At 74.2% G+C, this 57,245-nt stretch carries 54 protein-coding genes (1 of these 54 running past the window's edge); 33 read left to right on the top strand and 21 right to left on the bottom strand.

The window, feature by feature from the left end:
* Both ccrA and mce read right to left on the bottom strand, forming a co-directional pair.
* Positions 1-1,233: the 5' portion of a crotonyl-CoA carboxylase/reductase gene (gene ccrA / locus BM093_RS18705; protein ID WP_093345582.1), read on the bottom strand. Its footprint begins 99 nt before the window's first position; the window shows 1,233 of its 1,332 coding nt (coding positions 1-1,233); it begins with the start codon at positions 1,231-1,233; the stop codon falls past the left edge of the window.
* A gap of 184 nt (positions 1,234-1,417) precedes the next feature.
* Positions 1,418-1,876 (bottom strand): methylmalonyl-CoA epimerase, encoded by a 459-nt coding sequence (gene mce, locus BM093_RS18700; RefSeq protein ID WP_093345577.1) that lies wholly within the window; start codon positions 1,874-1,876, stop codon positions 1,418-1,420.
* 137 nt (positions 1,877-2,013) lie between these two features.
* Between mce and BM093_RS18695 the strand changes: the two genes are divergently transcribed.
* Both BM093_RS18695 and meaB read left to right on the top strand, forming a co-directional pair.
* Complete coding sequence (locus tag BM093_RS18695; RefSeq protein WP_093345573.1) at positions 2,014-3,201, top strand: acetyl-CoA C-acetyltransferase; 1,188 nt, start codon at positions 2,014-2,016, stop codon at positions 3,199-3,201.
* A gap of 106 nt (positions 3,202-3,307) precedes the next feature.
* Positions 3,308-4,267, top strand: coding sequence for a methylmalonyl Co-A mutase-associated GTPase MeaB (gene meaB, locus BM093_RS18690; protein ID WP_177238568.1), 960 nt, complete (start codon positions 3,308-3,310; stop codon positions 4,265-4,267).
* A 25-nt stretch (positions 4,268-4,292) separates the two neighbouring features.
* Here meaB and BM093_RS18685 read toward each other — a convergent pair whose 3' ends face one another.
* On the bottom strand, positions 4,293-5,240 hold the full coding sequence (locus BM093_RS18685; RefSeq protein WP_093345568.1) for a helix-turn-helix domain-containing protein: 948 nt from the start codon (positions 5,238-5,240) through the stop codon (positions 4,293-4,295).
* A 125-nt stretch (positions 5,241-5,365) separates the two neighbouring features.
* Here BM093_RS18685 and BM093_RS18680 point away from each other — a divergent pair, with 125 nt between their 5' ends.
* Positions 5,366-5,563 carry a hypothetical protein gene (locus BM093_RS18680; RefSeq protein WP_143105434.1) on the top strand — a complete coding sequence of 66 codons (198 nt, stop codon included), beginning with the start codon at positions 5,366-5,368 and terminating at the stop codon, positions 5,561-5,563.
* A gap of 9 nt (positions 5,564-5,572) precedes the next feature.
* On the opposite strand, the gene BM093_RS18675 is transcribed toward BM093_RS18680, so the two are convergent.
* Positions 5,573-6,079 (bottom strand): MarR family winged helix-turn-helix transcriptional regulator, encoded by a 507-nt coding sequence (locus tag BM093_RS18675; protein WP_093345559.1) that lies wholly within the window; start codon positions 6,077-6,079, stop codon positions 5,573-5,575.
* A gap of 83 nt (positions 6,080-6,162) precedes the next feature.
* On the opposite strand from BM093_RS18675, the gene BM093_RS18670 reads away from it, so the two are divergent.
* Positions 6,163-6,477 carry a thiamine-binding protein gene (locus tag BM093_RS18670; protein WP_143105433.1) on the top strand — a complete coding sequence of 105 codons (315 nt, stop codon included), beginning with the start codon at positions 6,163-6,165 and terminating at the stop codon, positions 6,475-6,477.
* A complete protein-coding gene (locus BM093_RS18665) occupies positions 6,474-7,247 on the top strand; it encodes an alpha/beta fold hydrolase (RefSeq protein WP_143105432.1) in 774 nt (257 codons plus the stop codon). The genes BM093_RS18670 and BM093_RS18665 overlap by 4 nt, the downstream gene beginning before the upstream one ends.
* Positions 7,248-7,369: 122 nt before the next feature.
* On the opposite strand, the gene BM093_RS18660 is transcribed toward BM093_RS18665, so the two are convergent.
* On the bottom strand, positions 7,370-7,615 hold the full coding sequence (locus tag BM093_RS18660; RefSeq protein ID WP_143105431.1) for a hypothetical protein: 246 nt from the start codon (positions 7,613-7,615) through the stop codon (positions 7,370-7,372).
* Between the two features lie 328 nt (positions 7,616-7,943).
* Here BM093_RS18660 and BM093_RS18655 point away from each other — a divergent pair, with 328 nt between their 5' ends.
* The 3 genes from BM093_RS18655 (at position 7,944) to BM093_RS18645 (ending at position 11,620) form a co-directional block, all read left to right on the top strand.
* The gene (locus tag BM093_RS18655) at positions 7,944-8,879 is read left to right on the top strand and encodes a tetratricopeptide repeat protein (RefSeq protein ID WP_245773622.1); all 936 of its coding nucleotides are present in this window, start codon (positions 7,944-7,946) and stop codon (positions 8,877-8,879) included.
* Positions 8,880-9,120: 241 nt separating this feature from the next.
* Positions 9,121-10,326 (top strand): glycosyltransferase family 87 protein, encoded by a 1,206-nt coding sequence (locus tag BM093_RS18650; RefSeq protein WP_143105430.1) that lies wholly within the window; start codon positions 9,121-9,123, stop codon positions 10,324-10,326.
* A gap of 40 nt (positions 10,327-10,366) precedes the next feature.
* Positions 10,367-11,620 (top strand): MFS transporter, encoded by a 1,254-nt coding sequence (locus tag BM093_RS18645; RefSeq protein WP_093345531.1) that lies wholly within the window; start codon positions 10,367-10,369, stop codon positions 11,618-11,620.
* A 768-nt stretch (positions 11,621-12,388) separates the two neighbouring features.
* Here BM093_RS18645 and BM093_RS18640 read toward each other — a convergent pair.
* Positions 12,389-12,871: a MarR family winged helix-turn-helix transcriptional regulator gene (locus tag BM093_RS18640; RefSeq protein ID WP_177238567.1), complete on the bottom strand. Its 483-nt coding sequence runs from the start codon at positions 12,869-12,871 to the stop codon at positions 12,389-12,391.
* A 52-nt stretch (positions 12,872-12,923) separates the two neighbouring features.
* Between BM093_RS18640 and BM093_RS18635 the strand changes: the two genes are divergently transcribed.
* Positions 12,924-13,301 (top strand): cupin domain-containing protein, encoded by a 378-nt coding sequence (locus BM093_RS18635; RefSeq protein ID WP_093345526.1) that lies wholly within the window; start codon positions 12,924-12,926, stop codon positions 13,299-13,301.
* Between the two features lie 147 nt (positions 13,302-13,448).
* Here BM093_RS18635 and glgB read toward each other — a convergent pair whose 3' ends face one another.
* Together glgB and BM093_RS18625 are read right to left on the bottom strand one after the other, a co-directional pair.
* Entirely contained in the window at positions 13,449-16,103 is a 2,655-nt protein-coding gene (gene glgB / locus BM093_RS18630; RefSeq protein WP_093345521.1) for a 1,4-alpha-glucan branching protein GlgB, read from the bottom strand.
* 121 nt (positions 16,104-16,224) lie between these two features.
* Complete coding sequence (locus tag BM093_RS18625) at positions 16,225-17,388, bottom strand: acyl-CoA dehydrogenase family protein (RefSeq protein ID WP_143105429.1); 1,164 nt, start codon at positions 17,386-17,388, stop codon at positions 16,225-16,227.
* Between the two features lie 179 nt (positions 17,389-17,567).
* Here BM093_RS18625 and BM093_RS18620 point away from each other — a divergent pair, with 179 nt between their 5' ends.
* The 4 genes from BM093_RS18620 to BM093_RS18605 all read left to right on the top strand — a co-directional run bounded on the left by BM093_RS18620 (position 17,568) and on the right by BM093_RS18605 (position 20,910).
* Positions 17,568-18,161, top strand: a complete 594-nt coding sequence (locus BM093_RS18620) for a TetR/AcrR family transcriptional regulator (protein ID WP_093345512.1) — start codon at positions 17,568-17,570, stop codon at positions 18,159-18,161.
* An 80-nt stretch (positions 18,162-18,241) separates the two neighbouring features.
* Entirely contained in the window at positions 18,242-19,240 is a 999-nt protein-coding gene (locus tag BM093_RS18615; protein ID WP_093345838.1) for an NAD(P)H-dependent flavin oxidoreductase, read from the top strand.
* Positions 19,241-19,277: 37 nt separating this feature from the next.
* Positions 19,278-20,099, top strand: coding sequence for an acyl-CoA thioesterase (locus BM093_RS18610; RefSeq protein ID WP_093345507.1), 822 nt, complete (start codon positions 19,278-19,280; stop codon positions 20,097-20,099).
* A 4-nt stretch (positions 20,100-20,103) separates the two neighbouring features.
* On the top strand, positions 20,104-20,910 hold the full coding sequence (locus BM093_RS18605; protein WP_218162824.1) for an enoyl-CoA hydratase/isomerase family protein: 807 nt from the start codon (positions 20,104-20,106) through the stop codon (positions 20,908-20,910).
* Between the two features lie 30 nt (positions 20,911-20,940).
* Here the strand turns inward: BM093_RS18605 and BM093_RS18600 are convergent, their stop codons facing one another.
* The 4 genes from BM093_RS18600 to BM093_RS18585 all read right to left on the bottom strand — a co-directional run bounded on the left by BM093_RS18600 (position 20,941) and on the right by BM093_RS18585 (position 25,204).
* Positions 20,941-22,506, bottom strand: coding sequence for a long-chain-fatty-acid--CoA ligase (locus BM093_RS18600; RefSeq protein WP_245773621.1), 1,566 nt, complete (start codon positions 22,504-22,506; stop codon positions 20,941-20,943).
* Positions 22,503-23,339 carry a crotonase/enoyl-CoA hydratase family protein gene (locus BM093_RS18595; protein ID WP_093345823.1) on the bottom strand — a complete coding sequence of 279 codons (837 nt, stop codon included), beginning with the start codon at positions 23,337-23,339 and terminating at the stop codon, positions 22,503-22,505. Before BM093_RS18595 ends, BM093_RS18600 begins: the two co-directional genes overlap by 4 nt.
* Positions 23,340-23,387: 48 nt before the next feature.
* Positions 23,388-24,158, bottom strand: coding sequence for an enoyl-CoA hydratase/isomerase family protein (locus BM093_RS18590; RefSeq protein WP_093345502.1), 771 nt, complete (start codon positions 24,156-24,158; stop codon positions 23,388-23,390).
* A gap of 80 nt (positions 24,159-24,238) precedes the next feature.
* The gene (locus BM093_RS18585; RefSeq protein WP_093345497.1) at positions 24,239-25,204 is read right to left on the bottom strand and encodes an NADPH:quinone oxidoreductase family protein; all 966 of its coding nucleotides are present in this window, start codon (positions 25,202-25,204) and stop codon (positions 24,239-24,241) included.
* Positions 25,205-25,282: 78 nt separating this feature from the next.
* Between BM093_RS18585 and BM093_RS18580 the strand changes: the two genes are divergently transcribed.
* From BM093_RS18580 to BM093_RS36050, 9 genes are all read left to right on the top strand, one after another.
* The gene (locus tag BM093_RS18580; protein WP_093345493.1) at positions 25,283-26,539 is read left to right on the top strand and encodes an acyl-CoA dehydrogenase family protein; all 1,257 of its coding nucleotides are present in this window, start codon (positions 25,283-25,285) and stop codon (positions 26,537-26,539) included.
* The gene (locus BM093_RS18575) at positions 26,539-27,483 is read left to right on the top strand and encodes a cyclase family protein (RefSeq protein ID WP_093345488.1); all 945 of its coding nucleotides are present in this window, start codon (positions 26,539-26,541) and stop codon (positions 27,481-27,483) included. The genes BM093_RS18580 and BM093_RS18575 overlap by 1 nt, the downstream gene beginning before the upstream one ends.
* A 63-nt stretch (positions 27,484-27,546) precedes the next feature.
* Entirely contained in the window at positions 27,547-28,176 is a 630-nt protein-coding gene (locus tag BM093_RS18570; RefSeq protein WP_218162823.1) for a TetR/AcrR family transcriptional regulator, read from the top strand.
* Between the two features lie 22 nt (positions 28,177-28,198).
* Positions 28,199-29,650 (top strand): phosphotransferase family protein, encoded by a 1,452-nt coding sequence (locus tag BM093_RS18565; protein WP_245773620.1) that lies wholly within the window; start codon positions 28,199-28,201, stop codon positions 29,648-29,650.
* Positions 29,651-29,687: 37 nt separating this feature from the next.
* Positions 29,688-31,247 (top strand): long-chain-fatty-acid--CoA ligase, encoded by a 1,560-nt coding sequence (locus tag BM093_RS18560; RefSeq protein ID WP_093345478.1) that lies wholly within the window; start codon positions 29,688-29,690, stop codon positions 31,245-31,247.
* 62 nt (positions 31,248-31,309) lie between these two features.
* Entirely contained in the window at positions 31,310-32,284 is a 975-nt protein-coding gene (locus BM093_RS18555) for an SMP-30/gluconolactonase/LRE family protein (protein ID WP_245773619.1), read from the top strand.
* Between the two features lie 23 nt (positions 32,285-32,307).
* Positions 32,308-34,017 carry a class I adenylate-forming enzyme family protein gene (locus BM093_RS18550; RefSeq protein WP_177238566.1) on the top strand — a complete coding sequence of 570 codons (1,710 nt, stop codon included), beginning with the start codon at positions 32,308-32,310 and terminating at the stop codon, positions 34,015-34,017.
* Complete coding sequence (locus BM093_RS18545) at positions 34,014-34,781, top strand: enoyl-CoA hydratase/isomerase family protein (RefSeq protein WP_093345470.1); 768 nt, start codon at positions 34,014-34,016, stop codon at positions 34,779-34,781. Before BM093_RS18550 ends, BM093_RS18545 begins: the two co-directional genes overlap by 4 nt.
* Before the next feature lie 322 nt (positions 34,782-35,103).
* A complete protein-coding gene (locus tag BM093_RS36050; RefSeq protein ID WP_177238565.1) occupies positions 35,104-35,502 on the top strand; it encodes a DUF2267 domain-containing protein in 399 nt (132 codons plus the stop codon).
* 131 nt (positions 35,503-35,633) lie between these two features.
* Here BM093_RS36050 and BM093_RS18535 read toward each other — a convergent pair whose 3' ends face one another.
* Entirely contained in the window at positions 35,634-36,254 is a 621-nt protein-coding gene (locus BM093_RS18535; RefSeq protein ID WP_093345460.1) for a TetR/AcrR family transcriptional regulator, read from the bottom strand.
* Between the two features lie 131 nt (positions 36,255-36,385).
* On the opposite strand from BM093_RS18535, the gene BM093_RS18530 reads away from it, so the two are divergent.
* The 8 genes from BM093_RS18530 to BM093_RS36045 all read left to right on the top strand — a co-directional run bounded on the left by BM093_RS18530 (position 36,386) and on the right by BM093_RS36045 (position 43,545).
* Positions 36,386-37,621 (top strand): acyl-CoA dehydrogenase family protein, encoded by a 1,236-nt coding sequence (locus tag BM093_RS18530; RefSeq protein WP_093345455.1) that lies wholly within the window; start codon positions 36,386-36,388, stop codon positions 37,619-37,621.
* Positions 37,618-38,739: an acyl-CoA dehydrogenase family protein gene (locus BM093_RS18525; protein WP_093345450.1), complete on the top strand. Its 1,122-nt coding sequence runs from the start codon at positions 37,618-37,620 to the stop codon at positions 38,737-38,739. Before BM093_RS18530 ends, BM093_RS18525 begins: the two co-directional genes overlap by 4 nt.
* An 11-nt stretch (positions 38,740-38,750) precedes the next feature.
* Positions 38,751-39,536: an enoyl-CoA hydratase/isomerase family protein gene (locus BM093_RS18520; protein ID WP_093345443.1), complete on the top strand. Its 786-nt coding sequence runs from the start codon at positions 38,751-38,753 to the stop codon at positions 39,534-39,536.
* On the top strand, positions 39,533-40,435 hold the full coding sequence (locus tag BM093_RS18515) for a crotonase/enoyl-CoA hydratase family protein (protein ID WP_093345810.1): 903 nt from the start codon (positions 39,533-39,535) through the stop codon (positions 40,433-40,435). Before BM093_RS18520 ends, BM093_RS18515 begins: the two co-directional genes overlap by 4 nt.
* A complete protein-coding gene (locus BM093_RS18510) occupies positions 40,432-41,199 on the top strand; it encodes an SDR family NAD(P)-dependent oxidoreductase (RefSeq protein WP_093345438.1) in 768 nt (255 codons plus the stop codon). The genes BM093_RS18515 and BM093_RS18510 overlap by 4 nt, the downstream gene beginning before the upstream one ends.
* Before the next feature lie 131 nt (positions 41,200-41,330).
* Positions 41,331-42,917, top strand: a complete 1,587-nt coding sequence (locus BM093_RS18505; RefSeq protein ID WP_342743019.1) for a long-chain-fatty-acid--CoA ligase — start codon at positions 41,331-41,333, stop codon at positions 42,915-42,917.
* Positions 42,918-43,009: 92 nt separating this feature from the next.
* The gene (locus BM093_RS18500; protein ID WP_093345432.1) at positions 43,010-43,378 is read left to right on the top strand and encodes a nucleotidyltransferase family protein; all 369 of its coding nucleotides are present in this window, start codon (positions 43,010-43,012) and stop codon (positions 43,376-43,378) included.
* A complete protein-coding gene (locus tag BM093_RS36045) occupies positions 43,375-43,545 on the top strand; it encodes a hypothetical protein (protein WP_177238564.1) in 171 nt (56 codons plus the stop codon). Before BM093_RS18500 ends, BM093_RS36045 begins: the two co-directional genes overlap by 4 nt.
* Before the next feature lies 1 nt (position 43,546).
* Here BM093_RS36045 and BM093_RS18495 read toward each other — a convergent pair whose 3' ends face one another.
* The 5 genes from BM093_RS18495 to BM093_RS18475 all read right to left on the bottom strand — a co-directional run bounded on the left by BM093_RS18495 (position 43,547) and on the right by BM093_RS18475 (position 48,875).
* Positions 43,547-44,674, bottom strand: a complete 1,128-nt coding sequence (locus tag BM093_RS18495) for a glycosyltransferase family 4 protein (protein ID WP_093345426.1) — start codon at positions 44,672-44,674, stop codon at positions 43,547-43,549.
* Positions 44,671-45,531: an alpha/beta fold hydrolase gene (locus BM093_RS18490; RefSeq protein WP_143105428.1), complete on the bottom strand. Its 861-nt coding sequence runs from the start codon at positions 45,529-45,531 to the stop codon at positions 44,671-44,673. Before BM093_RS18490 ends, BM093_RS18495 begins: the two co-directional genes overlap by 4 nt.
* Positions 45,528-46,796 carry a glycosyltransferase gene (locus BM093_RS18485; protein ID WP_177238563.1) on the bottom strand — a complete coding sequence of 423 codons (1,269 nt, stop codon included), beginning with the start codon at positions 46,794-46,796 and terminating at the stop codon, positions 45,528-45,530. The genes BM093_RS18490 and BM093_RS18485 overlap by 4 nt, the downstream gene beginning before the upstream one ends.
* Entirely contained in the window at positions 46,784-47,404 is a 621-nt protein-coding gene (locus BM093_RS18480; protein WP_245773618.1) for a DedA family protein, read from the bottom strand. The genes BM093_RS18485 and BM093_RS18480 overlap by 13 nt, the downstream gene beginning before the upstream one ends.
* 103 nt (positions 47,405-47,507) lie before the next feature.
* Positions 47,508-48,875, bottom strand: a complete 1,368-nt coding sequence (locus tag BM093_RS18475) for a maltokinase N-terminal cap-like domain-containing protein (protein ID WP_093345413.1) — start codon at positions 48,873-48,875, stop codon at positions 47,508-47,510.
* 304 nt (positions 48,876-49,179) lie between these two features.
* Here BM093_RS18475 and treS point away from each other — a divergent pair, with 304 nt between their 5' ends.
* Positions 49,180-51,495, top strand: coding sequence for a maltose alpha-D-glucosyltransferase (treS, locus tag BM093_RS18470; RefSeq protein ID WP_245773617.1), 2,316 nt, complete (start codon positions 49,180-49,182; stop codon positions 51,493-51,495).
* 22 nt (positions 51,496-51,517) lie between these two features.
* Here the strand turns inward: treS and BM093_RS18465 are convergent, their stop codons facing one another.
* Positions 51,518-52,852, bottom strand: a complete 1,335-nt coding sequence (locus BM093_RS18465; RefSeq protein WP_093345408.1) for an MFS transporter — start codon at positions 52,850-52,852, stop codon at positions 51,518-51,520.
* A complete protein-coding gene (locus BM093_RS18460) occupies positions 52,849-55,251 on the bottom strand; it encodes a PEP/pyruvate-binding domain-containing protein (protein ID WP_177238562.1) in 2,403 nt (800 codons plus the stop codon). Before BM093_RS18460 ends, BM093_RS18465 begins: the two co-directional genes overlap by 4 nt.
* A 105-nt stretch (positions 55,252-55,356) precedes the next feature.
* Here BM093_RS18460 and BM093_RS18455 point away from each other — a divergent pair, with 105 nt between their 5' ends.
* Together BM093_RS18455 and BM093_RS18450 are read left to right on the top strand one after the other, a co-directional pair.
* On the top strand, positions 55,357-56,010 hold the full coding sequence (locus BM093_RS18455) for a TetR/AcrR family transcriptional regulator (protein ID WP_218162822.1): 654 nt from the start codon (positions 55,357-55,359) through the stop codon (positions 56,008-56,010).
* Between the two features lie 108 nt (positions 56,011-56,118).
* Positions 56,119-56,928: an alpha/beta fold hydrolase gene (locus BM093_RS18450; RefSeq protein WP_177238561.1), complete on the top strand. Its 810-nt coding sequence runs from the start codon at positions 56,119-56,121 to the stop codon at positions 56,926-56,928.
* A 17-nt stretch (positions 56,929-56,945) separates the two neighbouring features.
* Here BM093_RS18450 and BM093_RS18445 read toward each other — a convergent pair.
* Positions 56,946-57,245: integrase core domain-containing protein (locus BM093_RS18445; protein WP_143105427.1), on the bottom strand; the 300-nt coding region annotated here is incomplete at its 5' end.

Genomic DNA, 57,245 nt, shown 5'->3' with positions numbered 1-57,245 from the left:
GACCTTGCCCTGGTGGGTGTTGCGGTGCACGTCGTGCGCGGCCTGCCCGGTCTCGGCGAGCGGGTACACCCGCGACAGCGTCGGGTGGATCATGCCCTTGGACACGAGCCGGTTGGCCTCGAACGCCTCGCGGTAGTTGGCGAAGTGCGAGCCGACGATCCGCTTGAGGTTCATCCACAGGTAGCGGTTGTCGAACTCGTGCATGTAGCCCGAGGTCGAGGCGCAGGTGACGATCTGGCCGCCCTTGCGGGCCACGTAGGTGGAGGCACCGAAGGTCTCCCGGCCGGGGTGCTCGAAGACGATGTCCGGGTCCTCACCACCGGTGAGCTCGCGGATCTTCGCCCCGAAGCGCTTCCACTCCTTCGGGTCCTGGGTCTGCGGATCGGACCAGAACTTGTAGCCCTCGGCGTTGCGGTCGATGACCAGCTCGGCGCCCATGTCCCGGCAGATCTGGGCCTTCTCCTCGGAGGAGACCACGCAGACCGGGGTGGCGCCGCCGTTGAGCGCGAACTGGGTGGCGTAGGAGCCGAGCCCGCCGGAGGCGCCCCAGATCAGCACGACGTCGCCCTGCTTCATGTCGGCGCCGTTGCGCGACACCAGCTGACGGTAGGCGGTGGAGTTGACCAGCCCCGGGGAGGCGGCCTCCTCCCACGTCAGGTGGTCCGGCTTCGGCATCAGCTGGTTGGACTTCACCAGCGCCAGCTCGGCGAGACCGCCGAAGTTGGTCTCGAAGCCCCAGATGCGCTGCTCCGGGTCCATCATCGTGTCGGAGTGCCCGTCGGGGCTCTCCAGCTCGACCGACAGGCAGTGGGCGACCACCTGGTCGCCGGCCTTCCAGGAGTTCACGCCCGGGCCGGTCTTCATGACGACGCCGGCGAGGTCGGAGCCGACCACGTGGTAGGGCAGGTCGTGCCGCGCGGCCAGCGGCGAGAGCTTGCCGTAGCGCTTGAGGAAGCTGAACGTCGAGACCGGTTCGAAGATCGACGTCCAGACGGTGTTGTAGTTGATCGCGCTGGCCATCACGGCCACCAGCGCCTCGCCCGGCCCGAGCTCGGGCACCGGGACGTCCTCGACGCGCAGGCTCTTGCGCGGGTCCTTCTCGCGGGTGGGCAGGCCCTCGAACATGTCGGCGTCCTCGGCCCGGACGGTCACGCCCTGGTAGGTCTCGGGCACCTCCAGGCCGCCGACGTCGGCGAACTGTCCGGCGAGGATGGCGTCGCGGATGTCCTTCACTGCTGGCCTCCGATGGCGACGTTGCTAGGGGAGTGTGCGGGATGCATTGACCCCGATTGCTTGGGATACCGCAAGTTACTGCTTAGTATCCTAACCGCAGCCCCCGGGCGGGCGTGACGCCCCGGAACGGGTTCGTGACCCATGCCACCGGACACACGTACTGCCCGCCGGGGTCGCGATGGGGTCAGTGCGCGTCGGAAGCCGGCTCGACCAGCTCGACCAGCACGCCGCCGGCGTCCTTCGGGTGCACGAAGTTGACCTTCGAGTTCGACGTGCCGCGCCGCGGCTCGTCGTAGAGCAGGCGCAGGCCCTTGGCGCGCAGCGTGTCCGCGGCCGCGGCCACGTCGGTGACGCGGTAGGCGACCTGCTGCAGGCCGGGGCCGTTGCGGTCGATGAACTTCGCGATGGTCGAGCTCTCGTCCAGCGGTGCGAGCAGCTGGACCTTGGTGGCCGAGTCCGGCTCGCCCGGCGCGCCCAGCATCGCCTCGCGCACGCCCTGCTCGGTGTTGGTCTCCTCGTGCACCGAGACCAGGCCCAGGTTCTCGGCGTACCAGCGGATGGCGGCGTCCAGGTCGGGAACCGCGATGCCCACGTGATCCACGGCCACGACCAGCGGGGACAGAGCGTTCTCGGTTGTCGTCATGGGGGCAGAACGTACCGGCTCTACTCGCGAGTAGGGTCATGTGCCGCTGCTCACCCCCACCGTTCGGTCCGCCCGTACCGCCCGACGGCGTGGGTATGGTGACCGCCCACCTGCCATCGAAGTCTGCTGGAGGACCCGTGTCCGGAACCGTGATCGTCGCCGGCGCCCGTACGCCGATGGGCCGTCTCCTCGGCTCGCTGAAGGGATTCTCCGGGGCCCAGCTCGGCGGGGTCGCGATCAAGGCCGCGCTGGAGCGCGCCGGGGTCGCCCCGGAGCAGGTCCAGTACACGATCATGGGCCAGGTGCTGACCGCCGGCGCCGGCCAGATCCCGGCCCGCCAGGCCGCCGTGGCCGCCGGCATCCCGATGGACGTCCCGGCGCTGACCATCAACAAGGTCTGCCTGTCCGGTATCGACTCCATCGCGCTGGCCGACCAGCTCATCCGGGCCGGTGAGTTCGACGTGGTCGTCGCCGGTGGGCAGGAGTCGATGACCCAGGCGCCGCACCTGCTGGCCAAGTCCCGCGAGGGCACCAAGTTCGGGGACACCACCCTCACCGACCACATGTCCTACGACGGCCTGTTCTGTGCGTTCGACCAGGTGGCGATGGGTGCCTCGACCGAGAAGTACAACGCGCGCTACAACCTGACCCGCGAGGAGCAGGACGCGTTCTCCGCGCGCTCGCACCAGAACGCCGCCCGCGCCGCCCAGGACGGCACCTTCGACCAGGAGATCGCCCCGGTCGAGATCCCGCAGCGCAAGGGCGACCCGGTGCTCTTCGCCACCGACGAGGGCGTCCGCGGCGACACCACCGCCGAGGGCCTCGGCAAGCTCAAGCCGGCGTTCTCCGCCGACGGCACGATCACCGCGGGCTCGGCCTCGCAGATCTCCGACGGCGCCGCCGCGGTGGTCGTCATGAGCAAGGCGAAGGCCGAGGAGCTCGGGCTGGAGTGGATCGCCGAGATCGGCGCGCACGGCGTGGTCGCCGGCCCGGACGCCTCGCTGCACGAGCAGCCGGCCAACGCGATCGCCAAGGCCTGCGAGAAGGAGGGCATCCAGCCCGCCGACCTCGACCTCGTCGAGATCAACGAGGCGTTCGCCGCGGTCGGCATCGTCTCGGCCCGCAAGCTGGGCATCGACGACGACAAGGTCAACGTCGACGGCGGCGCCATCGCCCTCGGGCACCCGATCGGCATGTCCGGTGCCCGGATCGCGCTGCACCTGGCGTTGGCCCTGAAGAACCGCGGCGGCGGCGTCGGTGCGGCCGCGCTCTGCGGTGGCGGTGGCCAGGGCGACGCCCTGATCGTCCGCGTGCCGAAGTCCTGATCCCTTCGTGATCGTCGGCCCCCGCCGCGGCGGGGGCCGACCTGCATCCGGACCGCATCCGCCGGGCCTCCCGCCCGGCCCGGCACCGACCAGGAGGACGACGACCGTGGGCGGACCACCGGACCCGCAGGAGCTGGTGGAGCAGGCGCGCGCCGGCAAGCAGCTCGCCGTCGCCCGGCTGATCTCGATGGTGGAGAACGCCGGTCCGCAGCTGCGCGAGGTGTCCGCCGCGTTGACCCCGTACACCGGTCGGGCGCACGTGGTCGGGCTGACCGGCTCACCCGGCGTCGGCAAGTCGACGTCGACCTCGGCGCTGGTCACCGAGCTCCGGGCCCGCGACCGGCGGGTCGGCGTGCTGGCGGTGGACCCGTCGTCGCCGTTCAGCGGGGGAGCGCTGCTCGGCGACCGCGTCCGGATGGGCGAGCACGCCGGTGACGACGGGGTCTTCATCCGCTCGATGGCCACCCGCGGCCACCTCGGCGGCCTGTCCTGGGCGACCCCGCAGGCGCTGCGGGTGCTCGACGCCGCCGGTTGCGACGTCGTCGTGGTCGAGACGGTCGGGGTCGGGCAGTCCGAGGTGGAGATCGTGGGGCTGGCGGACACCACCGTCGTGCTGCTGGCACCTGGCATGGGTGACGGGATCCAGGCCGCGAAGGCCGGGATCCTCGAGATCGGCGACGTCTTCGCGGTCAACAAGGCCGACCGGGACGGCGCCCGGCGGACCGTGCGCGAGCTGCGGAACATGCTGCACCTGCGCGAGGCCGACGGCGCCGACGCCTGGGAGCCACCGGTGCTGTCCACGGTCGCCTCGCGCGCCGAGGGGGTCGACGCGCTCGCCGACGCCCTCGACGCGCACCTCGCCTGGGCCGAGAAGTCCGGGGAGCGGGACCGTCGGCGCCGCGAGCGGACCCGGCGGGAGATCGAGGCGATCGGCATGGAGCAGGTCCGCGCCCGGATGGAACGGGTGCGCGGCGGGGCCGCGCTGGAGGCGCTGACCGAGCGCGTGCTGGCCGGGGACCTGGACCCGTGGGCCGCGGCCGACGAGCTGCTGGAACAGTCGGGCTGACCTCTTGCCCGGTCCGCGTGGGCGGTCATCGGCCGGTCGGGTGAGCGAGCGGTTCGAGCCGGGCGAGCGTGTGCGCCGATCCGGTGCGTAGGGCGAGCCGGCGGGCCCGGGTGGCCGCGGCCGCCGCCTCCTCGGCGCGCCCGGCACCGTGCGCGGCCACCGCCGCGCGCAGTGCCGCCCGCGTCCGGTCCCGCGCGGACGGCTCGCCTCCACCGTCGTGCCCGAGCTCGACCCACAACGCGACCGGCGCCTCGCTCCGGTCGGCCCCGCCCGGTCGAGGCTCCGGCGTGTCCAGGTCCTGCCGGAGCAGCTCACGCCCCCACCCGGCCCGCTGCGACAGGTCCTCGCGGCCGGCGCGCAGCGCCGCGTCCCCGGCGACGGTGTAGGCGCGCCACGCGAGGTCCGGCGCGTCGCGGTCGCGTTCCTGGTCCCCGGCGAGCAGGGCCGCCGCGGCGAGGAGTGCGGCCAGCCGGGCGGTGATCCCCGGGTCGAGGCAGTGCGCCAGCAGCTCGCGCAGCTGGTCGACCTGGGCGGTCAGCGTCGCGTGCGCGGCGGCGGTGCCGAGCCGGTGGTCGAGGGCGGCGGTCGCCCGGAGCTGGTCCCGGAGCAGCGCCACGCCGGCGTCGTCGACCGCTGCGGACCGCCCCAGCGCGGCCCGCAACCGGTCCGCACCGTCGACGCCGCCCCCCGGCGGTCCGGGCGCCGGTTCCAGCCCCAGCTCGGCGGCCGTGCTCCCGTAGAGCTCGGCCAGCAGCGCCCGGTGCTCCGGAGCCGGTGTCGCGTGCCCGTTCTCCCAGCGGGAGAGCTGGGTCTTGACGCTGCCGGGCCGCGCACCCGCGGCGCCGTCGCGCGAGGCGATGGCGGCGAGACGCCGGGCCGCCTCCGACTGCGACCAGCCCCGGTCCAGCCGTGCGGCGCGCAGCAGGGCGCCCGGCCCCGTGGTTCCCGCCGGTTCGGCGCGCTGTCCGTCCACGCCGCCGATTCTGTCGGTGGTCCGTCGTAGTGTCAACGGTGTTGCTGCAACACCCCATCAACAGCCTCGTCAACAGCCGGTCGGCACCCACCACCGCCCGGTCGACACCGCTCGGAGCGTGCTCGATGGACCTGATCGACTATCTCGGTTGCGTCGCCCTGTCCGGGGCCTCCGGCGCCGTCGCCGGCTGGGCGACCGTGCGGCGCCTGCTCCGCGTGCCCGCGCCACCGCGCGGGTCGGTGATGCGCGACTGGCCCGGACACGGGCACGGTGTGCCGCCGGGGCGCAGGCCGAGCCGCCGCCGGCGGGACCGGGAGGACTGAGCGGTGCGGCTACCGGTCGAAGTCGCCGGCCGAGAGGCGGACGGTGCGGAGCAGCGCGGTCAGCTCCTCCTGCCCGGCCTCGTCCAGGCCGGTGAGCCCGAAGTCGATCGCGGTGACGGCCCCGGTCGCCTTGGCGAGCCGGTCGCGGCCCTCGGCGGTGAGCTCGACCAGCGTCGCGCGCCGGTCGGTCGGGTGCGGGAGCCGGCGGACCAGCCCGTCGCCCTGCAACCGGTCGACGATGTTGGTCACGCTGGTCGGGTGCAGCTGCAGGCGCTCGCCCATCACCCGCATCGGCAGGCTGCCGCGCCGGGCGAAGTCGAGCAGCACCAGCGCCTCGTAGCGGGCGAAGGTGAGCCCGAGCGGCTTCAGTGCGCCGTCCACCTGGGACAGCAGTATCTGCTGCACCCGCATCACGCTGGTGACCGCGGCCATCGTGCGCGACGGGCCGATCCGCTCCTCCCACAGATCGGCCGCGCGCTGGATCGGGTCGAAGGGGAGCGACCCGCGTGGTGCCATGGGCACGACGCTAGCAAGTGGACCCGCGCCTGCCGGAGATCGCGCGCCGGGGCGGTCCGGGCTCCCCGTGGCAGGGTGGCGGCATGCTCTTCGCGTTCAGCATCGCCCCCTCGGGCTCCGACGACGGTGACGGCAGCGTCGGCGCCGCGGTCGCCGAGGCGGTCCGGGTGGTCCGGGAGTCCGGCCTGCCCAACGAGACCACCTCGATGTTCACCACGATCGAGTCCGACACGTGGGACGAGGGGATGGCCGTCGTCAAGCGGGCCGTCGAGGCGGTCACCGCCGTCTCGCCGCGGGTCAGCCTGGTGCTCAAGGCCGACATCCGGCCGGGACACCGGGGTCAGCTGCAGGCCAAGGTCGACCGGGTGGAGCAGCACCTGCGGGAGCCGGGCGCGTGAGGGGGTCCGGAGCGGCGCGGGTCGTGCTGGTGCACGGGGCGTGGCACCGCGGGTCGTCCTGGGAGCCGGTGTCGGCGGAGCTGGAGCGGGCCGGCGTCCCGGCCGTGGCGCCGGATCTGCCCGCGGGCGGCCCGGGCGCCGGCCATGCCGAACTCGTCGCCCCGGTGCTGGACGCCGCGCAGGGATCGGTCGTGCTGGTCGGCCACTCGCTGGGCGGGCTGGTCGCGGCGGCCGCGGCCGGCCGGCTCGGTGCCGAACGGGTTCGCGCGCTGGTGCTGGTCGGCGCGCTCGTCCCGGAGCCGGGGCGGGCCTACCTGGACCGGTTGCGCGCGGAGCGGGACCTGATGGTCCCCGGTTACGACACCGGGGTGCGCCGGGGCGAGGGGGCGCTCACCTACTGGCCGGACGCGGGGACGGTGGCGGCCGGGCTCTACCGCGGAGTGGCCGACGAGCTCGTGGACGCCGGCACGGCACGCGACCGTGCGGACGCGCTCGTCGCCGCCGCGGCGGCCCAGATGCGGCCGCAGGACTGGACGGTGCTGAAGGAGGCCTCTCCGCTGGGGGCCTGGCCGGACGTCCGGACGGTCTCGGTGATCTGCGCGGACGACCGCGTGGTCGATCCGGCGGGTGGTCGGCGGGACGCGGCGCGGGTCGGCGCCGAGGTCGTCGAGCTCCCCGGCGGGCACTTCCCGATGCTCACCCGTCCGCGCGAGCTCGCGGATCTGCTCGGCGGGCTCGCCACCGGGGCGGGCGTGCCGGCCGCCGGCTGACCTCGCTGCCCGGTCCGCTCCCGCTCACGGCGACGGCCGGCGACGGAGATCGTCGCCGGCCGTTCGCGCGTCGCGGCACGCCTCCGGGGCTCTCGTTCCGAGGGCCCCGGACCTCGTCCGACTCAGGCGACGAGGCTGGTGAAGTGGTAGACGCCCACGAGGATCGCCACGAAGCCCACGACCATCCCGATCTGGCCGAGCTTGGCCAGACCCGGCTGGCGGAAGGCCAGGAAGCCGGTGATCAGGCCCGCGACGCCCAGGACCCAGGCGAACAGCGGCACCAGGAACCCGGCGATCAGGCCGAGGGCGCCCAGCGCCAGCGACACGTACGCGAGAGTCGGCTTGGCAGCGGACTGAACGTTGCTCATCTTTCGGTTTCCTCTTCTCGCTCACCGGCATCGCGGTCCGGCGTTCTCTCAACTGGTCGGTGTCGCCCCGAGGGGCGCGGCACCTGCCTGGACCGCGGCCCCCCGGTAACGCAGGGTCATCGTCGATGCCCCCGCACGGGGTTCAACGAGTGGCGAGGTCCGGTGATGCTCCGCCGGTCCGGTGATCGTGAACGGTGCCCACCCCGTCGCGCCGGACGGTGCCGGCCGTCGCGGGCCCGATAGGGGCGTGTCACGCCCGTCACGCGCGCGTGCCAGGATGGGCAGCGTGTCTCGCCCAGATCCTCGTCAGGCGGCCCAGCGTGCGGCGATGTCCTCGGCCATGGCCGGAGCGGTCGACCTCTCCGGCCTGAAGGCACGAGCCGATGCGGCCGGCAAGCAGTCGTCCGGCGCAGCGCCGGCCGCGGGCGGTGGGGCCGGCGGTCCCTACGTCATCGACGCCACCGAAGCGGGTTTCCAGAACGAGGTTCTGGAGCCGTCGCTGCAGGTCCCGGTCGTCGTCGAGCTGTGGGCGAGCCGTTACCCGCGCGAGGAGCAGCTGTCCGCCGAGCTCGAGCGGCTCGCCGCCGCCGGCGGTGGCGCCTGGTTGCTCGCCCGGGTCGACATCGACACCGAGCCGCGGATCGCCCAGGCGTTCCGGGTGCAGCAGGTCCCGATGCTGGTCGTGCTCGTCGGCGGGCAGCCGGCCGACGCGGTCAACGGGGCGCTGCCCGATGACCGCGCCGCCGAGTGGGTCCGCTCGCTGCTCGACGCGCTGCGTGACCGCATGCCGGCGATCGCGGAAGGCGAGCGCCGGGCCGCCGAAGCGGGTTCCGACGAGCCGGTGGAGGAGCCCGAGGACCCGCGGTTCACCGCGGCCGAGGACGCCCTCGAGCAGGGCGACTACGCCGCCGCGGAGGCCGCCTACCAGGCGATCCTCGACGCAGAGCCGGCCAACGAGCAGGCCAAGGCGGCGCTGTCGCAGGTGAAGTTCCTCGCCCGCGCCGAGCAGGCCGACCCGTCCGCGATCGAGCGTGCCGACGCCGACCCCGACGACGTCGACGCCCAGCTCGCCGCGGCCGACGCGGAGATGGCCGCCGACCGGGTCGAGGCGGCCTTCACCCGGCTGGTCGACACCGTGAGCCGCACCGCGGGGGAGGACCGGGACCGTGCCCGCGAACACCTCGTGGGACTGTTCGAGCTCTTCCCGGGTGACGACCAGCGGGTCAGCACAGCGCGCCGGGCCCTCGCCCGCGCCCTGTTCTGACCGCGCACCTCCCGACAGTGCTCCCGGCGACGGTTCCGCGGAGGTCCCCGGTCCGGCCCACGCCGTGACCGACCGACTCCTCCCGGCCGGCCCTCCGGAGCGTGCGACCCGCGCGCCCGTCCCGGCGGCTCCGCCGGTGCCCGGGCCGGCGCGCGGGGTCCCGCAGGTTCCCGCTCCGTCGCGGACCGCGGGCGAACGCGTCCACGCCGTGGTCCGGACGGCCGCACCGGTCGTGGCGGCGGTGGCACTCCTGACCGCGGTGCTGTTGTTCGTGTTCGGCGATCCGCCGCTGTTGCGCTGGCTCCCGTCGCCGGACATCGCCGCGATGCACGTCGACTTCGACACCTTCTGGCGCTCGGCGCACGCCCTGGCCGAGCAGGGGGCCGGCAGCGCCGCCGTCTACGACACCGGGGCCCGGCTGCACAACCTGAACCCGCCGCTGCTCTCGGTGCTGCTCGTCCCGTTCGGCCTGCTGGATCCGGTCCTCGCCTACCGGTTGTTCACCGCGTTGTCGGTGGTGCTCGTCGTCGTGGCGGTCGGTGCGGTGTGCCGGGAGACCGGGATCGGGCGGCGGTGGTCGGTGCTCGTTCTCGGCGGCGTGCTGGCGTCGTCGCCGCTGCACGGGACGCTGCTGCTCGGGCAGGTCTATCCGCTGCTGCTGGCGCTCCTGGTCGCGGGCCTGCTCGCCGAGCGCCGTGGGCGCCCGTACCTCGCCGCGACCTGCTACGGGATCATGGTCGCGCTCAAGCCGTCGCTGGCGCCGGTGCTGTTCCTGCCCGCGGTGCAGCGCCGGTGGCGCCCGTTCCTCGCCGGGATCGGGGCCGCCGCCGTCGCGACGGTGATCGGCGTGGTCGTCGCCGGTCTGCCCACGGCGTGGCAGTGGCTGGCGATGGCGCTGGCCGAGCCGGTCGGGCCCACGCCCGACAACGCGTCGCTGCCCGGCCTCGCACTGCGCTGGGGCCTGCCGACCGTCGTCGGCACGGTCGCCGGCGCGGTGCTGCTGATCGGCACCCTCGTCCACTACGCCCGGCGCACCGCGCGGTACGGGCGGAGCGCCGCGGCCGGGACCGACCCGGCCGGGACGGCGCTGTCCGCCGTCCTCGCGACCGGCCTGCTCACCGCACCGATCGCCTGGCACAACTACCTGCTCCTGCTGGTGCCCGGGCTGGTCGTGCTGGCCGCGAGCGGGCGTCCCGGGGACACCCGCAGGCGGGTCGTCGTGGCGATCCTGGCACTGGCCGTCGTGCCGGTGAGCTGGTCGGGGCTCTGGCCGGACGGCGGCCTGCTCACCCCGCTCGCCCACGGCCTCTACACCGCCGTGCTCCTCGCGACCTGGTGGTCGCTGCTCCGTCCGTCGACCGTTCGTCCACCGTTCACCGACGCGAACGGTCGGACCGACCCTGCAGCTTTCCGCTCTGCGGAAGGTGGGTCCCGAACTTTCGGCTAGGTCGGTCACACTCCCGCCACCCGCGAGCGAGGAGGCCAGCGTGACCGACGCATCCCGGAACAGGGTGTCGGCCCGAGGAGCGCCGGACGGGGTGGGGCGCAACGGCTGGGTCGCCCCGCTGTGCTGGTCCGCGGTGGCGCTGGAGGGTTTCGACCTGGTCGTCCTGGGTGTCGTGCTGCCCTCGCTGCTCGACGAGCCGGCCTGGGGGCTCGACCCCGCCACGGCGTCGTTGATCTCCACCGCCGGGCTGCTCGGGGTGCTGGTCGGTGCGCTCTCGGCCGGGCCGCTGGCCGACCGGTTCGGCCGCCGCCGGGCCATGCTCTACACGGTCGTCTCGTTCTCGGTCCTGACGGCCGCGTGCGCGTTCGCGGCCGGCCCCTGGACGTTCGGCGCCCTGCGCTTCCTGGCCGGTCTCGGGCTCGGCGGGGTCCTGCCGGTCGCCATCGCGCTGGTGAACGAGCACGGCCGCCCGGGGCGGGGCGGTACCGCCACGACCATCCTCATGACCGGTTACCACGTGGGCGCGGTGGTGACCTCGCTGCTGGGTATCTGGGTCATCCCGGCCTTCGGCTGGCAGTGGATGTTCGTGCTCGGCGCGGCACCCGCGCTGGTCCTGGCGCCGATGCTGGCGCGGTACCTGCCCGACGACGTCCCGGCCGCGGCGGGCGGCAGCGGGGCGCGGCCGGTGACCCGCAACCCGATCGCCCAGCTGGTCAAGGACGGGTACCTGCCGTCGTCGATCGCGTTCTGGGTCGCGTCGTTCATGGGGCTGCTGCTGGTGTACGGCCTCAACACCTGGCTGCCGGAGATCATGCGTGCCGCCGGGTACGGGCTCGGCGCGGCGCTGTCGCAGCTGCTCGTGCTCAACGTCGGTGCGGTCATCGGCCTGCTCGTCGCGGGCCGGGTCGCCGACCGGATCGGCCTGCGCCCGGCGACGATCGGGTGGTTCTGCGCCGCGACCGTGTTCCTGGCGCTGCTGGCCGTCCGGCTGCCGGGCGGTGGGATCTACGTCAGCGTGCTGCTGGCAGGCGTGTTCGTCTTCAGCTCGCAGGTGCTGGTCTACGCCTACATCAGCCGGCACTACCCGGACCACGCGCGGGCGTCCGCGATCGGGGTCGCCAGCGGGATCGGCCGGCTCGGCGCGATCTCCGGGCCGGTGCTCGGCGGGCTCCTGCTGCAGGCCGGGGTGGCCTACCCGTGGGGCTTCTTCGCCTTCGCCGCGGTCGCCGCACTGGGCGCGCTCGCCGTGCTCGGCGTCCGCCGGGTCGGCACGGCGACCCCGGAGGCCCGATGACACGGCAGGCCCGATGAGACGACGCGTGGAGAGATCGATGAGCCTCCGGCTCCGAGGGGGTCACGGATGAACCGGCGCTGGGCCGACCCGGTCGAGGGGGCCGACCCACCCGACGGGCCGTTGCGCTCCCGTGCCCGCCCGGGGCCGGTGCGATCCACGGCCGAGCCGGGCCCGGTGCGGCCCACGGCCGCACCGGCCCCGGCGGTCCGCCGGGCTGTCCGGTCCCGCCTGGCCGAGGTTCCGCAGAGTTCTGCCACACAGCTTTCCTCCGCACAGCCCTCCTCGGCACAGTCCCGCTCGACGCAGTCCCTCTCGACCCAGCCCCGCTCGACGCAGCCCCGCTCGACGCAGTCCCCCTCGACACAGCCCTCCTCCAAGCCGGGTCCCTCCCCGAGGGCTCCCTCTCCGCGAGCCCTCTCCCCGGTGGCCCGCTCCCCGCATGCCCCCGCTCGGCCGGCCGTGGACCCGCGGACCGCCGCCGAGGACCGGCCCGTACGGGCACGTCCGGCCGAACCCGCCCCGCGGACGGAGTGCTGCCGGGCGGAGCGCCCGCCCTCCGACCGGTAGCGCGACGAGTCGGAGCCGGCGGTGCGGTTCGGGACATCCGGCGTGCCGTCGGCCGCGGGGAAGGCCGGAGCCGTCGACGGCGGGCCCGGGTTTGGGGGCGGTCTCCAGCGGGGGATCGCAGCGCCGACGCGGTGCCGGCCCGGGACCCGAGGACGTGACCGGTGGGCTGGTGCGGGGAGCGCTCGTGCTGTCCGATCCTGCTCAGTCCGGCCGGGTGCCGAACCAGGCCGGCGCGTCCCACCGCGGTCCGGAGTCGCCACCGAGCGCGGCGAGGGTGTCCTCCAGGGCGGCGAGGCGGTCCGCACCGACCGTGTCGGCCCGGCGGCGGCGCAGGTCGTCGAGGACGGCCGCGGAGCGTTCCAGCAGGTCCTGCCCGCGCGTGCTGAGCCGGACGACCTTGCGCCGGGAGTCCGCCGGGTCCGTGGCCCGGACCAGGTAGCCCTGCTCCTCCAGACCGGCGACGGTCCGCCCGGCGGCCTGCTTGGTCACCCCGAGCGCCCGGGCGAGCTCGACCGCCGTCGTGCCCTCCGGGCCGACCGCCTGCAGGACGAAGCCGTGCATCGGCCGGGCGTCGGGGTGACCGGTGTGGGCGAGCTCGGTGTGCAGCTCGTCGATCAGCTCCTGGAACGCGCGCAACAGCAGCAGGGGCAGCGCGTGGCCCGGCCTCGACGAATTCGACAACATGGTTTACCTTTGGTCGAACGGTCAACGTTGTTGTCTATTCTAGGGAGTGCCCGTGAACGTCGTCCGAGCCGGCGACCGCAGGGTCGTCGAGACCCCCAACGCCGTGATGACCACCTGTGCCTCGCCCGCACTCGGCAGTGCAGGCCGATCGCTCTGGCAGGTGCGCATGGCACCCGGATCGTCCGGCCCGTCGCACCGGATGAGCGGAGACCAGATCTGGACCGTGCTCGACGGCGGTGCCACCGTCGAGCTCGACGGTGCCGCGACCGTGCTGGCCGCCGGGGACACCGCGGTGCTGCCGGCCGGGGTGCTGCGGCGGATCCTCGCCGACCCCGGTGCCGGGCTGACCGCGCTGGTCACCGGTGACGGTGACGCCAGGGCCGCGCTCGCCGACGGCACGGATCGCGGCGTCCCGGAGTGGATCGCCTGAACGAGCCGACCTGAACGCTGTGCTTCGGCCCTCGTCCGCCGGATCGCGGTGTGGTGCTTCGGCCTCCGAGTGCTGGGCCGCGGTGTGGTGCTTCGGTCCTCGACCGCCGGGCCTCAGTGCCGTGCTTCGGCCCTCGACCGCCGGGCCTCAGTCCCGCGAGGCGGTCCCGGTGTCGGAGCCCCCGGTCCCGGACGTGCCGGTGACGAACGAGCCGTTGCGGACCGCCCGGGTGCCGACGGTGCCGGGGGCGGGGTTGATGCTCGTCGAGACCCGTCCGGCGTCCGGTTCGTCGTCGCCGGCGGCGGGTCCGGTCCCGTCGGTCCCGGCCGGGGGAACCGGCGCGGGGGACACCGCCCGGAACCCGTCGTCCGGGGTGATCGGGGCCTCGACGTCGGTGTCCTCCGGCTCGTCGGGCAGCTCGCCGACCGGCAGCGGCGGCGGCACCGACCCGGACTCGGCGGCCGGGGCCGCGGCCGAGGTCACCGGCCCGTCGGTCTCCTCGGGCACCAGCCACAGCACTCCCGACGGCGGCAGGCGCAGCACCGCCGACGCCGGCTGGCCGTGCCACATCCGCTGCTCGGCCCGCACCCGCCCCAGGTTCCCGACGCCGGAGCCGCCGTAGCTGCCCGCATCGGTGTTGACCAGCTCGGTCCAGTTCCCGGCGAACGGCAGGCCGACCCGGTAGTCCTCCCGCGGGGCGCCGGAGAAGTTCGCGATGCAGGCCAGCACGGTGGCCCGGCCCTCGGCGTCGACCCCGTGCCGCAGGAACGAGAAGACGTTGCCGGTGGCGTCGTTGGCGTCGATCCAGGCGAAGCCGTCCGGCGTGGTGTCGCGGGACCAGAGCGCCGACTGGTCCCGGTAGGCCCGGTTGAGATCGCCGACCAGCGCTGTGATGCCACCGTGCAGTGGCTCCTCCTGCTGCAGGTGCCAGTCCAACGACCGCTGCTCGGACCACTCCCGGGGCTGGCCGAACTCGCCGCCCATGAACAGCAGCTGCTTGCCCGGGTGTGCCCACATGTAGGCGAGCAGCGCGCGCACCCCGGCGGCCTTGTTCCAGTCGTCGCCGGGCATCCGGGTCCACAGTGACCCCTTGCCGTGCACGACCTCGTCGTGGCTGATCGGGAGCACGTAGTTCTCGCTGAACGCGTACATCAGGGAGAACGTCATCTGGTTGTGGTGGTAGCTGCGGTGGATGGGGTCACGCCCGGTGTAGTCGAGCGTGTCGTGCATCCAGCCCATGTTCCACTTGAAGCCGAAGCCGAGCCCGCCCATGTAGGTGGGCCGGGTGACGCCCGGCCAGGCCGTCGACTCCTCGGCGATGGTGACGACGCCGGGGTGCTCGCGGTAGACGGTCGCGTTCATCTCCTGCAGGAACGCCACCGCGTCCAGGTTCTCCCGGCCGCCGTGCACGTTGGGCAGCCACTGGCCGTCGGCGCGGGAGTAGTCGAGGTAGAGCATCGAGGCGACGGCGTCGACCCGCAGCCCGTCGATGTGGAACGACTCCAGCCAGTAGAGCGCGTTCGCGACGAGGAAGTTGCGCACCTCGTTGCGGCCGAAGTCGAAGACCAGCGTGCCCCAGTCCGGCTGCTCGCCGCGGCGCGGGTCGGCGTGCTCGTAGCAGGCGGTCCCGTCGAACCGGGCCAGCGCCCACTCGTCACGCGGGAAGTGCGCGGGCACCCAGTCGACGAGCACGCCGTAGCCGGCGCGGTGCAGCCGGTCGACGAACCAGCGGAAGTCGTCCGGGGTGCCGAACCGCGAGGTCGGCGCGTAGTACGAGGTGACCTGGTAGCCCCAGGAGCCGCCGAACGGGTGCTCGGCCACCGGCAGCAGCTCGACGTGGGTGAATCCCGTCCCGTCCAGGTAGGACACCAGCCGCTCGGCGATCTCCCGGTAGTCCAGGCCCGGCACCCAGGAGCCGAGGTGCATCTCGTAGACGCTCATCGGGGCCTCGTGCGCCCGGCGGGCGGCGCGCGCGGTCATCCACTCCTGGTCGCCCCACTCGTGGGTGTCGGTGCTGACGACCGACGCCGTCTGCGGCGGGATCTCGGTCGCGAAGGCCATCGGGTCGGCCTTGTCCCGCCAGCGGCCGTCCGGCCCGAGTACGCGGTACTTGTAGCGGGCGCCGACGTCGACCCCGGGCAGGAAGATCTCCCAGATCCCGGACGTGCCGAGCGAGCGCATCGGCAGCGTCCAGCCCGCCCAGCCGTCGAAGTCGCCGGTGACCCGCACACCGCGCGCGTTGGGCGCCCACACGGCGAAGCTGGTCCCGGTGACCGGTCCGGACGCGGTGTCGTAGCGGCGCACGTGCGCCCCGAGCACGTCCCAGAGCCGCTCGTGGCGTCCCTCGCCGATGAGGTGCAGGTCCATCTCGCCGAGTGTCGGCATCCAGCGGTAGGGGTCGTCGACGACCAGTTCCTGCGCGGCGTCCCCCGCAGCCGAGCCGGCAGAACCGGCGGAGCCGACAGAACCGGCGGAGCCGGCAGCGCCGGGGCTGCCACCGCCCTGGCGCACCAGCAGCCGGTAGTCGCCGCCCGAGCCCGGAACGAGGCCGGAGAACAGCCCCGCCTCGTGCACCTTCGTCAGCTCGTGGGCGGCCCCGCGCTCGCCGTCGGGCAGCACCGCCACCGAGGTGGCGTGCGGCCGCAGGACGCGGACGATCGTGCCGTCGGCGTGCGGGTGCGCCCCGAGCACGCCGTGCGGGTCGTGGTGCGCACCGCCCAGGAGCCGGTCGGTCACCGCCGGGTCCGGCGCGTGCGCGGCGGTCTCGGCGGCGCGGGTCGCTCGCAGCCCATCGGAGGTCACGTGCCGAACCGTACTAAGGGTGAGTGGTGCTCGCTGACCGCGGTCGCGGACCGTTGCCGGATCGCATCCGGAGCTCGGCGACCAGCCGCTGCGGCCCTCCCGGCGGCGTCCGGCGCCCGCCTCACTCCGCAGGCCATCGCGGGGTCGCCCCCAGGTCGATCCCGAGCACCGCCTTGCCGATGGTCTCGGCCGCCGTGTCCGGCGACGGCGGGTGGAACTGCCCGGCCCGCACGTCGCGGTAGTGCCGCTCCAGCGGCAGCGTCCGGAAGATGCCGTGCCCGCCGACCATCCGTACGCACCGGTCGACGGCCGAGCTCGCCGCGGCCACCGCCACGTGTTTGAGGGCCTGCAGGTCCTCCGGCGGCAGCACCTCGCCCGCCGCGCGACGGGCGATCGTGTCGCGGAGCATCGCCTCGGCCGGGCGCAGCGCGAGCTCGATCTCGGCGGCCCCGTACACCTGGTCGGGCCGGTGGGCCGTCGGCAGCGCGGCCCCGGTGACCGTGCGGGTGCGGGCCCGCTCGTAGGTGAGCCGGGTGGCCGCGCGGGCGATCCCGAGGTACACGGCCGCCACCGAGACCGCGAACCAGGCGAACGGCCGCTCCCGCTCCGCGTCCCAGACCAGCTCCTCGCCGGGGGCCGTCCCGCGCTGCACCGCCTGCGCGGGGACGAACACGTCGTCGAACAGGACGTCCCACGATCCGGTGCCCCGCATCGACATGGTGTCCCAGGTGTCCACGAACGACAGGCCGGGCGTCTCGCGGGGCAGCCCGAACAGCAGCAGCGCGCCGGTCTCGGTGTCGGCTGCGGTGCCCCAGAAGAACTGCAGGGCAGGCGCCAGCGAGCAGAACGACTTGCGCCCGGAGACGACGTAGCCGCCCTCCACCGGGCGGGCGGGTGTCGACGAGGTCCGGACGTTGAGCCCGGTCGCGGCGTCGGTGAGGCTGCCGCCGACGACGGTGCCGCCCGCGACGGCCTGCAGGATCGGCTCGCCGGCCCGCTCGCCCGCGTGCCAGCCCTCGGCCGCGGCGCCGATCCCGAACAGGTGCATGTTGGTGGCCAGCGCGGTCGAGGCGCACGCCCCGGCGATGATCTGCTGGCAGGCGGCGAAGGTCGCCAGGTCGGCGCCGCCGCCGCCGAGCTCGACGGGCACCACCGACGACAGGTAGCCGGCCTCCTGCATGCGTTCGATGTTCTCGACGGGGAAGCGCCCCTCCCGGTCGACCGCGGCGGCGCGCGGGGCGAACTCCTCGGCCAGCTCGGTGGCGACGGCGGTCCAGTCGGTCATCTGCGGCTCCACGGCGATCGTGCGGTGTAGGAGGTGCAGGCGGCGTCGGCCGGGTCGGCGGGGCCCGGGCAGGCGACCACGACGCCTCCATTTTGGTAACGGTCGTTACCAAACACCGTAGGTTATGGTCGCCCGTGTCGCCAGGCCCCGACGAGACCCGAACCACCCGGTGGGCGGGCGTGCCGCCGTCCGACCGGACCGCGGAGCGCAGGCGCCTGCTGGTCCGGGCCGGGTTCGAACTGCTGGGCGCGGACGGGCTGGCCGGGGTGACGGTGCGCGGGGTCTGTGCCCACGCCCGGCTCAACGCCCGCTACTTCTACGAGAGCTTCCGTGGCCTCGACGAGCTCGTGGTCGCGGTGTTCGACGGGGTCGTGGCGGAGCTGCGGGTGCAGGTCGACGCCGCGGTCGCCGGGGCGGGTGCCGACCCGCTCGCCCGGGTCCGCGCGACCGTCGCCTCGACCGCGGACTTCGTCGACTCCGACCGGCGCCGGGCCCGGGTGCTCTACGAGGAGGGGCGGGGCCACGACGGGCTGCAGCGCAGGCGGGCCGAGGTGGCGATGGGGATCGCCGAGCTGGTGGCCACCGAGTCGGCCCGGGACGACCCCGGGGCCGCGCACCGCGCAGTGGCGACCTTCCTGGTCGGCGGGTTCAGCGAGCTGCTCGTCCGGTGGCTCGACGGCACGGTGCCGGTCGGCCGGGACGAGCTCGTGCGCATCGCCACCGAGCTGTTCGTCGTCGCCGGGCAGGTGGGTGGGCAGGCGTCGCGGCGGTGACCGGCAGCACGCTCGATTGACATCGGTGCCGGTCGCCGGTGATCCTGAATTCCCGAACGGTCGTTAAGTTGGGAGTGCGCGTGATCAGGACGCGGTTCACCGAGGAATTCGGCATCGATCACCCGGTCGTCCAGGGTGGCATGCAGTGGGTCGGCCGGGCCCCGCTCGTGGCGGCGGTCGCGAACGCCGGTGCGCTCGGGTTCATCACGGCACTGACCCAGCCGACCCCGGACGACCTGGCGAAGGAGATCGCGCGCTGCCGCGAGCTCACCGACCGGCCGTTCGGCGTCAACCTGACGATCCTCCCGGCGATCAACCCGCCGCCGTACGCCGAGTACCGGCAGGCGATCATCGACGCCGGGGTGCCGTTCGTGGAGACCGCCGGGTCGAACCCGACCGAGCACCTGGAGCACTTCCACGCGCACGGGATCAAGGTGATCCACAAGTGCACGAGCGTGCGGCACGCGGTCAAGGCGGAGTCGATCGGTGTCGACGCGGTCAGCATCGACGGCTTCGAGTGCGCAGGCCACCCGGGTGAGGACGACATCCCCGGCCTGGTGCTGATCCCGGCCGCCGCGGACAAGCTCTCCATCCCGATGATCGCCTCCGGCGGCTTCGCCGACGCCCGCGGCCTCGTCGCGGCGCTGGCCCTCGGTGCGGACGGCATCAACATGGGCACCCGGTTCATGGCGACCGCCGAGTCCGGCATCCACCAGAACGTCAAGGACCGGCTCGTCGAGGCCGGTGAGCGGGACACCCAGCTGATCTTCCGGCAGCTGCGCAACACCGCCCGGGTGGCCGACAACGAGGTCAGCCGCGAGGTCGTCGCCCGGCTGGAGGACGGCGCGGAGTTCGCCGACATCCAGGAGCTCGTCGCGGGCGCCCGTGGCGTCGGTGTCTACGAGACCGGCGACCTCGACGCGGGCATCTGGTCGGCCGGGATGGTCCAGGGCCTCATCACCGACATCCCCACCTGCGACGAGCTGGTCACGCGGATCGTCGAGGAGGCCGCCGGGCTCATCCGCGGCCGGCTCACCGACGCGCTCGCCCCGGCCGCCGCAGCGGCGGCCGCGGGCTGACCGCCGGCCCGCGACGACCGCCCGCCCGGCTGCCGAGATGACCGTCCGACGGCTCCCCGCCCCGGCGGACGTCTCACTGCTCGAGCTGCTCGACCTCGAGCCCGCCGGGCGGGACGGCTTCCGCGCGCCCACCGTGTTCGACGAGCGGTACCCGCTCTACGGCGGCCAGGTCGCCGCGCAGGCGTTGCTGGCCGCCGGCCGGACCGTGCCGGACGGTCGGCCGCCGCACTCGCTGCACGGCTACTTCCTGCGCAGCGGCGACACCGGACGTCCCATGCTGCTGCGCGTCGAGCGGGACCGGGACGGGCGCTCGTTCTCGTCCCGGCGCGTGGTGGCCGAGCAGGACGACCGGGTCGTGTTCACCCTGTCGGCGTCGTTCCAGACCCCGGAGGACGGCCTGGACCACCAGGTCGATCCCGTCCCGGACGTGCCCGCGCCGGCGGAGTCGGCACCGTTCGACCTGCCCCGGCTGCTCGGGTTCGAGGGACGGCAACCGCCGCAGCCGCACGGGGGCCCCTGGCCGACCCGGTTCTGGTCCCGCTGCACCGAACCGCTGCCCGACGACGACCTGCTGCACGCGGCCGTGCTGACCTACCTGTCGGACATCATGACCGGGCTGCTGCCGCTGACGAGCGAGATCCACGAACCGAGCGCCAGCCTCGACCACGCGCTGTGGTTCCACCGGCCGTCCCGGATGGACCAGTGGATGCTGATGGACCTGGTCGGCCGCACCACCGGCGGCGGGCGCGGCTGGTACACCGGCTCGCTGTCCACCCCGGACGGCGTGCTGCGGGCGAGCATCACCCAGGAGTCGCTGTTCCGCAGGCGGCGGCGCGGATCCACGGGACGGGAGGGGTGAGACCGTGACGGCGACGGTGCGGGTGACGGAGATCGAGCAGGGGATCCGGCTGCTGGAGCTGGACCGCCCGGAGCGGCTCAACGCGATCTCCCCGGAGCTGCTGGAGGACCTGCACGCCGAGCTGGCCCGGCTCGCCGGGGACCGCAGCTGCCGGGTGGTCGTGCTGACCGGCCGGGGGCGGGGTTTCTGCGCCGGGCTGGACCTGGTCGAGCGGCACGGGGACGCCGAGGCGAGCGCCGGACGTTCCGCGCAGGACCGGATGTGGCTGCAGAAGCGGATCGCCGCGCTCGTCACCGCGCTGCGCGGGCTGCCGCAGCCGGTCGTCGCCGCGGTCAACGGGCCCGCCGCGGGCGGCGGCCTGGCCCTGGCGCTGGCCTCGGACGTGCGGATCGCCGGGGCGTCGGCGCGGTTCGGTGACGCGTTCGTCCGGATCGGACTGTCCGGTTGTGACATCGGGGTCAGTTGGCTGCTGCCCCGGCTGATCGGCGCGTCGCGGGCGTTCGAGCTGCTGCTCACCGGGCGGGTGATCGACGCGGCCGAGGCCGACCGGATCGGGCTGGTCTCACGCGTCGTCGGGGACGACGAGCTGCGCGCGTCGGCGCTGGACACGGCCCGGGAGATCCTGGCCAACAGCCCGTTCGGCGTCCGGATGACCAAGGACGTCATGTGGGGCCAGCTCGAGGTCGGCAGCCTGGCCGCCGGGCTCGCGCTGGAGAACAGCACCCAGATCGCCACCACGTTCACGGCCGACCAGGCCGAGGCCGTGGCCGCCTTCCTGGAGAAGCGGCCCGCGGAGTTCGAGGACCGGTAGGCCCCGGCCGGTGGGCGCCGCTGGGCGCCCTCAGTCGCGCAGCCGGAACTTCTGCACCTTCCCCGACGCCGTGCGCGGCAGCGCGTCGACGACCCGCAGCGACGTCGGCTTCTTGTACGACGCGAGCCGGGTGCGGCAGTGCTCCACGATCTCGTCGAGCGTCGGCGGATCGGCCGGGTCGGCCGGGACGACGACCGCGCGCGGCGTCTCCACCCACCGCTCGTGCGGCATGCCCACCACGGCCACCTCGGCGACCTTCGGGTGGGCGTCGATCGCGGCCTCCACCTCGGCGCAGTAGATGTTCTCCCCGCCGGAGACGATCATGTCCTTGAGCCGGTCGACGACGGTGATGAAGCCGTCGGGGTCCATCACGCACAGGTCGCCGGAGTGGAACCAGCCGCCGGCGAACGCGGCCGCGGTGGCGTCGGGGTTGCGCCAGTACTCCCGCATGACCGTCGGCCCCCGGTAGACGATCTCGCCGACCTCGCCGCGCGGGACGTCGCGCATCTGCCCGTCGACGATCCGGGCCTCCACGCTGATGATCGGCGTGCCGACCGAGCCCATCTTGGCGACCGCGTCCTCGCCGCGCAGTACACAGGTCACCGAGCTCATCTCGGTCTGGCCGAACATGTTGTAGTTCGGCACGCCGGGGAAGGTGTCGGCCATCGCGTGGAGGACCGACGGCGGCGCCACCGACGCACCCCAGGACATCCGCCGCAGCGGGAGGTCCCGCTCGCCGATGCCGGGCAGCTCGCAGATCGCCTTCCACTGGGTCGGCACGAAGTAGCACCCGGTGACGCGTTCGCGCTCCATCAGGTCCACGACCTCGGCCGCGTCGAACCCGCCGGAGCGGGTGATGATCGACCGGCCGCCGACGAGCAGGTGGAACAGGATGCCGTTGAGCCCGCCGATGTGGAACAGCGGCAGGCCCGAGAGCCACACCTCGTCCGGGTCCTTGATGCCCTGGGTGAGCGCGACGTTGATGCTGTTGCTGACCAGGTTCTGGTGGGTCAGCACGGCGCCCTTGGGGCGTCCGGTGGTGCCCGAGGTGTACATGAGGAACGCCGGGTCGTCCTCGGGCACGTCGATGACGAGCGGGGCCGGGTCCGCCGCGCCGAGGGCGTCCTCGTAGGACTCGGCGCCGAGTCCGGGTGTCGCCTCCGCGCCGCCGGTCGCGAGCACCGTGCGCAGGTCCGGTGCCGCGCCGCGGGCCGCCGCGCCGACCGCGGCCAGCTCGGCGTCGACGACCAGCGCGGCGACGTCGGCGTCGGCGAGGATGACGGCGACCTCGTCGGCGACCAGCCGGAAGTTCACCGGCACCGCGATCGCGCCGAGCCGGCAGGCCGCGAAGTACGCCTCCACCAGCTCCAGGCAGTTCTGCATGAGCACCGCGACCCGGTCGCCGCGTCCGACGCCCCGGTCGGCCAGCGCCCGTGCCAGCCGGGTGACCCGCTCGTCCAGCGCGGCGTAGCTGCGCCGCTCGCCCTCGAACTGGAACGCGATCGCGTCCGGGGACAGCCGGGCCCAGCGGGCCAGCTGCTCGCCGTGCGACATCCGGCGGGCCGCGGCGAGCGCGGTGGCCCCGTCTTCCTTCATGACACCTCCTCGAACACCGGCGCCCGCTTCGCGAAGTTGGCCGTGACGGCCTCGACCTGGTTCGGGCTGCCGATCAGGGCGCCGATCTCGGTCTGCTCGGCGGCGAAGCCGGTCGCGAGATCGACCCGTCCGGCCTGGTCCAGCAGCCGCTTGGCCGCGCGCACGGCGTGCGGGTTCCGCCCGGCGATCTCGCGGGCGAGCGTGAGCGCGGCGGCGAGCGGGTCGGCGTCGGTCCGGGTGGCCAGCCCGATCCGGGCCGCCTCGGTGCCGTCGATCGTGCGGCCGGTCAGTGTGAGCTCCTTCGCGACGTCGCGGCCGACGAGCTCGGGCAGCACCTGGGTGCCGGTCATGTCGGGGATCAGCCCCCACGCGACCTCCATCACCGAGAGCCGGGCGTCCGGGGCGACGATGCGGATGTCGGCGCCCAGCGCGATCTGCAGCCCGCCGCCGAGCGCGTTGCCGCGCACCGCGGCGATCACCGGGACCGGTAGCTCGGCCCACACGTGCGCCGCCCGCTGGCCGGTGGCCTGCGCCGGGCCGTCCGAGGGCGGCAGCTGCGCGGTCGCCGACAGCCGTTCCCCGGACTCCATCGCCCGGAACGAGCCGAAGTCCAGCCCCGCGCAGAAGTCCGGCCCCTCCCCGGAGAGCACGACCACGCGCACCGCCGGGTCGGCCCGCAGCCGCTCGCCCGTGGTGACCAGCCCGGCGAACATGGCCGGGTCCAGCGCGTTGCGCTTGTCGGGGCGGGAGAGCCGGACGTCGGCGACGCCGTCGGTGACGGTGACCCGCACCCGGTCGCCGCACTGCGTGTCACTGCCGTTCTGCTCGCTCATGTCGATCCTCTCCGGGGGTTCGGTGCGCTCCGCACTGTCCACCGGCGCTCAACGGCCGGTGAACCGGGCGGGTCGTTTCTCCAAGAACGCGGCCACTCCCTCCGCATGGTCGGCGGAGGTGAAGCACTCGGCCAGGGCGACTTGCGTGGCGCCGACGTGCGACCGCAGGTCCGTGCCCGCCCCGCCCTGCACGAGCGTCTTGGTGCGTGCCAGCGCGAACGGCGACGCCGCCGCGATCGTGCGGGCGAGCCGGTCGGCGGCGGCCGGCAGCTCGTCGGGGGCGACGACCTCGGTGGCGAAGCCGAGCGCGAGCGCCCGGTCGGCGTCGAGGTCCTCGCCGGTGTAGAGCAGCCGCAGTGCCGGGCCGGTGCCGATCTGGCGCGGTAGCAGCCAGGTCCCGGCGCCGGTGTCGGAGACCAGTCCGCGGTGCACGAAGTTCCAGCGGAACCGGGCCCGGGGCGAGATCACGCGCAGGTCGGCCTGGGTGGCGAACTCGGCTCCCATGCCGACCGCCATCCCGTCGACGGCGGCGATCACCGGTTTCGGGCAGCCGACGAGCGACGGCACCTCGGCGGCCCCGTCCCCGCGGCCCCGATGGTCCGGGTCCCGGCTCGCCAGGTCGGCGAGGTCGATGCCGGCGCAGAAGCTGCCCGGCGTGCCGGTGACCAGCAGGACGCGCACCCCGTCGTCGGCACCGGCCTGCCCGACGCGGGCGGTGAACTCGTCGAGCATCGCGTAGGTCATCGCGCCGCGCTTGTCCGGCCGGTCGATGGTCAGGGTGGCGACGCCGTCGGCCACCTCGTAGCGGATCTCGTGCATCGCACCCTCCTGCCACGCTGCGGGACGCCACGATGCTAGGTGAACGATCGTTAAGTTGACTAGAGCCCGGGCGGTGTCGGCTACGGCGTGACGACGACCTTCCCGAGCACACTCCGCTCGCCCAGCCGGGCGACCGCCGCGCCCGCCTCCTCGAGCGGGTAGGTGGCCGTGACCGGTGGCGCGACGGCCCCGGACGCCACGAACGGCAGGAGCCGGTCCCACTCCTGGCGCAGGTATCCCGGGCGGGGCCCGGCGAAGGCGCCCCAGCCGACGCCGCGCACGTCGATGTTGTTCAGCAGCAGGCGGTTCACCCGCACCGTCGGGATGTCGCCCGCGGTGAACCCGAGGACCAGCAGCCGGCCGAGCGGGGCGAGGCAGCGCAGGGAGTCGGTGAGGCGGTCACCGCCGACCGGGTCGACGACCATGTCGACGCCCGCGCCGCCGGTGAGCTCCCGAACCGCATCCTTGAAGCCGTCGGCGAGCACGGCCTCGTGCGAGCCCACCGAGCGCACGAACTCCGCCTTCTCCGGCGTGGAGACCACCGAGACGACCCGGGCTCCGAGGGCGGCGGCGAGCTGGATGGTGGCGGTCCCGATGCCACCCGCGGCGCCGTGGACGAGGACCGTCTCGCCGTCGCGGAGGCCGCCCCGGGTGATCAGGGCGAACGTCATCGTCAGGTAGTTCATCGGGATGCACGCCGCGGCGTCGAACCCGACCGACTCCGGCAGCGGGAACACGCTCGACGCCGGTGCCGTCACGAGTTCCGCGAAGGCTCCGACGGTGCTCGACCCGGCCACCCGGTCGCCGGGGGAGAACTCCGAGCCTGCGGGGGCCTCCCGTACGACGCCGGCGAACTCGCCGCCGAGGACGAACGGGACCTCCGGCTTGTACTGGTAGCGGTCCTGGGTGAGCAGGAGGTCGGGGAAGTTGACGCCGGCGGCTCGTACCTCCACGAGCACGTCGCCCTCGCGCCGGACCGGGTCGGGGACCTCCCCGATCTCGACCGCCTCCGGCCCGTCCGGCCGCTCGACCTGAGCTGCCCGCACGCGTCCCACCCCTTCGTTCCTCTTTCGTCGTCGCCGTCACGATGCCATGCTGGCTGAACGATCGTTAAGGAGGTCACCGTGGACTTCGCACTCCCGGAGGAGCTGACCCGGCGGCTCGCCGAGCTCGACGAGTTCGTCGAGCGGGAGATCCGGCCGTTGCAGGAGCAGGACGACAACCAGCGGTTCTTCGACCACCGCCGCGAGTACGCCCGCACCGACTTCGAGAACGGCGGGGTGCCGCGCCGCGAGTGGGAGGAGCTGCTCGGCGAGATGTTCCGGCGCGCCGACGCCGCGGGCTGGCTGCGCTACGGGCTGCCGAAGGAGGTCGGTGGCTCCGACGGGTCCAACCTGGACATGGCGGTGATCCGCGAGCACCTGGCCCACAAGGGCCTGGGCCTGCACAACGACCTGCAGAACGAGTCGTCGGTCGTCGGCAACTTCCCGTTCGTGCACATGGTCCTGGAGTACGGCACCGCCGAGCAGCGCGAGGAGTTCCTCGAGCCGATGCTCTCGCGCACCAAGCGGATCGGGTTCGGGCTCACCGAGCCCGAGCACGGCAGCGACGCCACCTGGATGGAGACCACCGGCGTCCGCGACGGCGACGACTGGATCCTCAACGGGGCCAAGCGGTTCAACTCCGGCATGCACTCGGCCACGCACGACGTGGTGTTCGCCCGCACCTCGGGTGAGCCGGGCGACGCCCGCGGGATCACGGCGTTCTTCGTCCCGACCGAGAGCCCCGGCTTCTCGGTGGACTTCCACTGGTGGACGTTCAACATGCCCACCGACCACGCCGAGGTCACCATCCGCGACGTCCGGGTGCCGGACTCGGCGATCTTCGGCGAGGAGGGTGAGGGCCTGGCCGTCGCCCAGACCTTCGTGCACGAGAACCGGATCCGCCAAGCCGCCTCCGGCGTCGGGGCAGGCCAGTTCTGCATCGACCGCAGCGTGGCCTACGCCCGCGAACGGGTGACGTTCGGCAAGGCGCTCGCGACGCAGCAGGCGATCCAGTGGCCGCTGGTGGAACTGCAGACCGAGGCCGAGATGCTGCGCGGCCTGGTCCGCAAGACCGCGTGGGAGCTCGACCGGGTGCCGCACATGGAGATCAGCGACCGCGTCTCGATGTGCAACTACCGGGCCAACCGGTTCGTCTGCGACGCGGCCGACCGGGCCATGCAGGTGCACGGCGGTCTCGGTTACTCCCGGCACACGCCGTTCGAGCACATCTACCGCCACCACCGCCGCTACCGCATCACCGAGGGCGCCGAGGAGATCCAGATGCGCAAGGTCGCGGGCTACCTGTTCGGCTTCGCGGGTCCGCGCAAGGTGCGCTGATGGCAGCGGAGGAAGGCGGCACCGACTTCCGGGAGCTGGGCCGGCGGCTGTCGAACTGGGGCCGCTGGGACACCGACGGGCAGCCCGACGAGCGTGGCACCACGAACCTGCTCACGCCGGACCGGATCGTCGCCGCGGCCGGGCTGATCCGGACGGGCGCGGTGTTCGACCTGGGCATCCCGTTCGGCCCGGGCGGCCCGCAGCCGGGCGGCGGCCGGATCAACCCGGTGCTGCTGCTGTCCGAGACGGGCGCGGACCAGGACCACTACCCGGGCGCGTTCCACTACGCCGACGACTACGTGTTCATGCCGCTGCAGAGCGCGACCCAGTGGGACGGGCTGGCCCACGTCTACTACGACGAGCAGCTCTACAACGGGTTCCCCGCCTCGGACATCACCCCGCACGGCGTCAAGCACCTCTCGATCGAGCACCAGGCCAAGGGGATCGCCGGGCGCGGCGTGCTGATCGACGTCGCCCGGCACCGCGGTGTCGACTGGCTCGAGGCCGGCGAGGCGATCACCCCGGACGAGCTGGACGCCGCGCTCGCCGCCCAGGGCACCGAGGTGCGCCCGGGTGACGTCGTCGCGGTCCGCACCGGCTGGCGGCGCAAGTTCCTCGCCGACGGCGACGCGGCATCGTTCATGGCCGGGGAGCCGGGCCTGGGGCTCGACTGCTGCGCGTGGCTGCACGCCCGCGACGTCGCCGCGGTCTGCTCGGACAACTGGGCGATCGAGGTGCTCCCCGGTGAGGTGACGGGCGAGACGCTGCCGGTGCACATGGTCCTGATCCGGGACATGGGCATGACGCTGGGCGAGATGCTCGACCTCGAGGAGCTCGCCGAGGACTGCGCCGCGGACGGGCGCCACGAGTTCTTCCTCGCCGCCCCGCCGATCAAGTTCCGGCGCGCGCTCGGCTCCCCGATCAACCCGCTGGCGATCAAGTGACGGCCGCGCGCCCAGATAATCTGTCCGACCCGTTCCGACCGGATGCCGACAGGAGGTGGCCGCGTGGCGAGTCTGAGCCGACCCCCGCGAACCGCCCCGCGCGGCGAGGGACGCACGGCCCCGCCGGGCGAGGCCGGCCTCCTGGACGCGGCGATCGCGGTGATGGCCGAGCACGGCTACCACGGCACCTCGGTCCGGGAGATCGCCGTGCGGGCGGGGGTGAGCCCGGCCGCGCTCTACCACCACTTCCCCTCCAAGCAGCAGGTCCTCGTCACGATCATGGAGCGGGGGATCGAGGCGCTGCTGGACCGCACCCGGACCGCCCTCGCGGCCGCGGGCCCGGACCCGGTGGACCGGCTGCGGGCCCTGGTCGAGGTCCAGGTGCTGTTCCACCTGGAGGACCAGCGCGGCACGCTGCTGGGTACCAGCGAGCTGCGGGCGCTGGAGGAGCCGGTGCGCGGCCCGCACCGGGCCAAGCGCGCCGAGCAGCAGCGGATGTTCGACGGCGTGATCGCCGACGGGGTGGCGGCCGGGGTGTTCGGCACGCCGCTGCCGGAGGAGGCCGCCCGGGCGATCGTGGTGATGTGTACCGGGGTGGCCGGCTGGTACTCGCCGCGGGGCCGGCTGAGCCGCGCCGAGGTCGTCCGTCGCTACCAGCGGCTCGCGCTGGACATGGTGGGCGCGCAGCGGTAGCAGCCCGGGGGAGGGACAGACGATGACCATGCAGTCCGGCTCGATGCAGTTCGGCCCGGCGCAGCCCGGGCCCGCGCAGCCCGGCCCGGTGCTCGACGATCACCCGGTCGACGCGGCCGACCCCGCCGTGCTGGCCCGCCTGCTGGGCCGGCGGCTCACCGAGGTGCTGGGCACCGAGGTCTCGGTGGCCATGCCCACCCGGCTCACCGGCGGAGCCAGCCGGGAGACCTGGTCGTTCACCGCCCGATCGGCGACCGGACAGGAGCGGCGGCTCGTGCTGCGCCGCGACCCGCCGGGCGCGGGCCGCCCGGACGGGATGGCCCGGGAGGCCGCCGCCATCGCCGGCGCCCACGATGCCGGGGTGCCGGTGCCACGGCTGCTCGACAGCGGCACCGACGCGGCCACGCTCGGCTCGCCGTACCTGATCAGCGAGCACGTCGACGGGGAGACGATCGCTCGGCGGCTGCTGCGCGACCCGCAGTACGCCACGGCCCGCGAGGGCATGGCCGCCGAGCTCGGCCGCACCCTCGCCCGGATCCACGCCGTCCCGGTCGCGACGCTGCCGGAACCGGTCGCCACGGACCCGCTCGAGGAGCTGCGCGCGACGTACGACGCGCTCGGCGAACCGCTGCCGACGATCGAGATCGCGCTGAAGTGGCTCGAGCGGCACCGGCCCGATCCGGTGCCCGAGACGGTCGTGCACGGCGACTTCCGCACCGGCAACCTGATCATCGATCCGGGCGGGCTGCGGGCCGTGCTCGACTGGGAGGTCGTGCACCGCGGCGACCCGCGCGAGGACCTCGGCTGGCTGTGCGTCAAGTGCTGGCGGTTCGGGTCGCCGCTGCCCGCGGGCGGGTTCGGCACCGTGGAGCAGCTGCTCGACGGCTACGCCGAGGTTGCCGGGCACCGCCCCGACCCGGAGGCCGTGCGCTGGTGGCAGGTCTACGGCACCGCCCGCTGGGCGGTCGGCTGCCGGGGCATGGCCGAGCGGCACCTGTCCGGGCAGACGCCGTCGGTGGAGCTCGCCGCGATCGGGCGGCGGGTGTGCGAGCAGGAGCACGACCTGCTGCTCGCACTCGGCGTGCCGGACGCCCCGGTGCGGACCCCGGACCCGGCACCCGGCTCGGACCTGCAGGGGCGGCCCACCGCCGCCGAGCTCGTCGCCGCGGTCGCGATGTTCCTGCGCGAGGACGTCATGGCCGCCACGCAGGGGCGGCTGAACTTCCTCGCCCGCGTCGGGGCCAACACCCTCGACGGCGTCGAACGGGAGCTGCTGCTGGGGCCCGAGCTGGAGCGTCGGCACCGCGAGCGGCTCGCCGCGTTCGCCCGGGACGACCAGGCGGGCCTGGCCGCGGCGATCCGCGCCGGCGTGCTCGACGCGGACGATCCGGCGTTGCTCGCGGCCGTGCGGGCCGCGGTGACCGACCGGCTCACCGTGGCGAACCCCCGGTACCTCTCCCAGCCCGGCACATAGCGCGAGCCGCCGCACCCGAGAGAACCACGGAGGATCGATGAGGATCAGTGACGTGGTGGCGTTCGCCGCGATGCGGGCGCCCGAGACGACCGCCCTCGTGTTCGAGGACCGGACGTGGACCTACCAGCAGCTGTACGCCGACGTCTGCCGGCTCGCGCACGGACTGCGCGGGGTCGCCGAGCCCGGCGACCGGATCGCCGTGCTCACCGAGAACAACCCGGAGTACGTGCTCGCCTACTACGGCGTCCCGCTGGCCGGGATGACGCTCGTGTTCGTCAACTACCGGCTGGCGCCGCGGGAGGTCGTCGATCTGCTCGCGGACGCGACGCCGACGGTGCTGCTCACCGAGCAGCAGTTCCTCGACACCGCCCGCGCCGCAACGGAGATCGTCGGCTCGATCCGCACGGTCGTCACCGTCGACGGCCCGGCCGAGGACGCCGGCGAGTTCGCCGACCTGCTCGACGGATGCCCGGAGACCGAACCGGAACCGCCCGACGAGGACACCCCCGCCTGGCTGCTCTACACCTCGGGCACCACCGGCCGGGCCAAGGGCGCGGTGCTCACCCACCGCTCGGTCACCGCCGCCGTCCTCAACGCGGGCGTGAGCTGGACCCGCCGTGAGGAGGAACAGGTGGTCTCGCTGTGTCCGTGGCCGCTGTGCCACATCGCCGGGTACGCGGTGCCCGTGGCGCACCTGGGCGCGGACACCGTGGTGCTGCTGCGCCGCTACGACCCCGAGTCCTTCCTGGCGGCCGTCGAGCGCCACCGGGTGACCAGCACGACCGTGGCGCCGACGATGCTCGCGCTGCTGCTGCGGCACCCGGCCCTGGAGGCCCACGACACCTCGTCGATCACCCGCATCGGCTACGGCTCCGCGCCGATGCCGGTGACGACGCTGCGCGCGGCGATGCGCCGCTTCCCGAACGCGGGGTTCCAGACCGGGTTCGGGATGACCGAGCTGGCCGGCAACGTGCTCGTGCACGTCCCCGAGGACCTCCTGGCGGCGGCCGAGGGGCGCACCGAGCTGCTGGCGTCGGTGGGGCGGCCGATGGCGCTCTCGGCCGTGCGGGTCCTCGACGAGACCGGTGCGGACTGCGCGGACGACGAGGTGGGCGAGCTGGTGGTCCGCGGCGACCAGGTGTGTGCCGGCTACCGCAACCGGCCGGACGCGACCGCCGAGGCGTTCCGCGACGGCTGGTTCCACACCGGCGACCTCGCCCGCCGCGACGCCGAGGGCTACTTCTACATCGTCGACCGGATGAAGGACATGATCCTCACCGGCGGGGAGAACGTGTACTCGCGCGAGGTCGAGGAGGTGCTGCACCAGCACCCCGCGGTCGCCGCCGCCGCGGTCGTCGGCGCACCCGACGAGGTGTGGGGCGAGCGGGTGGTCGCCGTGGTCGAGCCGGTGTCCGGCCGGGCGCCGACCGAGGCGGAGATCCGGGAGCACTGCGCCGGGCAGCTGGCCGGCTACAAGTGCCCGCGCGAGGTGGTGGTCGTGGACGAGCTGCCGCGCAACACGGTCGGGAAGGTGCTCAAGCGGGATCTGCGGGAACGGCTGCGGGCGGGCGTTGACACCACGGTGCCCCGCTCGTAGCGTCCCTTAACGATCGTTCAGCTATCAGCATCCGACCGTCACCGTCGACGAAGGGCTGGAGCATGGTCGTCTCCGATTCCACCACGGACACCACGACGAGCATCCCGATGCGCACGATCGCCACCGGGCTGCAGTTCCCCGAAGGACCGATCGCGCTGCGCGACGGCAGCGTCCTGCTCGTCGAGATCCGGCGCGGCACGCTGTCCCGCGTGGCGCCGGACGGCCGGGTCGAGGTCGTCGCCGAGCTGGGCGGCGGGCCCAACGGCGCCGCCATCGGCCCGGACGGCGCGGCCTACGTCTGCAACAACGGCGGCTTCGTCTGGCACGACCGGGACGGGATCACCGCGCCCGGCCACCAGCCCCCGGACTACATCGGCGGGCGGATCCAGCGGGTGGTGCTCGACGGCCCGGACGCGGGCACGGTCACCGACCTCTACACCTCCTGCGACGGCCGACCGCTGCGGGGCCCCAACGACATCGTGTTCGACGCCGACGGCGGGTTCTGGTTCACCGACCTGGGCAAGAGCCGCGCCCGCGACGGCGACACCGGTGCCCTGTACTACGCGCGCCCGGACGGCTCGTCGATCACCGAGGTGGTGCACCCGCTCGTGCAGCCCAACGGGGTCGGCCTCTCCCCGGACGGCTCCCGGGTGTACGTCGCCGAGACCGGCCCGGGGCGGGTGTGGTGCTGGGACGTCACCGGTCCGGGTCGGACCGCCTCCGCGGCGGACGGCCTCGGTGCCGGAGGGGCACGGTTGCTGCACGGGTTCGCCGGCTACCAGTTGCTGGACTCGTTGGCCGTCGACGGGGACGGCAACGTCTGCGTCGCCACGCTGGTGACCGGCGCGGTCAGCGTGCTCGCACCGGACGGCACGCTGCTGCGGCAGGTCCCGGTGCCCGAGCCCGACCCGTTCGTCACCAACATCTGCTTCGCCGGCGCCGGGTCGCGCACCGCCTGGGTCACCTCCTCCGGCCGCGGGATCCTGTACGCACTGGACTGGCCCGCGCCCGGCCTCGACCTGGCGTTCGCGGCATGAGCGCGCCCGGGAGTGAAGCCGCGGTGAGCCCGAGGGCGGCGCTGACCGCCCGGTTCACCGCACCGGGGGCGGAGTTCGAGGTCGTCGAGCGGGAGGTCCGCGGCATCCCGATGCGGGTCTACGCCAGGGGCCCGCAGACGCTGCGCGAGATCCTGCTCGACACCGTCGCGTTCGGCGAGCTGCCCTACCTGGTGTACGGCGACGAGCGCTGGACCTACGCCGAGCACCTGCGGCAGGTCGCCGGGCTCGCCCGCTGCCTGACGGGGGAGTACGGGCTGGTCAAGGGTGACCGCGTGGCCGTGACGATGCGCAACCACCCGGAGTGGTCGCCGATCTTCTACGCGGCACAGGTCGTGGGTCTGGTCGTGGTGCCGCTCAACGCGTGGTGGACGGCCGCCGAGCTCGGCTACGCCCTCGCCGACTCCGGGGCGCGGCTGGTGGTGGCCGACGCCGAGCGCGCCGCCCTGATCGCCCCACAGCTCTCCGGGGTCCCGCTCATCGAGGTGCGCGGTGGCGAACGACCGGCGCCGGGCGCCCGCCCCTGGGCCGACCTGCTCGCCGGCCTCGACCCGGACGCAGCCGTGCCCGACGCCGACGTGCACCCCGACGACGACGCCACCATTCTCTACACCTCCGGCACCACCGGGCGGCCCAAGGGCGCGATCGGCAGCCACCGCAACCACTGCACGAACGTCCGCAACACCCGGCTCGGCGCGTACGTGGGCGCCGCGATCGCGAACGGCGGCGAACCCCCGCCGGTCGACCCGGACGCTCCGCAGCCGGGCGGGCTGTGCACGTTCCCGCTGTTCCACATCGCGGGCATCACCAGCCTCTGCTACACCCCGCACACCGGCGGCAGGCTCGTCACGCAGTACCGGTGGGACCGGGCGGAGGCGCTGGAGCTGATCCGCCGCGAGTCGCTGACCGCGGTGTCCGGGGTGCCGACCGTGATGCGCGAGCTCGTCGAGGACGCGAGCGCCGACCCGGGGCAGGTGCCGACGCTGGCCGGGATCAGCATGGGCGGCAGCCCCGTGCCGCCGGAGCTGATCGGGCGCATCGACGCCGGGCTCGCCTCGCTGGTGACCCCGGCGAACGGCTACGGGCTCACCGAGACGACCTCGGCCGTGGTCTCCCACAGCGGCGCGGACTACGTCGCCCGGCCGGACAGCGTCGGGCGCCCGATGCCCGGGACCGACGTCCGCGTCGTCGACCCGGGGAGCGGTGCGGACGTACCCGCGGGCGCGGTCGGGGAGCTGTGGTTCCGAGGCCCGAACATCGTCCGCGGCTACTGGAACGACCCGGAGGCGACGGCGGCGGCGTTCACCGACGGCTGGTTCCACACCGGAGATCTGGGCCGGGTGGACGGCGGACTGGTCGTCGTCGTGGACCGGATGAAGGACGTCGTGATCCGCGGCGGGGAGAACATCTACTGCGCCGAGGTGGAGGCCGCGCTGTTCGAGCACCCGGCCGTCGGTGACGTGGCGATCGTCGGGGTTCCGCACGAGTCGCTGGGGGAGGAGGCCGTCGCCGTGGTGCACCTGCGGTCCGGCACACCCGGTCCGGACGTGGCCGCACGGCTGCGTGCGCACGTCGGCGAGCGGCTAGCGTCGTTCGCGGTGCCCGCGCACGTGGTGTTCCGCACCGAGCCACTGCCGCGGACCCCGAGCGGGAAGGTGCTCAAGCGCGACCTGCGCGGCCCGGTGGCCGCCGAGGTCCGGGGAGGGCGGGCATGACCGAGCAGGACGTCCGGTACGAGGTCGACGGCCACATCGGACTGATCACATTGGACCGGCCCGAGGTGCACAACGCGCTGCGCAGGCGCACCTACGACGAGCTCACCGAGCTGGTGCGCACGACGACCGCCCGGGTGCTCGTGGTGACCGGGGCCGGCCGCTCGTTCTGCTCCGGCGACGACGTGCGGGAGCTCATGGGCGGTGGCGAGGACGCGCCGCCGCGCCCGGCCCCGCGGCTCACCCCGGCCGCCGGCGCGCTGCTGGGGACCGACGTCCCGGTGATCGCCGCGGTGAACGGCCCGGCCGTCGGGTGGGGGATGGAGCTGGCGCTGATGGCCGACCTGCGGGTCGCGGGCCGGCGGGCCCGGTTCGGCGAGCTGTTCGTCGAGCGGGGCCTGTGCAGCGACGTCGCCGGGATCGCCCGGCTGGCCCAGCTGGTCGGCCGGGAACGGGCCGCGGAGCTGCTGTTCACCGGCGAGGTGATCGACGCCGAGCAGGCGGAACGGATCGGCCTGGTCGGGCGGGTCGTCGACGACGACGCCCTGCTGCCCACGGCGCTCGAGCGGGCCCGGACGATCGCGGCCAAGCCGCCGCTCGCCGTCGCCGCCCTCAAGCGCGGGCTGCGCCGCAGCCTCGACCCGGACTGGACCGAGCTGGGCCGCTGGGTGAGCAGCACCCTCGGTGAGCTGTTCGGCACCGAGGACCACCGGGAGGGCGTGCGCGCGTTCCTGGAGAAGCGCGCACCCCGTTACGTCGGCCGCTGAGAACCGGTCCGGGTCACGGACCGGTTCCCGGGCCCGGCTCCGTCAGCCTCGACGGCCGTACATACGGGCGTGGCAGCGGTTGATGTCGTGCACGATGAAACGCATCCGGGAAATGATCCTGGCCATGGCGGGTCCCCTTTACGGGCGGGGTGGGAAAAGGAATCGGTGGTGCGAGGTCCCGCTGCTGGAACTGCGCGGTCACCTGCAGACTACCCGTCATCCCGGGGTGCCCACACCCCCGATCTGCACCGGCTCGTCACACGTTTCGCGAGGGCGGCACCGGGAATCACGTGAGCATTCGCAACCTCGGGGAGTGGCGACCATGACGGCGTACGAGTTCCTGATCGACCTCCGCCGGCGCGGCGGTTTCGCGAACCTCGCCGCGGCCGAGGCGGCCGCGCGGGCCGTTCTCGGGGTGCTCGCCACGCGGCTCGACGCCGACGAGGCGGACGAGCTCGCGGCGCGGCTGCCCGAACCGCTGGGCGAGGCCCTGTACCGGCCGCTCGCCGCGCCCGGGCAGGTGCCGGCGGACCTGGCGCCGGCCGATCTCGCGCAGCGGGTCGCCGCGGTGCTCGGCATCGGCGACGACGTCGCGCGGTCCCGGACCGAGGCCGTGCTGGCGGCGACCGTCGAGGCCGTGCCCGAACCGCGGCTGCGCCGGGTCCTGAGCAGGCGCCCGGCCGGGCACACCGCGCCGGCCGGCCACCCGGAGCCGGCCTGACGGTCGCCTCGTGAGCCGCGCACCCGGCAGCGGCATGATCAGCGAGTCGTGTGAGTCAGATGCCGGATCCGGCACCTGTCCTGCACCACTTTCTGATCATGTGCCCCGGCGCCCGCGCAGAACCGAGGCGCTCATGCCCGGTGGTCGACGATCCGCAGCGCGATCGCGGCGTAGCGCTCGGCCAGCTGCGGCAGCGTGATGTCGCCGCCGGGCTCGTACCACTGGGCGATCGCGTTGCAGGCGGCGACGATCGCCCGCCGGGCGTCGTCGGGGTGCTGGATGTGGAACGCCCCGCGCGCGACGCCGTCGGCGATGATGTCGGCCCACAGCCGGGTGGCCGAGCGGCGCAGCCCCTCGAGCCGCTCCCGGTTCTCCGGTTCGAGGTTGCGCCACTCCAGGGTGGAGATGTTGCTCTCCACCTGGCGCGCCACCCGGTACTCGACGGTCACGCGCACGAGCGCGTCCAGGCGGTCCACCGGGTCGTCACCGGTGCCGCGCAGGGCGTCGTCGCAGCGCTGGAAGTAGTCGTGGGTGCTCTCCTCGATCAGCGCGGCGAGCAGGTGCTGCTTGCTGGGGTGCCAGTAGTAGAGCGCCGAGAGGGACAGCCCGGCCCGGCGGGCGATGTCCCGGATGGAGGTGCCGTGGTAGCCGCGCTCGGCGAAGCTCTCGCGGGCGGCCGCGGTGATGGCGTCCCGGCCACCGCCGCGTGGGGGCGGGCCGGTGCCGTTCCGCTCGGCGGGTGCACTGCTCACCGCGACAGCATGACCGATCCCGGTCCCCGTGACACAGCCGACGGCGCGGCCCCGGGCCGATCGTTGTGCACTTAACGATTGATCGGTAAGTTCGGTCGCCACCGCCCCCGTCGATGTGGAGGGAGCCGCGCATGACCGCGGTCGACGAGACCGAGAACGCTGCGACGCAGGACTATCGCAGCGCGCTCCGTGCCTGGCTCGGTGCGCACGCCCCCGGCCCGGTCGCCGGGCCGACGCCCGAGGAGCACCTGCGCCGGGCCCGTGAGTTCCAGGCCGCGCTCTACGACGCCGGCTACTCCGGCATCACCTGGCCGAAGGAGGTCGGCGGGCAGGGGCTCGGCCAGGCCGAGCAGCAGGTCTTCGCCGACGAGGCCGCCGCGTTCGACCTGCCGCTCTACCCGTTCATGATCGGGATGGGGATGTGCGGGCCGACGATCGTCGACCTCGGCACGACCGAGCAGCGCGAGCGCTACCTGCCACCGCTGCTGCGCGGCGAGGAGATCTGGTGCCAGCTGTTCTCCGAGCCCGGCGCCGGCTCCGACGTCGCCAGCCTGCAGGCCCGCGCGGTCCTCGACGGTGACCGCTGGGTGGTCAACGGCCAGAAGGTGTGGACGACCAACGCCCAGTTCGCCGACTACGGCGCGCTGCTCGCGCGCACCGACCCGGACCGGCCCAAGCACGCCGGCCTGACCATGTTCATCGTCGACATGCACGCTCCCGGGGTCACCGTGCGTCCGCTGAAGGACATGTCCGGGCGCGCGCCGTTCAACGAGGTCTACTTCGACGACGTCGAGATCCCGGCGCAGAACGTGATCGGCGAGGTCGGCCGGGGCTGGCAGGCCGCGGTGACCATGCTCGGCCACGAGCGGGTCTCGATCGGCGGCCGGGGCAAGGCGAAGAGCAACCCGCTGGAGTTCGCCCGGCTCGTCGAGCTGGCCCGGCGCACCGGGGCCGACCGGGACCCGGGCGCCCGCGAGCGGCTCGCCGAGCTCTACGCGCACGAGCGCGCGCTCGAGCTGTTCAACGCCCGCATGCGCCAGGAGGCCACCGCGGGCCGGCCCCCGGGTGCCCGCGGGTCGGTGGCGAAGCTGGCCGGGGCGCTGCAGCTGCGCCGCGCCATCGAGGTCGCCGGCGAGCTTGCCGGCGCCGACGCGGTCGCCTGGGACCCCGACGACGAGCGCGGCACCGAGCTCGCGATCGCGATCAACGCCGCGCCGTCGTCGAGCATCGCCGGCGGCACCAACGAGATCCAGCGCGGCATCATCGGCGAGCGCATCCTCGGCCTGCCGAAGGAGCCGCAGGTCGACCGGGACGTCCCGTTCCGTGAGCTCGCGGTGGGCACCCAGCGACGGGAGGGAGACCGGTGAAGCTCGTCCTCGACGCCGAGCAGGAGGACCTGCGCGCGGCGGTGCGCAAGTTCCTGTCCGACAAGGCGCCCTCCGAGCGGGTGCGGGCCGTCATGGACGGCGGCCCGGAAGAGGGCCCCGGCCACGACCCGGCCGTGTGGTCCGGGCTCGCGGCACAGGGTGTGCTCGGGCTGGTCGTGCCCGAGGAGCTGGGCGGTGCCGGAGCAGGTCACGTGGAGCGGGCGGTGGTCGCCGAGGAGCTGGGCCGCGCGCTCACCCCGGTGCCGTTCCTGGCCTCCGCGGTGCTGGCGACCGACGCGCTGCTGGCCCTCGACGACGACGCCGCCCGCACCGAGCTGCTGCCCCGGCTGGCCGCGGGTGAGCTGGTCGGCACCGTGGCCGTCGCCGAGCGCGGCGGTGCGTGGGACCGCACCGGCGGTGCCACCACGGCCACCGAGCGGGACGGGCGCTGGGAGCTCACCGGGACCAAGACCCCGGTGCTCGCCGGCGACACCGCCGACGTCGTGCTGGTCGTCGCGCGCACCCCGGACGGCCCGGGCTGGTTCGCCGTCGACGCCGGGGCGGACGGGCTCACCCGCACACGCTTGAACGGGCTCGACCCGACCCGCCGCGTCGCACGCCTGGAGTTCGACGCGACCCCCGCCCGCCGGCTCGCGGCCACCGACGCCACCGCCGCCGTGGACCTGGTCGCCGACCTCGCCGCCGTCGCGCTCGCCGCCGAGCAGACCGGCGTGCTGGCACGGGCGATGGAGCTGACCGTGGACTACGCGAAGGTGCGGGTCCAGTTCGGCCGTCCGATCGGCTCCTACCAGGCCGTCAAGCACGGCTGCGCCGACATGTACAGCGCCTGGGAGCACGCGGTGTCGGTGGTGCGCTACGCCGCGTGGACCGCCGACCAGGACCGCGCCGAGCTTCCGGTCGCCGCCTCGCTGGCCCAGACCTACCTCGGCCCGGCGGCGTTCACCACCGCCACCGGGATGGTCCAGTACCACGGCGGCGTCGGCTACACCTGGGAACACGACGCACACCTGTACTACAAGCGCGCCAAGAGTGCCGAGCAGCTGCTGGGGCCGCCGTCGGCGCATCGCGCCCGGCTCGCCGACCGGCTCGGCGTGTAGGAGGCACACTCATGACCGAGGACGTCCTGCTGACCCACCGCGAGGGTGGGGTGCTGACGCTGACCCTGAACCGGCCGCGTCGCAAGAACGCGATCGACGGGCAGCTGTGGGACGCGCTGCGCGAGCAGCTCGCCGTCGCCCGCGACGACACCGACGTGCGTGCGCTCGTGCTCACCGGCGCCGGCGGCGACTTCTGCGCGGGCGCGGACCTCGCGGCCGGGGACCGCGAGGGGCACCCGCTGGACCGGATGCGGCGGATCAACGAGGTCGCGTTGCTGTTGCACGAGCTGCCGATCCCGTCGGTGGCCCGGGTGGACGGCGTCGCCGTGGGCGCCGGCTGGAACCTCGCGCTCGGCTGCGACCTGGTGGTGGCCACGCCGGAGGCGAGGTTCTCCCAGATCTTCGCCAAGCGTGGGCTGTCGCTGGACTTCGGCGGGTCCTGGCTGCTGCCCAAGCTCGTGGGGCTGCAGCAGGCCAAGCGGCTCGCGCTGCTCGCCGAGATGATCGGCGCCGAGGAGGCGCACCGGCTCGGGCTGGTCACCTGGGTGGTCGACGGCGCCGAGATCGATGCCTTCGTCACCGACCTCGGTGCCCGGCTCGCGGCGGCGGCACCGGTGGCCCTGGCCCAGTCCAAGGCCCTGCTGCACGAGGGGGCCGACTCGACGATGCGCGAGGCGCTGGCGAGCGAGGCCCGCACCCAGTCGATCAACTTCGCCACCGCGGACGCCCCGGCGGCGTTCGTGGCCTTCACCGAGAAGCGCGACCCGGTGTTCACCGGTGAGTGGGTGGTCCGGTGAGCAGGTACACCGAGAGCTCCTACACAGAGATTCGGCTCGACGTCGACGCCGGCGTCGCCACGATCACCCTGGACCGGCCGGACAAGCTCAACGCGTTCACGGCCACGATGGCCCGCGAGCTGCTCGCCGCGTTCGACGCCACCGACGCCGACGAGGACGTCCGCGTGGTGGTGCTGACCGGCGCGGGCCGCGGGTTCTGCGCGGGCGCGGACCTCGGCCGGGGCGGGCGGACCTTCGACGCCACCGACGAACAGCGGACGGCCGAGCGCGCCGACTTCGGCACCGTCGGCGGGGTCCCGCGCGACGGCGGCGGGATCGTGTCGCTGCGGATCGCGGCGTCGACCAAGCCGGTGATCGTCGCGGTGAACGGGCCCGCCGTCGGTGTCGGAGCGACGATGACGCTGCCCGCCGACATCCGCATCGCCGCGGACACCGCCCGGTTCGGGTTCGTGTTCGCCCGGCGCGGCCTGGTGCCGGAGGCGGCCTCGAGCTGGTTCCTGCCCCGGGTCGTGGGCATCTCCCAGGCGATGGAGTGGGTGGCGACGGGCCGGGTGTTCGACGCGTCCGAGGCGCTCGCCGGCGGGCTCGTCTCGCGGGTCGTCCCCGGCGCGGAGCTGGACTCGACCGTGCGCGCGATCGCCACCGAGATCGTCGACAACACCTCGGCGGTCTCGGTCGCGCTGAGCCGCCGGATGCTCTGGTCGATGCTCGGTGCCGAGTCGCCGTGGGAGGCGCACCGGGCCGACTCGCGCGCGATCTTCACGCTGGGCCAGGGCGCGGACGCCGCCGAGGGCGTCGCCTCGTTCCTGGAGAAGCGCCCACCGGCGTTCCCGGGCCGGGTGGGCGACCACCTCGACGTCGTGCCCGGCTGGCCGGACCGGCCGGAGGGCATGGCGTGACCGGGCTCTTCGACCTCACCGGGCACGTCGCGCTCGTGACCGGCGGGAACTCCGGGATCGGGCTGGGCATGGCGCACGGGCTCGCGCAGTGCGGCGCCGACGTCTGCCTCTGGGGCACCAACCCCGACCGCAACGCGACGGCCGCGGCGGAGCTCGCCGCGCACGGCACCCGCGTGCACGCGATCCGCTGCGACGTCGGCGACGAGGACGCGGTGACGGCGAGCTTCGCCGAGACGCTGGAGAGGTTCGGCCGGGTCGACTCGTGCTTCGCGAACGCGGGCGTGAGCGGGTCCGGCTCGCGGTTCGTCGAGACCGGACTCGACGAGTTCCGCCGGGTCACCCGGGTCAACCTCGAGGGCGCCTTCCTGACCCTGCGCACGGCGGCCGGTCACATGGTCGAGCGCGGCGGGGGCGGGGTGCTGGTGGGTACCTCGAGCGTGTCGACGGTGCACGGCGCGCCGCGGAACCAGGCCTACGCGGCGAGCAAGGCCGGGCTGACCGCGATCATCAAGGGCTGCGCGGTCGAGCTGGCCCGCTACGGGATCAACGCGCACTCGATCATCGCGGGCTGGACGGAGACCCCGCTGGCCTCGCCGGCGCTGCACAGCGAGGCGTTCGAGCGCAACGTCCTCAAGCGCATGCCGCAGCGGCGCTGGGGCGAGCCCGGCGACTTCGCCCGGCTCGCCGTCTACCTCGCCGCCGGGACCGGAGGTTTCCACACCGGCGACGAGATCGTCGTCGACGGGGCGTACTCGATCTTCTGAGTCCGCCCCCGACCCCCGTTCGCACCTGGTGGACCACGGGGGTCGTGCAGTACACACACATCGCAGTACACACACCGATCGATCGTTCAGCACCGTTCCAGGACCGCAGCGCGAGCACGCCGAGGACGCCGATGACCGCGACACACCCTGCAGCCACGACCGCCGGAACAGCCGGGGCCACGACGACAGCGACCACGCCCGGCCGGGGCATGACGATGAGCGACCTCGTCGCCCGGCACGCGCGGGGCACCCCCGACGAGGTCGCGTTCGTCGACCCGTCGCACCGCCGCACCTACCGGGAGCTCGACGACCGGGTGACCCGCCTCGCCCACGTGCTGCTCGAGCGGGGGACCGGGCCCGGGGACCGGGTCGCCGTCCTGGGGCTCAACAGCATCGAGGTCGTCGAGGCGTGGCTGGCCGTGCTGCGGATCGGCGCGATCGCCGTACCGGTGAACTTCCGGCTCGCGGCGAGCGAGATCGCCTACGCCCTGCGCGACAGCGGGGCCTGCGTGGTGATCTCCGACGAGGCCTTCGCGCCGGTCGTCGAGCAGGCCCGTGCCGACGCGGCCGAGGTCCGCTCCACGATCACCTTCGGGGACGCGTACGAGCAGCTCCTCGCCGGCGCCCCCGGCACCTGGGAGGAGCGGCCGATCCCGGACGAGGCACCGGCCTACATCATGTACACCTCGGGGACCACCGGGTTCCCCAAGGGCGCGGTGCTCACCCACCGCAACCTCTACCTGCACGCGTTCTGCTCGATGGCGACCATGGGCACCACCGGCGACGACCGGGTCTGGATGTCGGCGGCGCCGCTGTTCCACATCGCCGGGCTCTCCGGGATGCTGCCGGTGCTGATCACCGGCGGCAAGGTCGTCATCCCGCCGTCCGGCGGCTTCGACCCCGCGCAGACGGTGCGGACGCTGGCCGACGAGGGCGTCACCTCGTGCTTCATGGTCCCGGCGCAGTGGCAGGCCGTCTGCGCCGTGCCGGACCTGGGCGGCCACGACCTGTCCCGGCTGCGGCGGATCTCCTGGGGCGCGGCCCCGGCGTCCACCACGCTGCTCCGCACGATGATCGACTCGTTCCCGCAGGCCGAGGTCTGCACCGCGTTCGGGCAGACCGAGTGCAGCCCGGTGACCACGAACCTCAAGGGCGAGGACTCGATCCGCAAGATCGGTTCCGTGGGCACCCCGATGGTCGGCGTCGAGGTGCGGGTGGTCGACGACGACATGAACGACGTCCCGCGCGGCGAGATCGGCGAGATCGTCTACCGCAGCCCGATGGTGATGTCCGGCTACTGGAACAAGCCCGAGGAGACCGCCGAGGCGTTCCGCGGCGGCTGGTTCCACTCCGGTGACCTGGTGCGCGAGGACCCCGACGGCTACCTCTACGTCGTCGATCGCAAGAAGGACATGATCATCTCGGGCGGGGAGAACATCTACTGCGCCGAGGTGGAGAACGTCCTGGCCGGGCACCCGAAGATCGCCGAGGTGGCGCTGATCGGCGTGCCGGACCCGAAGTGGGGCGAGACCCCGCTGGCGATCATCGCCCCGCGCGACCCGGCCGACCCGCCCACGGACGACGAGATCGAGGCCTACTCCCGGCAGCACCTGGCCGCCTACAAGCGGCCGCGGAAGGTACAGCTGGTCGACGCGCTGCCGCGCAACCCCAGCGGCAAGGTCGTCAAGCCGGTACTGCGGGAACAATACGGCTCGTGAGTGGTTATCGCGGCTCCCACCGCGAAAACCACTCACGGAGCGATGACGCACCGTCGACCGGCCCGCGGGCCGGGCTGACCCGACTCGAGGCGATGGCCGGCGACGGCCGTCTCGATGCGCTGTGCGAGCGGCACGGGATCGCCGTCCTGACCGTGTTCGGCAGCGCTGCACGGGACGACTCCCACCCGCGGGACCTCGACGTCGCCGTGCTTCCCCGCCCCGGGACGCGTGTCGAGATCATGCCGCTGCTGGCGGAGCTGCAGGACGCAGCCGGAGGAGACATCGACCTCGCCCTGCTGGACACCGCCGGAGCGGTCCTGCGGGAACGTGCCCTGGTCGGGGCGCTCCCGCTCTACGAGCACCGGCCGGGGGAGTGGGCCCGAGCCGCGACGGCGGCGGTCCAGGAACGGATGGACACCGCCTGGATGCGACGCCTCGACCTGGACCTGTTGGCCGGATGACCCCCCGTGAGCTCGACATCGAGACGGTGGTGAACCGCCTCCGGACGATGCGTCGCCTGTTGGAGCAACTCGGGCGGCTTCGCGACGGAGACGTCCCCGGCGACGAGTTCGGCCGCCGGCTCCAGCTCGAACGCATCCTGTCGGCCGTGCGGGCCCGGTCGTCCTGACTCACCCCCGGCGCCGAGCGACGGCCTGCCTCAGCACCGCCAGCAGCGCCTCGGCCGCCCCGTCCCAGGTCTGCGCGGCCGCCCGTGCCCGCACCCGCTCCGAGCGGGCGGTCCACGAGACCCCGGAGTCGAGGGACCGGACGGCCGCGGCGAACCCGGCGGCGTCGTCCGGGTCGGCGAACAGCCCGGCGTCCCCGGCGACCTCGCGGAACGCCGGGATGTCGGAGACGACGACCGGGCACCCCCGGGCCATCGCCTCGAGGACCGGCAGCCCGAAGCCCTCGTCGCGCGACGCCGACACCAGCGCCGTCGCCCCGTCGAGCAGCGCGCGGTAGCCCTCGTCGTCGACGCCGTCGTGGAACACCGGGCGGGCCGGTGCGGCCAGCCGCTCGATCTCGGCCCGCACCCCGTCCGGGACGGGGGAGACCAGGTGCAGCTCGTGGTCGGGCAGCAGCGCCGCGGCCCGGGCCAGGGTGGCGACGTTCTTGTACGGCATGAACGAGCCCGCGTAGACCAGCCGGTTGCCGCCGGGGCGGGACCGCGGCGGGGTGGTCGACGGCAGGTGGAAGTCGGTGGCGTCCGGGACGACCGCGACCGGGCGGCGGGTCAGCCGGTGTGTGTCGACGAGGTCCCCGGTCGCCCGCGAGACCACGGCGACGGCGTCCGCCCCGGCGAGCAGCACCCGCTGCGGCCACCAGGACAGGTGGTAGGCGCGCCAGATCGCCCGCACCGGGGCGGGCAGCCAGGGCGGTGGCGCCGGGTGCCGGTAGTAGATGAGGTCGTGCACGGTGAGCACGACCGCGTAGCGGCGGCCCAGCGTGCCCATCGTCTGCATCGGACTGAAGACGACGGTGTCTTCGGGGGTGGTCTCCGGGGCGGATGCCGGCGCGGTGTCCGAGTCGGACACCAGCCGGTTGACGTGCCGGGCCACCAGCGGCTCCCCGGCCCCGGTCGGCGCGGGCAGGGTGTGCGCGGGCCGGTCCGGGAGACCTTCGCGCTGGCGCGGGTCCGAGACCAGCAGCTCCACCGGGTGCAGCCGGTCCAGCGCCCGCACCAGGCCGGTGGTGTAGCGCCCGATCCCGTCAGGTCTCCCGGGCCGGATGTAGCGGCAGTCGACGAGGATCCTCACCGGGCGAGGAACCCGCTGATCTCGTCGGCGGCCCAGGCCGGTGCCTCGTAGTGCAGCAGGTGGCCGACCTCCGGCAGGACGACGAGCCGGGCGTCCGGGAACGCGGCGGCCAGCGCGTGCTGCCCGGCCGCCGGCGCGACCCGGTCCCGGCCGCCGGCCAGCAGCAGCACCGGTGCGCTCACCTGCGGTGCCCACGGCAGTGCCGAGCCCGCGCCCGCCGCGCGGAAGGTCTCCATCAGCGACGCGGTCGAGGCGAAGGTCCCGAAGTGCGTCCGGTGCTCGGCGGTGATCCACCGACGCAGCTCCGGGTCGGTGGTGGTGGCCATCGACGCGGTCGCGGCGTCGGCGAGCAGCCGGTGCCGCAGCACCCGCTCGAGCCCGAGCCGGGCTGCACCCTCGTGCAACCAGGACGTCACCCGGGTGCCGGCGCCGGTGATCCCACCGGCCGCCGAGGCCGGCTCGGCGATCGGGTTGAGCAGGACCACGGCCCGGGGAGAGGCGGCAGCGCTTGCCGCAGCCGCGACGAGCGAACCGAACGAGTGCCCCAGCAGCGCCGTGCCCGGACCCAGCTCGCGCAGCAGCGCGGCCGCCCAGCGGGCGTAGCCGGCGACGTCGTGCGCGCGGTCGCGGAACGGGGGCGACATCCCGAACCCCGGCAGGTCCGGCACGACGACCCGGAGCCCCGGCAGCCGGGTCGCCAGCGGGGCCAGCCCGTGGTGGCTGCCCCGCAACCCGTGCAGGGCCAGCAGCGTGGGCGCCCCCGCGGGCCCGAAGGTGTGCACGGCGGTGGGCGCGCCGTCGACGACCCACTCGTCACGCACGGCCCCGGTGGCCGGGGTGGGCCAGGCCGCTGTCACCGGCCGGACCCGACCCGCCGCCGCGCCCCTGCGCCCGGCGCCCGGCGGAACGCCCGGACCGGCACGACCGGCCGGACCCGGGTCCGGTACAGCTCCTCGACGGTGTCGAGCGTGGTCGCCATCGAGTGCTCCCCGGCGATGCGCAGGCTGGCGGTGCCGAGCTCGGCGGCCGCCGCCGGGTCGCCGAGCACGCGGGCGAGCCGGTCGGCGAGCGCCGCGACGTCGCCGTGCGGGTAGCGCCAGCCGTTCTCGCCCTGGCGGGCCAGGTGCGGCAGCGCGCCCGCGTCCACGGCGACGACCGGCTTCCCGGTCGCCATCGCCTCCAGCGTCACCAGGCTCTGCAGCTCCGCGGTCCCGGCGTTGGCGAACACGTCCAGTGCGGTGTAGACGTCGGGGATCTCGTCGTCGTCGAGCCGGCCGGTGAAGGTGACGGCGTGCTCGACGCCCGCGGTGCGTGCGGCCGCCTGCAACCGTCCCCGCTGCTCGCCGTCCCCGACGACCACCAGCCGCGCGTCCGGGACGGCGCCTGCCCGGCCCGGCCCGCCGCGGAGCAGCGCCAGCGCGTGCACGATCTCGTCGACGTGCTTCTCCCGGTCGAGGCGCCCGACGAACCCGACGAGCGGGCTCTCCCGCGGGATCCCGTGCCGGTCCCGGAACGCCGGGCCGCGGCCGTCGGTGTCGGGGCGGAACCGGGACAGGTCGAGCCCGTTGGAGACCGGCAGCACCGGCCCGGGGACGCCGTTGCGCTCGGCGAGCGAGGCGGCGAGCGGGGTCGGCGCGGTGACCAGCCCGGCGCGCTCCAGCACCCGCACCGCGTCCCACCAGAACAGCTTCTTGAGCTGTGCCTGCGGCAGGTGCAGGAAGCTGATCGCCGGGATGATGTTCTCCGGGATCATGTGGGTGGTCGCCATCGCCGGGATCCCGAGGTCGGCGGCGGCGGTCAGCAGCATCCGGCCGAGCACCATGTGGCTCTGCACGTGCACGACGTCGGGCCGGACGCGGCGCAGGATCCGCCGTGCCGTCTGCCGCAGCCCGGGTGGTGGGCAGAGCCGGAACCCGGCCGGCTTCGGCACCGGGAACGAGCGGACCCGGTGCTCGGTCACCGGGCCCACCCGGCGTGCGGGCCGGCTGCGGATCCCCCGCGCCGGTGCCACGACGTGCACCTCGTGCCCGCGCTCGGCCAGGCCGGCGGCCAGCCGTCGCGCGGCGTAGCTGGCCCCGTTGACATCCGGCGCCCAGGTGTCGGCCCCGATCAGGACACGCACACGTTCTCCTTCCGCGAGGTCGCGGCGCGCATCCACAGCGCACGCCCGGCCACCAGCACCAGGCCGGTGCCGAGCCCCACCGCGACGATGATCCACGGGCGATCGGCCAGCTCCGCGGCGACGTGCCCGCCCACCGCCCAGCCGATGCCGACGAGCAGCGCGGCCCGGACCGCGGTGGCGGACACCACCCAGGCCAGGAACCGGCCGTAGGGCACCCCCGCCAGGCCGGTGGCCAGGAACGCGGGGATGGCTCCGACATCGACCAGTTTGGCGCCGAGCACCACCTGGGGCAGACGGCCCCCCATGTTCTCCCGCAACGACTCCCGGCGCTCGGCGTGCAGGCCCAGTCTGTCCAGGACCCCGGCGACGAGCGGGTGGCGGCCACCGCGGCCGAGTGCGTAGAAGACGGTGTCGGCGAGGACGTCCGCGGCGACCGCGACCAGCCACACCGTCCACCAGTCGACGAGCCCGGCGCCGGCCAGCGAGCCGGCGATGACGGTGACGACGGGGCCCTCCAGGAGCACGCCGACGGCGAGCACGGCCAGCGTCAGGCCGATCGTGCCCGGCTCGGGCGAGAGCATCAGCCCGAGTACGTCCGTCGTGTCCATGGTGGTCCTCCCCATCGGAGGATTCCACGATCTCGCGGCCGCCCGCCCGGGGCGTCGGGCCTTGCCCGGGCGACGGTCTCGCGAAGGTCCGGTGACTACCTGTTTACGCCGACGGTCCGGACGTGCTACGGGCGATGGCGGCGAGTGGGATCGGCAGCCAGGTCGGACGGCTCCGGGTCTCGTACAGCACCTGGTAGACCGCCTTGTCCAGCTCGTATGCGCGGAGCAACGCCGCCTGCCCGCGGGGGTCGGAACCGGTGCGGGCCGCGTAGCCGGCGCAGAACGCGTCGCGGGCCGCGGCCGACCAGTCGCGTGCGGCCCGCGACCCGGGAGTGTTCGAACCGAGACCTGCGCCGGGCGTGTCGGAGCGGGTCAGCAGGTGGTGGAAGGCCGCGTAGTCGAACGAGAACAGCATCCCGACGACGTCGCGCACCGCCGCGTCCGGGGCGCGGCGCTCGGCCGGTGTGGCCGCCGGCTCCCCCTCGAAGTCGATGATCAGCCAGTCCCCGCCGGGGCGGCGCAGGGTCTGGCCGAGGTGCAGGTCGCCGTGCACGCGCTGCACGGGGACCGGGGCGCCGAGTGCGGCGACGTCGTCGTAGACGGCGCGCACCGCCGGGACGTGTGGGGCGAGCACCGGGACCTGGGCCGCGACGTGGTCGAGCCGGGCGGTCCAGTAGCGGGCCATCCCGGCCGGGTCCGCCTCGGTCGTGCCGAGCTCGTCGCGCAGGGCCAGGTGCACGTCGGCGAGCGCCGTACCGAGCGCGCGGGCGTCGGCGGTGAAATCGGTGCCGTCGCGGACCGCGGCGACCGCACGCTCCCAGCCGTCCTCGGAGCCGGCCGCGAACTCCTGCAGCAGGCCGTAGGTGGCGGGCTCGCCGTCGAGCGTGCCCTCGATGCCGCCCTGCAGCGCGGCGACCGATGTGGAGCCTGCGGCGCGCAGGGCGCGGTGCAGCTCCAGGTCGGGGTTCGGGCCGGGGGAGAGCCGCCGGTAGATCTTGAGGATCGACCGCTGTCCCCACCGGACCGAGGTGTTGGACTGTTCGGCGTCGACGACCCGGCCGGTCTCCTCCAGCGGCAGCACCGAGCCCGGTTCGGGCACGAACGACAGACCGTCCACCGAGGTCCCCTCGGCGATCGCACGCAGGATCCAGGCGGTGACCGCGGGGTCGTGCAGCCCGTCGTGGAGCGTCTCACCGCCGACGGTCCCGATCACCGCCGCGTCCGGCGGTGCGCCGGTCCCGCGTGCCAGGTGCAGCTGGTAGTGGCGGTCCGGGCCGTCGGCGAACGACACGGCCAGGACGACGACGTCGAGCCCGGTCAGGCCGTCGGGCGGGGGCAGCGCGATCCGGGAGGCGATCCGGATCCCCTGGAGCGGGCGGCCCTTCTCGGCGAACCAGCGTCGTCCGGGCAGCCAGCCCCGCAGCAGCTCGGGGAGCTCCGTGAGGTGGTCGGATGCTCCGGTCGGACCCACGCGTCGTCCCCTTTCCGCCGGGCCGGTCGCCGGCTCGGTCCTGCTGGTGACGACCCTAACCGGGACCGCCGTGCCGGGCCCGGTGTGCGGTCCGCCCGCTGGTACCGTCCGGGCCGGATCGCTCCGCCCGCCCGGTCGTGGGCGGTGCCCCCGCTTCCGCCCGGGCGCGTCCGTGGCCGGAAACCCATACTGATCCCGGTGCCCGCGTCTCGGCGACGGTGCCCGCGCGAGGTGCGCGCGGTCGCGGTCGTGGAACGGAACGCGGGCGTCGCGAGCACCGACACCGACCCGGAGGACCGGCGGCGTGACCGAGCGAGACCCGATGGCCGAGATCCCCGAGACGACCGAGCGGGTGCCTGCGGATCCGGTGGCCGGCGTCGCCTCGGTCCCGCCGGAGCCCGAGCAGCTGCCCGACCCGCTCGAGGTCAACTTCGCCGAGTACTTCCACGAGGCCCGGCCGCGCACCCTGCGGCACCGGGCCCGGGTGAAGTCGACCGTGCGGCGCCGCTCGGTCGCCCAGGACGGCCCGGCCACCGGCGACAACCCGGTGTACGTGTCGTGGCTGCTGGCCGGGTCGATGCTGGGCCACGCCGACGAGCTCGCCCGGCAGTTCTCCGGCCAGGGCTCGATGTGGCAGAACCCGTTCGCCAGCCCGGGCCCGCGGCACGCGGTGGAGACCGCGTCGGTGTGGTTCACCGCCTACCCGATCTCGCTGATCACCCGGGAGGGGACCTCGTTCCTCGCCGAGCTCGGGGACGCCGATCTCTGGCAGGCGTTCGAGACGATCGGCATCGAGGCCGTCCACACCGGGCCGGTGAAGCGGGCCGGCGGGCTGTCCGGGTGGCAGCCGACGCCGAGCGTCGACGGGCACTTCGACCGGATCTCCAACGAGATCGACCCGGTGTTCGGCACCGAGGACGAGTTCCGTGCCATGTGCGCCATCGCCACCTGGCACGGCGGCACGATCATCGACGACATCGTGCCCGGGCACACCGGCAAGGGCGCCGACTTCCGGCTCGCCGAGCTCGGGTACGGCGACTACCCGGGCATCTACCACATGGTCGAGATCGAGCCGGCGGACTGGGGCACGCTGCCCGAGGTACCGGTCGGGCGCGACTCGGTGAACCTCGACGCCGCCACCGAGGAGGCGCTGGAGAAGGCCGGCTACATCGTCGGCAGGCTGCAGCGGGTGATCTTCTTCCGGGAGGGGGTGAAGGAGACAAACTGGTCGGTGACCGGCGAGGTGACCGGGGCCGACGGCGTCGTCCGCCGGTGGGTCTACCTGCACTACTTCAAGGACGGGCAGCCGTCGGTGAACTGGCTGGACCCGACGTTCGCCGGGATGCGGATGGTCATCGGCGACGCCCTGCACTCGCTGGCAGACCTCGGCTCGGGCGCGCTGCGGCTCGACGCCAACGGCTTCCTCGGGGTCGAGAAGTCCGCGTCCGGGACGCCCGGCTGGTCGGAGGGACACCCGCTGTCGGAGGCCGCGAACCACCTCATCGCCTCGATGGTCCGCAAGGTCGGCGGGTTCACCTTCCAGGAGCTGAACCTGACTGTCGACGACATCAAGGTCACCTCCGAGGCCGGCGCCGACCTGTCGTACGACTTCATCAACCGGCCCGCCTACCACCACGCACTGGCCACCGCAGACACCGAGTTCCTGCGGCTGACGCTGCGCACCGCGCTCGAGGTCGGCGTCGATCCGGCATCGCTGGTGCACGCGCTGCAGAACCACGACGAGCTCACCTACGAGCTCGTGCACTGGACGGCCGGGCACGCGAACGAGACCTACACCTTCCGCGGGGAGGAGATCACCGGCCTCGACCTGGCCGACACCGTGCGGCGGGACCTGTGCGAGCAGCTCACCGGACCGGACGCGCCCTACAACCTGATCTTCACGACGAACGGGATCGCCTGCACCAGCGCGACGGTGATCGCCGCCGCGCTCGGGATCGGAGCGCTCGACGACATCGGGCCCGACGACGTCGAGCGCATCCGGCGGGTGCACCTGTTGCTGGTCATGTTCAACGCGTTCCAGCCCGGGGTGTTCGCGCTGTCCGGCTGGGACCTGCTGGGGATGCTGACCCTGCCCCCGGAGCGGGTCTCCGACCTGCTCGCCTCCGGTGACACACGGTGGGTGTCGCGCCCCGCGCACGACCTGATGGGGAACCGGCCCGACGCCGAGGGGTCGTCGTCGGGGATGCCGCGCGGGCGCAGCCTGTACGGCACGCTGCCCGACCAGCTCGCCGACGAGACCAGCTTCGCCCGGCAGATGCAGGCGATCCTCGCGGTGCGCAAGCACTGCGGGGTGGCGACGGCGCGGCAGGTCGACGTCCCGGACGTCTCGCACCGCGGCCTGCTGGTGATGGTGCACGCCCTCGACGACGGGCGGACCCAGGTCACGGTGCTCAACTTCGCCGACGAGCAGGTGGACGCCGCGGTGCGGTCCGAGCACCTGGAGCCCGGTGCCACGGTGCGTGACCTGTTCTCCGGCGAGGACCTCGGCACCGTCGACGACCTGCAGGGGTTCCGGCTCGACATGACGCCGTTCCGGGCCACGGCGGTCGTCCTGGAACCGCCGGTGCCGGCCGACGACGCGGCGCCGGCTCCGGCCTGACCGGTGGGAGCCACCGACCGGATCAGGCCGGCCGGGGCAGCGTGGCCGCGACGGCGACCCCGATCGCGGCGGTGCCCGCGAGCACGGCGAACAGCACGGTGTCGGCGGCAGGCGAGGTGAGGGCCAGCGGACCGGCGAGCAGGCTCGTGCCGACGATGCTGCCCAGGTAGCGGCTGGTGAAGAACACCCCCGTCGCCATCCCGGTGTCGCGCTGGTCGACGCCGTGCAGGGCACCCAGCTGGAAGGCCGGCATCGACAGGCCGACCCCGGCACCGACCACACCCAGGGCGACGACCAGCAGCGGGAGCGGGAGCCCGGTCGGGTCGAGCAGCAGTGGTACCAGGCCGAGCAGCAGGAGCGTCAGCCCGGCGACGGCGGGCAACCGCAGCCCGGCCCGGTCCGCGAGCCGCCCGCCGAGCAGGGCCAGTGGCGAGGACGCGAGCGTCAGCGCGCCCAGGACGAGGCCCGCCTGCGCGCCGTCGATCCCGCGGTCGTGCAGCAGCTGCGGTACGGCGAGCAGCGTGACGTAGAAGACGAGGTTGGCCAGCCCGATGCCGGTCGCCGCGGCGATGAAGCTGCGCCGGGCGAACAGGTGCGGCGGGAGCACCGCGTCCGGACGGCGCCGCTGGTGGCGGACGAACGCCCACGTCGCCACGACCAGCACCACCCCGGCGACGACGAGTGCCGCACCGCCGGGGGCGGTGTCCAGGGTGAGGGTCAAGCCGACGAGCAGGGCGCACAACCACCCCGCCCCGACGATGTCGAACCCGCCGGGGTTCTCCGCGCGCGCGGCGCCCGGCACCACCCACCAGCCCAGGACCAGGGCGAACGCGGTCACCGGGAGGTTGACCAGGAAGATCGCCTGCCAGCTGCCGACCTCGACCAGGACGCCGCCGAGCACCGGCCCGACCGCGGCCGCCAGCGGCAGCACGGCGCCGATCACGCCGAAGGCGCGGCCCAGCCGGTCGGGCGGCGCGACCTGACGCAGCAGGGCGAACCCGGTCGGTGTCGTCAGCGCGGCCGCGACGGCCTGGACGACCCGGCACGCGATGAGCAGCGGCAGGCTGTGCACGAGCGGTGCCAGCGCGGAGGCCACGAAGAACAGCCCGTACCCGGTGAGCAGGACCGGCCGTGGCCCGAGCCGGTCGCCGAGCTTGCCGGCGACCGGCTGCAGCGCGGCCATCGCGATCAGGTACGCGGTGACCAGCCAGCTCATCGCGGCGGCGTCGACGCCGAGGTCCAGTGCCATCGGCGGCAGCGCGACCGCGATCATGGTGGAGTTCAGCGGGCCGAGCACGGCGCCGCACAGGACGACGGCGGTGACCGCGCCCGCCCGGGCGGGACGGGTGGCGGTCACCGGAGGGTGCCGGCGAGCTCGACCGTGCCGGCGCCGCCGTCCACGACGACCTGCTGCCCGTCGGAGAGCACCCGGGTGGCGTTCACGGTGCCCATGACCGCGGGGATCCCGTGCTCGCGGGCCACGATCGCGGCGTGCGACGCCGCCCCACCCGTGTCGACGACGACCGCGGCGGCCAGCGCGAACAGCGGTGTCCACGTCGGGTTGGAGTAGGGGCAGACCAGGACCTCGCCGTCCTGCAGGTTCGCGAACTCCGACTCGTCGCGCACGATCCGGACCGGGCCGGTGGCCGTCCCCCGGGCGGCCGGGGTGCCGCGTACCCGTCCCTCGTCGTCGGGCCGGGTCTGCAGGCGCGCCGGAATGATCGTGTATCCGGGCAGCGCGGCCCGGCGGGCGGCCTTGCGGGTGGCGACGACGTCCCGGACGGCGGCGGGTGGCAGTGTCGTGGCCTCGCTGCGCTCCGGGGCCGCCAACTCGCTGCGCTCCAGGTAGGCGATGTCCTCGGCCGCGTCGAGCACGTCGCGCTCGACGAACCGGCGCCCCAGCTCCAGGAGGACCCGGCGGGCGACGGCCAGCGTCATCACCAGCTGGTAGTGGCTGTCCTCCCGGAACCCGGCGGTCCGGCGCTGCACCTCGACGAGCCGCCGGATCACCGGCGTGAGCAGGCGGGCCCGCAGGCCGCGTGCGCGGTGCAGCTCGACGCGGCCGCGCGCGAGCCGGGCCGCACCGTCGCTGTCGGCGGGCGGGCCCTGCGCGAGGCCCTTGATGAGCCCGTGCGCCACCTCCGGGGTCTCTCGCAGCGGCGGTAGCCCGACCGTGAAGATGGACATCTCCCGGAACCCGAACTCACGCAGGTAGGTCTCGACGTCGGCGAGCAGCGCCCGGCCCGGCGCCGACTCCTGCAGCCGTGCGGCCACGTCCGCGGCCGGCTGCTCGCGGTAGATCCGCAGCAGCTCCGGGTCGGCCCGGACGGCCGCGGCGATCCGGTCGATCGTGGCGTTGGCCTCGGTCGTCACGCACGGCACCGCGGACATCAGCCCGGCGTGCAGCCGGTCGGCCCGCTCCCGGCCGACGACGGCGGCGATCAGCCGCCCGACGGCGAGCTCGGCCAGCAACCCGCGGGGCATCGCCCCGAACCGGGACGGCATGAGTGAGCCCAGCGTGCCCATCAGGGCATCGACCTGCTCGAGGAGCTCGGCGTCGGAGGGCGCACCGAGGTCGGCCGCGTCGACCCGCCGGCACAGCGCCACCAGGGTCTCGTCCGACCGGGCGCGCCAGCCGGTGGTCGAGGTGCTCAGCAACCGGATGAGTGCCGGGACGGCTCGTGGTGCGCCGGTGAGCGCGCGGTGGGTGAACCGGATCTGCTGCGGCGGGACGACCTGGACCACCCCGTCGCCGATCTCGACGATGGCCTCGCCGAGCGTCGGAGTGGCCAGGCCCGCCGCCCGGGCGGCGTCGATGATCGCGCGGATCGCCGGGCGGAGGAACAGTGAGACGTCCATCGGGAATGGGGGGAACGGCATGTGGTCGGCGGCCATCCCGTAGTCGCGGCGCGTCCGCGTGCGGTCCTGTGCCGCCGGCTCGGCGGGCTGCTCGGGGGGTAGCGCGGTCAGCGGCCGGGCCTGCACCAGCAGGAGCCGACCCCCCGCCCGGGTCCACTCGAGGTCCTGCGGGCAGCCGAAGGCCTCCTCGACGTCGCGGCCGAGCCGTACCAGCGCGTCGGTGTCCGGTACCGACGCCGATCCGCCGACCCGGCACGCGGTCGCCTTGTCCAGGACGACGTGCTCGCCGCTGACCGTGCCCGACACCAGGTCCTCGCCGAGACCGCGCACCGCCTCGATCACCACGTGGTCGCGTCGCCCGCTCACCGGGTCCACGGTGAACAGGACCCCGGCCCACTCGGCGTCCACCATCTCCTGGACGACGACGGCCAGCGCCAGCCCGCTCTCGTCCCAGCCCTGGTGCGCGCGGTAGGCGACCGCCCGCGGCGTCCAGAGCGAGGCCCAGCAGTCGCGGACGGCGTCGAGCACCGCCAGCTCGCCGTCGACGCCGAGGTAGGTGTCGTGCTGGCCGGCGAACGAGGCGTCGGCCAGGTCCTCCGCGGTGCCGGACGAGCGGACGGCCACCGGCCCGCCGATCCCGGCGTAGGCGGCCAGCACCGCCGCGGCCACCCGCTCGGGTATCGGAGCCTGCGGGATCCGCTCGTGCAGCTCGGCGGCCGGGCGGTCGGCGAGCCCGGTGGCCTCGAGGAAGTCGCGGTAGGCCGCGGTGGTCACGACGAACCCGTCGGGCACCGGGAACCCGGCGCCGATCAGCGCACCGAGGCCGGCGCCCTTGCCGCCGACGAGCGCGATCTCGCGCGGTCCCACGTGCGGCAGCGGAAGTGTGTAGTCGGCCACGGCGGGCTCCTCGCAACGGGGTTCGGCCAATGTTCACCGTCTGATGGAGTTGGACGCTACTGGGCTGTAACCTCATATTCAACAAGCGATGAACAAAGTTGGCGGATGACGGTGGACGAACCGGACGAGATGGCGGAACAGCACGAGCCGGACACGGTCGCCCGGCGCGGCCGGTGGCGCACCGGGGAACGCAGCCGCCGGCGCATCCTCGATGCGGCCCGCGCGTTGTTCGCCGAACGCGGCTACGACCGCGCCACCGTCCGCCGGATCGCGGCCACCGCGCAGGTCGACCCGGCGATGGTCTACTACTTCTTCGAGACCAAGTCGCGGCTGTTCACCGAGGCGCTGGCGCTGCCGGTCAACCCGGCAGAGGAGGTCGCGGCCGAGCTCTCGGGGGGAGTCGACGGGCTGGGGGAGCGCATCGTCCGGCACTTCCTGGACGTCTGGGACCGGGCTCCCACGGTCGAGCCGATGCTCGCGCTGCTGCGCTCCGCGCCGACCGACGAGCGTTCGGCCGCGATGTTCACCGGGTACATCGAGCAGGAGATCATCGCCCGGATCGCCACGGTCGTCCCGGAGCCGGCCCGCCTGCGAGCCGAGCTGGTCGGCTCCCACCTGATGGGCCTGCTGCTCGCCCGCCACGTGCTCCGTATCGAGCCGCTCGCCTCGACCTCGCCGGACACCGTCGCGACCTGGATGGGCCCGACCCTGCAGCGCTACCTCACCGACCCGGCCCCGGCCCCGGACCCGACGGCCTGACCTCCGGGCGGGACCGCCGCGCGTCGGCCGGGCCCTCCCCGGGGGGACGGACGTGACGGTTCTCGCGGACGGCTGCGCGGCTCGTCGTCGTGCCGCAGGCTGCAGCACGTGACGATCGCACGACTCAACGGGATCCGGCTGTCCTGGACCGACCACGGCGGCGACGGGCCGCCCGCCGTCCTGGTGATGGGCACCGGGAGTCCCGGCCGGGTCTGGGACGTGCACCAGGTCCCGGCCCTGCGCCGGGCAGGGCTGCGCGTGGTGACGGTGGACAACCGCGGGATCCCGCCCACCGATGAGTGCGCGGCCGGGTTCACCGTCGGCGACATGGCCGCCGACGTCGCCGCGCTGATCGAACACCTCGACGCGGGCCCGGCCGCCGTCGTCGGGACCTCGCTGGGGTCGCGGGTGGTGCTCGAGCTGGCGCTGGCCCGCCCGGACCTGGTCGGCCGGGTCGCGGCACTGGCCGCGCACGCCCGGTTGAACCCGGTGCAGGAGGCGTACACCGCCGGGCTGGTCGCCGCCTCCGAGGCCGGCGTCGACCTGCCGGTACAGCTGTGGTCGGCGATGCAGGCGACGCACAACCTGTCACCGTCCACACTCGACGACGATCGGGCGGCCCGGGACTGGCTGGACGTGATCGGCTTCGGCGGGGCGGGTGTCCGGGCAGGACACCGTGCCCAGCTGCGGGTGTCGCTGGAGCTCGACGACCGTCGCGACGCCTACCGGGGCATCGGTGTGCCGGTGCTGGTCGTCGCGTTCGCCGACGACCGGGCCATCCCGGTGCGGCTGTCCCGTGAGGTCGCCGACGCCGTGCCCGGGGCGCGCTACGCCGAGATCGCCGACGCCGGGCACTACGGCTATCTGGAGCGCCCGGCCGAGGTGAACCGGGTGCTGGTGGACTTCCTGACCGGCTGACCGGCCGGCGCCCGTCTCTAGATGTGTGATCCGGAGAGGTTGGTGACGCGGTCGGCTGGTGCGTGGCCTCGGATTCCGGTGTGGGGTCGGTGGAAGTTGTACCAGTCGAGCCAGTCCCCGAACGCGACCTGGCGTTCGGTCTCGGACTGATACGGCTGGTGGTAGGCCCACTCGTCGACCATGGTGCGGTGGAAACGCTCCACTTTCCCGTTCGTCTGCGGGCGCCAGGGCCGGGTGAACCGGCGCCCGATGCCCAAGTCATGACAGGTCTGGCGCCAGGTGGTCTTGCGGTAGGACCAGGCGTTATCGGTGAGCAC

Source organism: Pseudonocardia ammonioxydans, from assembly GCF_900115005.1.
Classification (GTDB): domain Bacteria; phylum Actinomycetota; class Actinomycetes; order Mycobacteriales; family Pseudonocardiaceae; genus Pseudonocardia; species Pseudonocardia ammonioxydans.
Note: the sequence above shows the minus strand (reverse complement) of the source record. Positions and strands in the feature narration are given on the sequence as shown.

Coding starts and splice junctions, on each gene's coding strand:
- BM093_RS18610 (WP_093345507.1), top strand. CDS start 19,278: ATGACCGTCCGACGGCTCCCCGCCCCGGCGGACGTCTCACTGCTCGAG.
- BM093_RS18560 (WP_093345478.1), top strand. CDS start 29,688: ATGAGGATCAGTGACGTGGTGGCGTTCGCCGCGATGCGGGCGCCCGAG.
- BM093_RS18675 (WP_093345559.1), bottom strand. CDS start 6,079: ATGGCACCACGCGGGTCGCTCCCCTTCGACCCGATCCAGCGCGCGGCC.
- mce (WP_093345577.1), bottom strand. CDS start 1,876: ATGACGACAACCGAGAACGCTCTGTCCCCGCTGGTCGTGGCCGTGGAT.
- BM093_RS18455 (WP_218162822.1), top strand. CDS start 55,357: ATGACGGTGGACGAACCGGACGAGATGGCGGAACAGCACGAGCCGGAC.
- BM093_RS36050 (WP_177238565.1), top strand. CDS start 35,104: ATGACGGCGTACGAGTTCCTGATCGACCTCCGCCGGCGCGGCGGTTTC.
- BM093_RS18480 (WP_245773618.1), bottom strand. CDS start 47,404: ATGGACACGACGGACGTACTCGGGCTGATGCTCTCGCCCGAGCCGGGC.
- BM093_RS18555 (WP_245773619.1), top strand. CDS start 31,310: ATGGTCGTCTCCGATTCCACCACGGACACCACGACGAGCATCCCGATG.
- BM093_RS18660 (WP_143105431.1), bottom strand. CDS start 7,615: ATGAGCAACGTTCAGTCCGCTGCCAAGCCGACTCTCGCGTACGTGTCG.
- BM093_RS18625 (WP_143105429.1), bottom strand. CDS start 17,388: ATGACCGACTGGACCGCCGTCGCCACCGAGCTGGCCGAGGAGTTCGCC.
- BM093_RS18500 (WP_093345432.1), top strand. CDS start 43,010: ATGGCCGGCGACGGCCGTCTCGATGCGCTGTGCGAGCGGCACGGGATC.
- BM093_RS18680 (WP_143105434.1), top strand. CDS start 5,366: ATGGACCTGATCGACTATCTCGGTTGCGTCGCCCTGTCCGGGGCCTCC.
- BM093_RS18670 (WP_143105433.1), top strand. CDS start 6,163: ATGCTCTTCGCGTTCAGCATCGCCCCCTCGGGCTCCGACGACGGTGAC.
- BM093_RS18600 (WP_245773621.1), bottom strand. CDS start 22,506: ATGAAGGAAGACGGGGCCACCGCGCTCGCCGCGGCCCGCCGGATGTCG.
- BM093_RS18640 (WP_177238567.1), bottom strand. CDS start 12,871: ATGTTGTCGAATTCGTCGAGGCCGGGCCACGCGCTGCCCCTGCTGCTG.
- BM093_RS18520 (WP_093345443.1), top strand. CDS start 38,751: ATGACCGAGGACGTCCTGCTGACCCACCGCGAGGGTGGGGTGCTGACG.
- BM093_RS18575 (WP_093345488.1), top strand. CDS start 26,539: ATGGCAGCGGAGGAAGGCGGCACCGACTTCCGGGAGCTGGGCCGGCGG.
- BM093_RS18595 (WP_093345823.1), bottom strand. CDS start 23,339: ATGAGCGAGCAGAACGGCAGTGACACGCAGTGCGGCGACCGGGTGCGG.
- BM093_RS18545 (WP_093345470.1), top strand. CDS start 34,014: ATGACCGAGCAGGACGTCCGGTACGAGGTCGACGGCCACATCGGACTG.
- BM093_RS36045 (WP_177238564.1), top strand. CDS start 43,375: ATGACCCCCCGTGAGCTCGACATCGAGACGGTGGTGAACCGCCTCCGG.
- BM093_RS18565 (WP_245773620.1), top strand. CDS start 28,199: ATGACCATGCAGTCCGGCTCGATGCAGTTCGGCCCGGCGCAGCCCGGG.
- BM093_RS18505 (WP_342743019.1), top strand. CDS start 41,331: ATGACCGCGACACACCCTGCAGCCACGACCGCCGGAACAGCCGGGGCC.
- BM093_RS18655 (WP_245773622.1), top strand. CDS start 7,944: ATGTCCTCGGCCATGGCCGGAGCGGTCGACCTCTCCGGCCTGAAGGCA.
- BM093_RS18590 (WP_093345502.1), bottom strand. CDS start 24,158: ATGCACGAGATCCGCTACGAGGTGGCCGACGGCGTCGCCACCCTGACC.
- BM093_RS18530 (WP_093345455.1), top strand. CDS start 36,386: ATGACCGCGGTCGACGAGACCGAGAACGCTGCGACGCAGGACTATCGC.